The sequence below is a fragment of the Paenibacillus sp. EKM211P genome (genome assembly GCF_011066175.1).
Classification (GTDB): Bacteria; Bacillota; Bacilli; order Paenibacillales; family Paenibacillaceae; genus Paenibacillus; species Paenibacillus polymyxa.
Window position 1 is genome coordinate 1 of record NZ_JAAMNS010000021.1, and the last position, 57,671, is coordinate 57,671.

Below are 57,671 nucleotides of genomic sequence, written 5' to 3' on the forward strand. Positions count from 1 at the left end.
GCATGTACCAAAATTTCAGCATTGGATTTTATAAATAAAATCCGTACTCACTCGTTGTTCAGTTTTCAAAGATCAAATTCTTTTTCGCTGGGTTTTTCAGCAGCTATAAGATCATATCATGTTCATTTCAAAAATGCAAGGTTTATTTTTTCTTTTTTTTCGAAGATCATTTCACCCTGCTTATTCTCTTTTGAAACGGCTGTTTTGTTGTCAGCTCAAATAATATACCACTTCGCTTTATTGATTACAACATGTAAAAAATACCAATTAAAAAACCGCTAACTGATTTTTGAAAGTCGGCTCTACTACTGTATCCATCAAACTTTTGAATTTGTTTTTCTTCATTATAATTATCGTGAGTATTTGACTGGATCTATTGCATCTGAAAAATGCTTTTCATGCATAACGATTAGGTATATTGCAGGCTCCTAGACTGGGCCATCAATAATGCAGGCGGTGCTTTAGAGCAAGCACCATTAGCTAAAGTCAGATAATGACCTTGTTTTTGAGTACCATAAAAATTAATGCATTTAGGTGTATATTGGAGCATGAAAATTGAGATCCAACAAATGCTTGCAGAGAATCAATTGTCAACGTTTCTTCAATAGTTGGTCTGAAAGCATTTCTGGCATACGGTGCTTACGTGGCATCAAAACATGCAATTCAAAGTCTTACCAATGCAACTGCGCTTGATTATGCAAGTCAAGGCATTCGTATCAATACTGTAGCTCCACGACAACCCAATAGGGCAGTTGAATATCAAGGAGTGCTAGCAGTTATGCTGTATTTGTACCAATTGAAGCCAGCTGGCGATTTCAAAAGTTGCAAAAGGTATTGCTTGGCTTCTCTCTGACGAAGCTTCCTATATAATATAATTGGATCTAAGTTAACGATTGATGGTGGCTTGATGCTTTTTAAAATTACTTCCCCCAATAAATAGCATCCTTTACATTCACATATACGCTTTCCCATCACCGTCCGCATCCCCCTATATCCCCCGTACCTCTGGATCAGTACCAGGTTCGTCTTTTCTTCATCAGAAAAACGACCTTCTTCTATAGGCTGTCAATCCGGTCATCCTCACTACATGCAGAAACGGGGATATGGGGCCATTAACAGAATCAAATCCGCGTCAGAAAATTCTTTTTAGAATGCACGCGGCAAAAGAGACTGTCCTCTGGACAGCCTCTTTTCTGTAATAGGTCTAACTCATTTAATTCGCTAGTCTGTAGGTTACTGATGGATGCCTGCTTTTATTGCTGGGTCAAGATGATAGGACCGTCTGCTGTAATTGCCAGCGTATGCTCGTATTGTGCCGACAAACCACCGTCCAACGTACGTGCGGTCCAACCGTCCGCATCAATCTTACTGCGATATGTGCCTGTGTTGAGCATCGGCTCAATTGTAATAACCATGCCCTCTTTCAAGCGTGGTCCACGGTGCGGAGGTCCGTAATGCGGAACCTGCGGTTGCTCATGCATTTCTTCCCCGATGCCATGCCCAATAAATTCGCGTACGACCGAGAAGCCTTCCGCTTCCGCGTAAGTTTGGATCGCATGGGAAATATCCCCGATCCGATTACCAACAACAGCTTGCTCAATCCCTTTATACAGAGACTCTTTGGTAACGTCCAACAGCTTTTGGGCCTGCTCAGACACATTCCCCACCGCATATGACCAAGCGGAATCTGCCAGCCAGCCATTCAGGTTCACAACCATGTCGATCGTCACGATGTCGCCGTCCTTCAATGGTGTTTTGTTCGGAAAACCGTGGCAAATCACATCATTAGGGGAGCCACAAGTTGCAAACTGGTAGCCGTTATAACCCTTTTGCTCCGGCGTTGCGCCATGCTTCTTCATAAATGATTCTGCAAAAGCGTCAATTTCCAGTGTCGTAATACCTGGTTTAATCATTTTAGCAATTTCCCGGTGGCAAGCAGCCAAAATTTCGCCGGCTTTTTTCATATTTTCAATTTGTTCTTTGGTTTTAATGATAATCATTAAATGTTCTCCTTCTTATCCATGTTCGTTCCACTTTTCACTGCTTCTTTTTTCTGCTTCTATTGTAACGCTAAAAGCAGTGAAATGGAACCGATGTCAATTGATACCGTTTACAAGGGCTTAAACGGGGTTTATAATACTCCATAATTTGTATACAAGTATGCAAAATTATTTGCAAGATAGGAGTATTCTATGAAATATCCAACAACCTGGTTACAGGGCGCATCGCTTGGAGAGAGGATTGCTTGCGAACTCCGACTTCAGATTATACGTGGTATGCAGACACCCGGCACTGTTCTATCTGAAAATCAGATTGCTACCGATTTTGGTACCAGCCGTTCTCCTGTGCGTGAAGCCATGAAAGTGCTCTCAAGCGAAGGACTTATCCGCTTGGAGCGCATGGGGGCGGTTGTGATCGGCATGACACCCGATGATATGGAGGAGCTATTCGACGTACGAATGCTGATTGAGCATTTTGTTGTTCAAAGGTATGTACATAGGGATAATACCATATTGGTAAACACTTTAAATCAGATGATCGACAAAATGGAAGTCGCTCTCAAGCACAGAGATATCGCTGAATTTTCTCTTCAGGATTTTAATTTTCATGAAGCTCTGGTTCTGGAAGCAGGCCATACCCGTATTCTCCATACCTGGAATGGCATGAGACAGTTGATCCTGACGGTTATGCTGGCTGCGACAGAACAACGTTTTGCGTCTAACATCGAAGAATCTCAAGTCACGATTCACAAGCACCGCACCTTTGCAAATGCTTTAAAACAAGGAAATGATCAAGAATTATCCCGACTCATTGAGGAACATTACCGAGACACTCGCAACGCGGTTAACGATAGCGTTTTGTCCTCCTATAGAAAGACATTATCCTAGCCGGAACATACCCGACAAAGAGCCAATTGTATCGCGTCTTTATGCCCACTCCAACTGACGCGGTTCTCTTTTCAGACTAGATTGTCGACAAGTATACAATTAACTATACATATTAGCACCTTTACTCTTTGAATGTTATGGAACCATCCTCTCCCTAGTCGCATTCGGTTTGATTATACTGCTGGATGTGTTAATTTAACGATAATAGCTAATAAGGTAAGTGAAGGGGAGAATGAATATGACCGAAACCCGATATATGATCGGCGTCGATATTGGCACGACCAGTACCAAGGCAGTGCTTTTTGAAGAAAACGGCAATATTGCCGCGCAGCATCATGTGGGCTATCCACTCCATACACCTGAGCCAGATGCGGCAGAACAGGATCCTGAAGATATTCTCAAAGCTGTCGTAGAGACGGTGCAAGAGGTCATGACACAAAGCGGAGTACCCGCCGAACATGTGCTGTTCGTCTCCTTTAGTTCGGCTATGCACAGCGTACTGGCGGTGGACAAGAACGGTAAACCACTGACCGCCTCCATCACGTGGGCAGATAATCGTAGTGCCAAATGGGCTGAAGCGCTCAAACATAAATACAATGGACACGATATTTACTTACGCACGGGAACGCCCATTCACCCCATGTCACCGCTGACAAAACTGATGTGGATTACACGAGATTTATCGGATGTAGCGGCCCAGACGTACAAGTTCATTTCTATAAAGGAATATGTCTTTGCCCGGTTATTCCACCAATATGTCGTGGATCACTCGATCGCCTCTGCTACCGGACTCATGAATTTGAAGCAGTTGGATTGGGACGAGGAAGCGCTCACTATTGCAGGTGTGACGAAGGAGCAGCTGTCCGAGCTGGTACCGACAACTCATGTGCTAAAAGGACTGGACGCAGCCTATGCACATGACATGGGCCTGCTGGAGACGACCCCTTTTGTGATCGGGGCCAGTGACGGTGTCTTGTCCAACCTCGGTGTGAATGCAATCAAACCTGGAGTTGTCGCTGTTACCATCGGCACCAGCGGAGCCATCCGTACTGTAGTTGATAAGCCTCTCACCGATGCCAAGGGGCGCTTTTTCTGTTATGCCTTGACCGAAAAGCTGTGGGTCATCGGCGGCCCGGTGAACAACGGCGGTATCGTGTTCCGCTGGATACGGGATGAATTTGCAGCCTCTGAGGTGGAAACTGCCAAACGCTTAGGAATTGATCCGTATCATGTGCTGACCCAAATCGCAGAACAGGTGCGTCCAGGCTCGGACGGTCTGCTTTTCCTTCCGTATCTATCTGGCGAACGCGCTCCTCTGTGGGACCCAAATGCGCGTGGCTCCTTCTTCGGCCTGTCCCTGCGGCACAAAAAAGAGCATATGATTCGCGCCGCACTGGAAGGTGTACTGTTCAATCTGTATACAGTCATGCTCGCTATGGAGGAAGTCATTGACAGACCGTCTGTCATTCACGCCACGGGTGGATTTGCACGCTCGGAGCTGTGGAGACAACTCATGGCAGATATTTTTGATCAGGAAGTCATTATTCCCGAAAGTCTGGAAAGCTCATGTCTAGGTGCAGCTATTCTAGGCTTGTACGCGTTAGGACGAATTGATTCGCTAGACGCAGTATCCGGTATGATCGGCACCACTCATCAGCATAAACCTGCGGCAGAGCACGTAGATATCTATCGCGATTTACTGCCGATCTATATTCGCATTTCACGTAAATTTGAAGAAGAGTTCAAGGATATTGCAGAATTTCAGGTCAAGTCCCTACAATCTTAAATTAGCGGAACCTGTTCTAACGTTGTTGCGTATTATCGTTTTATAAGGCCTGTCTATGTCAGTTGGATAGGATAAGAAGGAGGATTAGACGATGCTCAAAAAATTACTGCACCGCCTGCTACATTCCACCTCTCATTCCCATAAGCGGCGATACAGCAGCTCAGATCGTTATTACGACCGTAGACGCCATTCTTCATCAGACGGATACAAGAACAGCCATAACGGTCACCGATATTACAAGGATAAACGCCGTCACTACTCCAGTTCCTAGCCACACAACAAAAAGCAGTGGCGGAGTACAACGTAACACAAGAAGCAAGCCACAGGCTCCTTAAGCTTATAAAGCGAAGCCCCTTCTCATCAAGGGCCTTCGCTTTATTGTTGTGCGCCCTTCGTTACGCAGAGCAACATCAGTACATTTTACAGGAAATCGGCTATAACCGAAATTACAGAAATAGGGTTTTAGAGATAATCACCAACAAAATAAACAGTACCAGAATCGCTCCTACAGAGGTCCAGGCTCCTACGCCGCAACCCATACCGCCTACTCCACACATATGACTCATTTACAACACTCCCTTCGCTCATTTCAGGATCATTGTATGTAGACCTAGTCAAATGCGTAAGGGGCATTCCCCCATTTTTGCGGCGAATGCCTGTTTATTTTTAGGGATTAAAGTTATGGATTAACCTCTAACTGCAACAATGCTTCCTCCAACTCCTGCATAAACTGTCGACTATGTTCATAACGTGGACGAATTTGAAAAAGCCGCTCCAGTATATGACGCACAGGTTGACTCAGCATTAATTCTTCCTGCCAGCTTCCAGGGGGTTGATCCGGCTGAGGCTCATAATTGCTATACAGCATAAAAAGCATGAAATGCCCGACATCATACAAATCGCTGTAGAAGGCGACATCTTGTCGCTCAGGTGCGCGCTTTTCCAGCATGGCTTCGGTGAATACATCCTCCTGTCGTTCTCCCACGGCCAAAGCAAGCCCAAAGTCGATTAGGTACGGCTTCCCTTCGCGGTGAATTACGTTAGGAATACGGATATCGCGATGGATGTATCCCCGTTCATGCACATGCAGAACTCGCTCCATTAACTCTAAAATGTAGACGATACATTCCTGTTCCGTAAAGGAACGCTCCTGTTCAAAGATAAGCTCTTCCAAGGTCATACCGGAGACGTATTCCATGACCATATACATTCCGTCCGAATGTTGGTCAATTTCAAGCAACTTTGGAATAAAAGGGTGCTCCATCTTTCGCATTATGTGAGCCTCGCACTGCAATAGCTGAACTGCCTGCGCTCGTTTGCTCGGTCTGGGCAGTTTTACCGCCACCTCCTGTCCGCTGTGCCGATCCAGACAGAGGTAGGTTAGACCATAGCTACCCATGCCTAAAAGCGAACGAACACAATAACGTCCGCTCAGCAAATCACCAGGCTGTTTGGGATAATCTATCCATGATTCATAAATGTTCCGCAACCAAGCAAACATACTTAGATCCCTTCCTATACATGCCGCAGCCACATTTCCTATGCGACTTGTCCTCGTATTTTTGTATTCCGTTATTATATCATCCACGCCAAAAGACCATCAGAGCCGGGTAGGTCTGATGGTCTTATTAGACAAGATAATGATCGTTATGCCTCTCTGCGGCTACGTGGTGTCAGACCGAGCCAGGACAACAGCGAACTGCGCGTTTTGCGTTGCCGGCCCTGATAGGTACGTAGATTAGTGATTAACTGCCGATCCCGTTCTTCCTCGACCCTTTCTTTCATCCAACGTTTATGGTCCTCTAGTTGGTTAGATAAGCTAACATTCTTCTCCACCAAACGGCTGTGCTCTGCTTCCAGTTCCTCCAAACGGCTCCGCATTTCCAACAAAGCGGTTTGCACCATATCCTGCATCTGCGCCAGTTCTTGTGGCTCTACGGACTCCTGCGTTTGTACGGATACAAGTGCTTGCTCCAATCTATACTCCATGGTTGGGGTCAAAGTCTGGAACTGTTCCTGCGACTGCATGGGTTCCTCTGATAGCTCCTGAACATTCATTTCATCCTCTATCTCTGTCAGCTCAACCATAGCAGCAGCTTGCTCCTGCATGACCGTCTCTTCTCTACCCTCAGCCGCCGCCATTATTTCTTGCCAGGTTGCGGTCAGTGACTCAGCATCCGAGATGGGTGGCAAGCGGAATTCTTCATCCTCCAATTGGAAGGGAGCGGTTATTCTCTCAAGTACCACCTGAACGGATTGCTCCATTGTCATATGCTGCTCACGCAACGCCCTCCGCATCACCTTCAAGCACTCAACATCCTCTGCACTGAACATTCTTGACTGATTAGTGGAACGTTGAAACACATATCCCTGTTCCTCCAGCGCCGCTGCATATTTACGAAGGGTACTCGCCCCGATTCCCAGTTGCTTTGCTGCTTCCGTCGTCGACTTGCTTTCTTCCATTTAATCATTACCTCCCCGGATGGTATGGAAAGAAAAAGCTTGTATATGTAGGATTCGCGGAAACCATTGGAAATCCTTTGGCAAAATAGTTCTAATATTGCAGACTGCTAAGAACCTTTGTCATAAACGAATAATTTAAAAACATACAAGAAGCGACATCGCTAAGAATGCTCCTGCACTGTATACTCTTGAGACTCGTTAAGAAACGTCACATAAATGTCATGCTCCCAATATTATTATGGCAACTTTTCTTCCATTAATATGGCTCGTGTTATGATTTATACGGAAACCACTTATAAATAAATAGATACCTTACATCCTGTCTTCCAATAAAAGAATATGGATAATATACACTTATTCTTTGATTAATCCTAAATTTCTCCCCCCCTATTCACCGTTCTTTTTTAATTTATCGGAATGAGGACAAAAAAATGGATATTTTCAAAAGATCAGCAATATGTTATGTTATGTAACGTAAAATGGATTTCAGGCATAATTTGTAGCATATTAACGTTCGTTGGAACGAGGAGGAAACATAAATGAAGGGGAAGGCAAGGAAAGTAGCGATTGTCGGCGCGGGAATGGTCGGTTCGAGCTGTGCCTACTCAATGGTCAATCAGTCCATTTGTGACGAAATCATGATGATTGACCGCACGTATGACCGGGCTTTGGCCCATGCACTGGATCTGTCCCATTGTATGGATTTTACGTCTACACGCACCAAGGTCCGTGCAGGCACATATGCAGACTGCACGGATATGGATGTTGTGATTATAACGGCTGGGTCCAATCCTAAACCGGGTCAAGACCGCCTATCTGTATTGGACGATGCCGTGCATATCACCAGAGAGATTGTAACAGCTATTATGGAGGGCGGTTTCGACGGTATTTTCGTTATTGCCGCTAATCCTGTCGACATTGTTACTTATCTGGTGCAGAGTATATCCGGTCTGCCGCGCAACAAGGTGATCGGCACGGGTACCTCTATCGACTCATCCCGGCTCAAGACGTTGCTTTCTGAGGTGTTTTCCATAGATCCACGCAGTGTACAGGGGTATGCCTTGGGCGAGCATGGCGAATCCCAATTCGTGGCCTGGTCGCACGTTACGATTGGCGGCAAGCCGCTCTTGCACATTTTGCGTCAGCATAAGGAACGATTCAGACACGTTGATCTGGATGACATCGCCCGTAAAACAAGGGATGCCGGTTGGGAGATTTTCACCCGCAAAGGTGCCACTTATTTTGGTATTGCCAATGCGCTGGCGTACATTACCCGTTCCATTTTGAATGACGATGGTAAAATTATAGCGATCTCTGCCGTATTGGACGGCGAGTACGGACACACTGATGTCTGCACGGGCGTTCCAGCAATCATCGGCAGTAGAGGAATTCAGGAGGTCATCGAGCTTGAGCTGAGTCCAGAAGAACAAGCCAAGTTTGACGCCTCTTGCCGCCTGATCAGCGATAATATTCGTGCTATTTCAGGCTTAGTGTAAGCCCATAGAGTAAGTGTCTTATTCAGAACACGAACCTGCAGCACAGCAAAAAAGCTCCTTACCCTCTTTTTAGGATAAGGAGCTTTTGCAGTTTCCACATTTCGTCTTATATCTCTTTATAACGAAATATCATCAGGCCAGCAAACGCAAACACGACAAAGCTACCCAGTACCACCATCAAAAGTGTATCCGTTGGCACCATGAACGCCCCGAAATTGTCTCCCCCACTCGGCATCATCGCCAATAGAGGCTGTGTCCATGGATAGTATGGACCATAGGTCTGAGAGTTGGCGACCAGCATATTGGGCACGGTGAAGACGAAATTCAAAGCAAGCGGTGCAGCAAAGCTAGACCACAAAAAGGACACCATCAGTTGCAGGGCGGCCAACGGCAGACAAGCAACCCAGCCCGCAAGCAGGCTTTGGGCAATCACGGCCCAAGGGATCGGTCCATTCATCCCCTGCACAGCTCCAACACCCAGCAGCGCTCCTCCGAACAGCAGCTGAGTCAGTCCGACCATAGCCATAATGATGGTCAGCTTGGCTGCGTACAGACCCGTGCGGGACAACGGTAGTGACATCAGCTGCTTCCAGCCGCCGCCCCCATGCTCGAAACGGCAGACTAGAGACCCAAACACGGCGGTCAGCATCGGCAGGAACAGCATTGCATGTATTGTAAGCATGGCAGCCAACAGCAACAGCCAGTTTCCTCCCGGATTGGCCAGTAAACCAACTAGGACGGCAATCGCCGGGCTGACAAGCGCAAGCAGCCAGACGGGCGATTTCGCCATTTTCAGGCGTTCGACAGAAAGTAACCGTACGTATCCTCCGAACATTACGCCACATCCTTTCGGCTAAAATGAGCTGCGGTCAGCAGGCTGAGAATTATACCTGTTGCGCATCCGATAGACGCGAATATCCACGCTTGTGGCGCAACCCATGCGAATTGCGGCCAAGCCAGCGGAAACCATTCGGACAGTTGGGAAGCGAATAAGCTGCCAATGCCTAACGTAATACCCAGTGTTACAGGCAGCGCTTGATTATGGAACGTGACCGTTAGCCACAACAACAATACGAGTATAGGCAGCGTGCCGCCTAAGGGCCAAAACCCGAGCCGCAGTAGGTCCCCTATCGGTGCTGGCTCTCCCCCAAAGCCAAGAAGCATCCCCAAGGTCCAAGTCCCTACCGTCAAGAGTAGGCAGGACACGCACAGCATTCCCATGGCCAGTGTTAGCTTTGCCATATAAACACTAAATTTGGAAATAGGCAAAGCCAACAGCTGCTTCCAGGAGTTAGAGGTATGCTCCACATTCGCCAACATGGAAGCGACCATCGTGGCTCCTAACACAAGTGCAAGGGGAACAAACAGTGCGATGTTATCCATCAAGCTTTCCCATAAGCGGCCCTTATATCGCGGAATCAGATAGTCATAGCGGAGCCCAAAGTTCAGTCCCTGCATCGCCACCAGCCCAAGAGGACCGAGGAAGACCAGGAACCAGATTCCCTTTCTGCGTGCTTTGAGCAGATCCGCTGTCAACGCTCGCAGCATCATAGGGAGCCCCCTCCTTTGCCCACCACCTGCATGAACATATCCTCCAACGATTTGCGGCGTTCCTCCACACGATATACGGCATGTGTGTTTTCAACTAATCTTCTAACTAGCAGCGCAACAGCCGCATCATTCATGTTGTCAAAATCCAGCGCTGACCCGTCCTTCACTGAATGGTAGCCCTGTTCACGTGCAATCAATTGGGCTGCTTCCGGCTCCGATACTACGATCCGAATCCCCCCTGCGGACTCCTGACGGAGATTGTGAATTGTATTTTGGAAAATCAGTTGTCCTTCACGGATAATACCGACGGTATTAGCCATATGCTCTACCTCGCTCAGCAAATGGCTGGATACCAGTACAGTGATCCCCCGCTGCTTGGGCATCGCCTGGATCAATTCGCGCATTTCCTGAATGCCCTCGGGGTCCAAGCCATTCGTTGGCTCGTCCAGAATAAGCACTTCGGGATTGCCGAGCAGGGCTGCTGCGATACCAAGTCTCTGCTTCATGCCCAGCGAGTAACCTTTAACCGGACGTTTAGCGTGCTTGGTCAGCCGAACGACCTCCAATACTTCAGTAATGTTCTCTTTCGGCACATTCAAAATACGACGAATAGCCTCCAGATTTTCGACGGCGTTCAAATGACCATAATACGAAGGATACTCTACCAATGAACCGACTTTACGCAAAATATCGAGTCTATGTCTGCGAATATCTTTGCCGAATATACGGATCGTTCCTCGAGTTGGGCGAATAAGCCCAAGTAGCATGCGGATCGTTGTTGTTTTCCCTGCTCCATTGGGTCCGAGAAATCCATAAATATCTCCCCGCGCTATTTTCAGGTCCAGCTGATTAACCGCGGCGCGGCCTTTGTATATTTTGCTGAGACTGTTCGTTTCAATAATTGTTTCGTTCAAGTTCCTCACCTCGACACCTATCGTAACGTGCCAAGTTTAAAGCCAAGGGAACTCTGAGTTTAAGTTTTGTTTAAAAAACGGATTTGTGTCCCGGCTGATGAACTAGAAATCTCTCTCTCCAAATTCATTTCGCGCGCCAAGAGCTCTGTAATCGCCAAGCCAATTCCAGCTCCTTTTTCACTGGATTGCTGCTCCATTCCCGGGCCTTTATCTGCAATGACCAATGCCTCTCTCCCGTTATCCCTCTGTACTTGAATACCGATATATCGACCGGAGGCGGCATGCCGAACTACATTTTGAAAAAGATTGTCCAGCAGACGGCGGAAGCCTTGCTCATCGACATTCCATACCAAACTATGCTCAGGCAGGTCGATATCCACTTCAAAGCCTTCCTTTTCCCACACTGGGTACCAGCTGGCTGCACACTCGCGCACCAGCCGCAAGATATCACGCGGCTCGTTATTCATGGTGTATTTGCCACTGGATAGCAGATTATAGGTTAGCAAGTTGTCGATCAGACTCCCAAGGTCCTTTAACTTATTTTCCATCAGTGTAATCGACTGCTTCCCTTTGCTGCTGAGATTTTCCGCATCCAGGGTATACAGATGGCTGCGCACAACCGTAAGCGGTGTTCGAATATCGTGTGACAGATCGGCGACTAGTCTCTTCCGCAGTTCCTCCTCCTGACGCTCACGTCCTCGACTCTCTGCCAACTGCTCAACCATCCGATTAAACGACTCTTCCAGTTTGCCGATTTCATCCGGGCGTCCGGTAGCAACGAGAATGGGTAATCCATCCTCGCCTCGCTGCGACATGGCGGCCTGAAGCTGCAACAGCCTCCGCCGAATGCCTCCAAAAAACAGAAGCGATACGAATATAAAAGCCCCCAGAACCAATAGAATAAAAAGGAGATAATACATCAACATGCCATTGTCACTAGTCGGATGTTCAAAGAACGAACGGGGCACTTTTAATACCATATAGCCCTGATTCACATCATCCTTGCCCCCGCCAATAAAGGCCACGACCGTAAACGGCCCCTCAGAGCTGGCTTGCTTCATAAAAGCTATAGCTTGCGCCGCACTCCATTGTTTTGGAATGGTAGGTTGTGTCGGTAGCTCCAGTCTGGTTAACCCTGCGGTATCGACCCAAAATATTTGTGAATCTGGGAACATATCCTGCTGTATTTTACGCAGATGGGCTGAAATTTGCTCTGGATTAGCTCCCTTCAAGTCTATAGCTTCTCGATGCCAGCTATGTTCAGTATGGGTCGTAGAGGGATAGTAAGGATTTTTAGGCTTGATATCCGTCTGCAAATTCAACAGTATGCTATATATCAAGGTTGTAACAGGCAATACAATGGGCAACAACATCATAGCCAACACAATAATGACCAAATAGCGGAACAACAGTGAATTACGAAACCGCCCTCTTTGGGCTGGACGGGAGCTGCGACGCCACCATGCCCACCTCTTACGCATACCGCTCATTATGCTTTCACCCGATAACCTACACCACGGATCGTCTCAATGATGCGGGGTGCCGCAGGATCAATCTCCAGCTTTTCCCGTAAGTGCCGAATGTGGACCATTAAGGTTTTGTCTCCGTCGATATACAGATCTCCCCAGACTGCCTCATACATTTGTTCCTTCGTCATAATCTGGCCCAAATGCCGCAGCAAATAAGCAAAGATATGATACTGCTTTCCTGTCAGCGTAATTTCCTCCCCGGTATCACGATTCACAATACGATTATCTGGAGGAAACACAGACAGATGCCCCAGTTGTAGAGATTCTTCGGACACGCTTCCTGATCGCCGCAGCAAAATCTCCATACGTGCTATGAGTTCGTCGGGGTGAAAGGGTTTTGTCACATAATCATCAGCAAAATCCAATCCTTGCAGCTTATCGTCAATGGATGTACGGGCAGACAACATGAGAATGGGAAGCTCCGGGTACTCTTTCTTGAGCCGCTTCCCAATGGTGAACCCATCCAGACCAGGTAACATCACGTCCAGAATCACGAGCTGGCACGTACGAGCTGCTTCCACAGCACCATCCCCACTGCGAAGCCAGGCTACAGCGTAATTCCGCTCTTCCAAATACTGATGCGTCCAAGCACCAATATCTTGATCATCTTCGATGTATAGCACATTTGTTTTCATCATAGACACCTACTTATCGTTTTTCTTTTATATAATGGGCATTATAGCAGTTATGGTACATAACCCACTTAAAAAGGTTAATAACTACCTTATACGACATACGCTTCACAATTTCAAATTTGAATGCAGGTGAACAAGGAGGCCTATCTGATGCTGCTGGAAGCGATATACCACCACCCGAAACGTAATTGGGCTTTTGGTTATGATGATGAAACGATAATTTTACGGCTCCGTACAAAGAAAAATGACCTGACTGCTGTTCACGTTCTTACCGTAGATAAGTACGACTGGGATCGTACTCGGCAGCTTATTCCGATGTCTAAATTTGCCACCGATGGCAGGTTCGATTACTACGAATGTACTGTAAAGCCTACTCACCGTCGGCTGAAATATGGATTTTTGCTGGAAGACGGCGAGGAACGAATTTGGATGAACGAGAACGATTTCACCACCGAGGAACCTCAAAATGCAGACAGTCTGTTTCAATACCCGTTTCTAAATCCGATTGATATATTGAAGCCACCTGCATGGGTGAAGGATGCTGTTTTTTATCAGATTTTCCCGGAACGCTTTGCCAACGGCGACCCCTCCATTAGCCCGGAAGGTGCTGAGGACTGGGGTGGCACACCGCAAAAGGACAATTTTTTCGGTGGTGATTTACAAGGAATTCTGGATCATTTGGATCACCTGAGCGAGTTGGGGATTAACGCCATATATATGACCCCTGTCTTCAAGGCGACGACCAATCATAAATATGATACCGAGGATTATATGGAGGTGGACCCGCACTTCGGGGATAAAAAGACATTAAAAAGGCTGGTGGAGGCGTGCCACGACCGGGGAATCAGGGTCCTGCTCGATGCGGTGTTCAACCACTCGGGGCGTACTTTTAAGCCATTCGTTGACGTACTGGAGAAAGGTGAAGCCTCTCCTTATAAGGACTGGTTCCATGTCCATAGCTTTCCACTGGAAGTGAACGATGGCACACCGACCTACGATACATTCGGGCTAGAACCGATGATGCCCAAGCTGAACACAGAGCATCCTGAGGTAAAAGAGTACCTACTGAATGTGGCAAAACATTGGATTGAAGAGATCGGTATCGACGGCTGGAGGCTGGACGTGGCAGACGAGGTGGATCACGCCTTTTGGCGTGAATTCCGTACGACGGTCAAGCAGGCTAATCCAGATGCATATATTTTGGGTGAAATGTGGAATGAATCGTCTGAATGGCTTCAGGGGGACCAATTCGACGCGACGATGAATTATCCGTTCACCTATGCGGTGAATGATTTTTTCGTCAAAAAAGTGACCGATGCCCAGAGCTTTGCCTTTGCCATTGGGCGACAGCTTGCCCGCTATCCACAACAGGCATCCGAGGTTGCCTTCAATCTGCTGGATAGTCATGATACACCGCGCCTGTTGACACTGTGCGGGGGCGACAAGCGACTGATGCGGCTGGCTGCTTTGTTCCAGTTCACGTACATGGGTGCGCCCTGCATTTTTTACGGCGATGAGGTCGGTCTGGATGGAGATGCTGATCCAGGCTGCCGCCAGTGCATGGAGTGGGACACCGATAAGCAGGACCACGAGCTGTTCGACTTTTATCGTGAGCTGATCGCTCTTCGCAAGGCACACCCTGTCCTTCGTGATCAAGGAAGCATCACTTTCCTGGAGGCACAGCCGGAAGGCGCTTCACTCGCCTACGAGCGCCGCAGCGACGAAGAAGTGCTGCTTGTGCTATTCAACCGTTCCGATGAGCATCACACTTTTGAACTGTCTATTCCAGAGCAGGAATGGGAGGTAGCCTTTGGCGAAAGCCAGTGGTCCGTAGGACCGGAGGGGCTGCATGTCGAGCTTCCGCCTTACGGATATGCTGTGCTGAAGGCAACGCCTATGAAAAGAAGAGGGAGCACCCCGCAATAAAAGCACAAGCCTAAGTTGGCTAATGCTAATGGATATACTCAAAATCACATGTTAAAAAGCAGAAACCACCAGGAACTATGCAGGCTTGTTCCCGGTGGTTTATTGCACTATCTATGAATACCTTATATTATGAGTAGGCAACACTCTAACACGTTATAAACCGTTAGTAGAGCTAAAACAATCAAACACCTACGAGAACTATTGAGTAAAATTGTATCCTTTTAATCTTCATCAGATAATTTATTTTACTGCAGCATCCTCAGTAAGACTACTTAATTCAACAGCTTTATTATATTTTTCTATTAAAATTTCCAGCTCAGAAGATTCTGTTTCTTGTCCTGCCAACCTATTATAAAATGTATTAGCCTCCTTAATAAGATGTCGATTCTTATCTAAAAGATTGTTTAATTGAGTAATATAATCTTTATTATGCTCGTTGAATTCAGCCTCTATAATATCCTCTAAAGAACCTATTATGTCTCCAGATACTTTTTTCACCAAATATCTATTCCATAAAAATACAGCCTTATTAGGTTCCTCAGCCAAAGCCATTGTGAAACCATCAATTGCTTTTGTTAAATCCCCTAAATGGTAGTAACATATTGCTCTCCTATTATAATGCATAGCAGATGATTGAACAGGATGAGTCTTTGCTAGTTCAATACCCTCAGTTAAATAATCTATTGCCTTATTTAAAAGGGAATGATGCTTTTGTTCGTCTTTCTTAAACTCATGGCTAAGTTCCAAATAAGCATTTCCTATATTTATTAAGTACACGTGTTTCCTTTTTAAGTCATCTGTCTTAGTAATTGCAAATCCGTACATTTTAATGGCCGACTCGTAATCCTTTGTATGCCAATAACAATTACCTAGTACATTAAAATATTCAGGTTGAAAATAGCTTCTCTCAGCTCTTTCCATACCATATTCAAAAAAAGAAATTGCTTTGGCATATTTTTTTTTAAGTTGGTACGCCTCTCCAACTTTGAATAACCAATCACAATCTATAATTTTCGATTGTAAAAGAACTTCCTCCTTTTCTTTTAACTTTTCAGTATCGAGATTTTCTTCATTAATACTATCAATAATTTCCTCAGTCAATACCAATAACTTACCCTCATCTTCGGATTCAGGAATTAAGTCAACCATGCCATCTTCTGAAATAATAGCAATTACACATTTACCGTTCTCGTTCTGTTTATTGATATCCTTAAGTTTGTGCCAGTAACGATGGGCAGAATTATAACGAGCCCCACGACTAGCATCTCCTATACTTTCCTTAGCAATACCATCCAGAATGACACCAATTGCATGACAGTTTCCATCAATATCAAAATAAATTGCACCGTCAATAGCTGTTAGGAATTTTATGTATTCCGGATTTATGTTACCTGGTTCAATAAGTGTTGACTGTTTACTTAATCTCTCCACCTCGAATTTTGCAACATCCGATTCTGTGATAACTACCATAGTTCCATGTTTCTGTTCCCGTGACTTACGAACAATTTGATCCAACTTCTCAAGCTTCTGATTGAAGATGTCATCACAATCAGACTGTCCTTCCCAAAAAACACTTTTCAAAAGATTTATAAATTTTTCTGGTGTGTAACCTTCTTCTCCAAGTCTTGGGTTTTTAAAAGAAACTGATATCAGCCGCGTTTCCAGCAATTTAAGATCTGAGCGATAGAACTTCCTATCATTACTTACTAAAAGCTCACCATAATTTGACCGTTCTGCATCTGTTCTAACCAGAAAAAGATTGTACTTAGAAATCCCGTTAAAGTCCAGTTTTAGTATTAAAGCATCCTTTTGTAAGTTCCAATTCACCTCTCCTAGTCCATGTATCTCATTATCATCAGCTATAAGGTAAAGATCTTTATCTACATTTGTTAATTCAAGTAGCTTCCTTATACGTTTAGAATCGTCCAGTCGAATATGGTCTTCTTTAGTGAATTTCACTGTAAACCGAATGAGAAGCGGATTCCTAATACACTCCTTATTCATAAACAAAATGGAGCCAAAAGGACTTGCACCTTCATATGTTTTAGTAGATATTTCATCTATTTTTTCAAGCAGGTTATCTACATAATACTTACTTCGAAGTTCATTGTCATATCTAGTTCCAATTTCAAGGCTCGTATTATCTTTAAGATATCCCTGCATTTTTCCAAAGAACAATCTTGTTAACCTTCGGGTAAAATGAAGACTGTCCTCGTTATACTTTGTGTCGATTTGATTATTATTATTTATTTTTATAGCATTATATTGGTTGTCTAAAGCAAAATAATCACTAAAAAAATAATCCATTATCATTCTTAGAAAAGATATTTCGGGTTCATGATAAAAAAGCTTCCTATTCTCGTGTTCTACATTTCGTACTTCTACTATGTATACGACGTTATACAGAGCTTGGCTATTATAAAAAGTTAAGTGGTTAGAATAAATAATTTTGGTATCACGTATGCTATCCTCAACTCTTAAATCCTGTTCAATTGGCACCTCATTCTCAGTAGTATTTTTTAACTTCTCGTCATTACTGATATATACCTGATACGGTTGTTGCTCTTCCTTATCAAAATAACTCTTAATACCTCCGTAACTATTGACAACTGCTGAAAAGTCAGCTTTTAACTCCCCGTATAAGTTTGATACATCTTGCAGAGAGTCTTGAGAAACAGATTTCCCATGTTCGCCGCTACTCGCTATAGTTTTTTTTATTCGAACCGTTTGAGCAAGAGAGTCTTTTTCATTGTAAACAAGGGCATAGAGCTTGATATGGATTCTTTTATTCAACTCTTTTAAAATGCCTTCTAAACTACTATATACAATCTCATTCAATAAATTGATGTTTTCAACTTTGGATTCCAAAAAATCACCTCTCTCAAATATGGTTCTTAAGTCCTGTTTTTCTACATAGTACCACAATTATTTACAATCATCACTATAATGTTTTTTGAACGATTGAATAGTTGGATTAATATGAGCGGTTTCAATTTTTTTACCGTTGCGTAAATGATCAGTACTGTATGCCTTTAGACATTACAATTAATAGAACAACTTGTGTGTAGAAACGAAATGAAGTAAACGCACACATTCATGGAAACTAGGTTATACTTATTTTTGTAGTTATTGAAATTTATAAACTAAATTCAAACAACGCGTACCAATTAAGTATCAGTACGCGCTGGCTGATCAGCTTTTTTATCTCTTGGCTTGACATGTTAGGAAACCACAGCCCGTCTTTTACTAAAAAATGTGCTTCTATCCAAGCTGATTATTTATTTTTGACATCTGTTCTTACTACCCCAACATCCGAAGCATTGATCGAAATGGGGTTACCGCCTTGTCCTGTGTGAGCTGATGAAGATTGTCTAACATCCACCCTAATTCTTTTGCCCTTAAAGCCAGTTCGTCTCCTTTTTCCCAATGCCATGGCCTCCTTAAGTCTTCGTGGCTTTATAAACCTCTCAATATGACCTAACTGTGAAGAGATATGCTATATGCATATGCCGCTGAAGAAAACAGGTCCCGGCGAATATTCGATCATAGCGAAAAGAGGCGATTAAAATGATTTTTTCCACACAAAAAAACCGCTTCAAATGAATTACCTTTTGAAGCGGTTTTTGAGCGGCTACCTGAGCCAGTACAGCAGTCTAGGCAGGTAGCGTCTGTGTTTTCAATTGCACGTACAACTGGTGTGTCACCTGCTGCGGCTCAATACCCAACTCATCTTCCAGTAAGCTGACGAAACTTTCATAATGCTTTTGAGCAGCTATATACTCTCCCAGCTGGGCATAAGCAGTCAGCAGCAAACCGCAGATATCATCTGAATAAGGTTCACGCTGCTGTAGGTTGAGCAAGCGTTGGACGGACTGCCGGGCACGACCTGAACGGAGCTCTTCTCTAGCCAGTTCTGAAGCACATGCCAGATACATATTGCGCAGCTTTTCTCTTTTTGCATACGCCCATGGGTAATCGTGTTCCTCCAGATAATTGCCACGGTACAGAGCCAACAGGCTCTCGATACGCGGCGTACCGCCGTTGCCAGATGCCGCCCATTCGGAAATTCCCCGCTCGAATAGCTCCACATCTGTAACCCAGCCATTACGGTTCAAACGATAGCGATCCAGATTGTACTCCAGCTTCGTATCTTGCATCCGTTCTTTCAGCGCCTTGCGAATTTGGTAAATGGACGTATGTAGATGAACAACAGCCTTGTCCAAATGATATTCGGGCCACAGCGCATCCAGCAATTGCTCCTTGCTAACCCATTCCCCTTCATGGTGTAGTAAAAAGGAGAACAGCTCCTGCGACTTTAATGTACGCCATTTGAATGGCTTTGCTCCCACGGCTCCTTGTCCATCCTCCAAAATTTCAAGCCTTTGAAAACAACGCACTTTGGGTAATTGCTCTGCTGCGACGACCGAGCTGGAAGGACGGGAATCTGCCAGCGTGGCTACAATCCGATCCAACGTTTTATTAAGCCGCCGGGCATGAACAGGTTTTAACAAATAATCCAGTGCTTGCAGTTCGAATGCTTCAATAGCATATTCCGAGTACGCAGTCACAAAGACGATATGAATATGCGAGTCCAGCTGTTGAATCCACTCGGCGGCCTCCAGTCCGTTCATCTCCGGCATTCCGATATCTATAAAAACAATATCCACACGTTCTGCCGCCAGATGATCCAACCCAGCTTGTGCAGACGTATATTTGCCCATGACCGTTAATCGTCCGTCCGCCTCCAGCAACCGTTCCAAGTAGGTTAGTGCCGACCTCTCATCATCAATCAATATCGCCTTCATCTGTGTCCGCGCTCCCTTCCTGCTGCAACCATCCATTACAATGCTCCATGACCAAGCTGTCTGCTTTACCATCCGATTTTTAATTTCTTATATTTTATATATCGTATAAACTCGGGCGCGACATTAGCTTTTTTCGGCAGATGCACTGTATTTTTTATTCATTCACTAGGGCGAGATAAGGTCATTTCCGGCACACGGAAGCTTACCGTCGTCCCTTGCATAGGATTGCTTTCAATCTGCAATCCTTCTCCATACATATGAATCAGACGGCGATGGATATTACGCAGCCCCACACTGGAGGATACATGCTCCTCCGACAGTAAGTGTCGCAGTCGCTCTGGCGGAATCCCTACGCCGTCATCGGTCACGCTGACCACAAAATCGGCTCCAGCCTCTTGTACAATCACCCGCACCGTTCCACCTGTGGCCCGCTGCATCACACCATGCCGTATCGCATTCTCCACGATGGGCTGAATGCTTAATGGCGGGATCAGCGAGCGGATGTTCCTCCCTACCTCTACAGTCACCTGCAAACGTTCTTCAAAACGGGCTTTCTCCAATGCCACATACGATTCTACCAATTCCAGTTCCTTGCATAGCGGCACTGTATTCTCCCTGTTCTGAAAATCAAAGCTTCCCCGCAAATACTGGCTCAGCTCCATGAGCAGCTCTGCTGCTTTGTCCGGGTCTACTGCTACGGTCGAAACAATGACATTTAATGCATTGTACAGAAAGTGCGGCTTGATTTGTGCCTGTAAAAAGGCCATTTCCGAACGCACCGCTTCCTCTGCCGAATGGCGCATGTTCAGCAGGGTGCGCACACGCGCCTTTAATTCCTCAGCATCAACAGGCTTACGTAGAAAGTCATTGGCTCCAGCCATGAAGCCTGCACGGATATCGCCGGGCAGGTCGCGTGCCGTCAGCAGCAACACGGGTAGTTCGGAGAGAGAATACCGTTCGCGAATCCGTCGGCACAGCTCAATACCGGACATTTCTGGCATCATCCAGTCCGTAATAACTAGGTCAAATCGGGCACGGCCATTCAGCAGCTGAAGCGCCTCCTCAGCATGGTCCACAGCCACCACACTACAACCTGTGGTGTATAACAGCTCCTCCAACACCCGAAGGTTAACCTCATCATCATCTACAGCCAGCACTCTGTAAGGAACATTCCTCACTTGCTCCAATCCATCTTCTTCAAGCGAATTCACATCCTGACTCGAGGTCACACCAGGCTGCAATATAACCTCAGACAAAACATTTTTTTGAGCTTCATGTGCCGACGTACCAGTCTCCGCTAAGGGCAGTGTAAAATAAAAGGTCGAACCTTTACCCAATCTGGACTCTACTCGGATATGGCCTCCATGCAGCTCCACCAGACGACGGGTTATGCCTAACCCAAGCCCAGTTCCACTATATCCTTCGTCCTCAGCATTCGCCCCTCGGTTAAAAGGTTCAAAGATGTGCAAAAGATGGTCTGGGGCAATACCTGGTCCGGTATCCTTCACACTAATTTCCATTTCGCGGTTCCTGGTCTTGGCAGAGATTACGATTTCGCCTTCCTCCGTAAACTTCATCGCATTCCCCAATAAATTGTATAAGATCTGATTCAGGCGATGTTCATCTGCATCCACCTTAGGCAACGAATTAGGCCATTCTTTGACGAATTGGAGCTTTTTCTTACCTACTGTATGACCCAATACCTCCAGTACAGAACTCACAGCAGCCTGTACGTTTACAGGTCGGCGGTTTAAGGCTAATCTTCCATTTTTCAGATTAGAAAAGTCCAAAATATCGTTAATCAAATAGGAAAGCCTGCGCCCTACCTTCGCAATCAAGGCCAAATTGTGCTTTTGCGGCTCATTAAATTGTGTCCCATAGCGGTCTAGCATGGATTGAGCGATATTAATAATTCCATGTAGAGGAGTACGCAGCTCATGTGACGTGTTCGCCAGAAATTCGTCCTTTAACCCATCCAGGGTTAGCAAACGTCGTGATAGGTTCTCAACCTCCATGAACGAATGTACAAAACGTTTGGCCAGCAGCAGCGTTTGAGCCAATACGAATATGAGCATTTCATAGGCTGTTACCCCACGTACATCTCCCCATCCCAGAACATACACAAAACTGGTCACAACAATCATAAGAATGCTCATAATACTAATGACTAGTAGTGCAGCGTCGTCCGTCCGTTGAACAAGTCCACGAATTAGGATCAGTAATACATATCCCACACTGACTACACCAAAAAGAAGGATAAACGTTTCAAAGGATGAGAGTACCAGTGTAGGCAACAATAGCCCCATACCCAGCATCAGTGCGGTTGTAATACTATAGAGACGCAGCACGATCCGATTCATAACAATCTGTGTCGTAAGATGAACATACCGAATCAGAAAATAGTAGAACAGCGTCGAAGAGAACGATTGAATTTTCAATATCCATTCATAAGGCAAATCCGGCATTCCCCAGACTAGCAGCTTCTCTCCATGTGTCAGAATGTAAAATAGTGCCGCGACGCAAAAGCATGCTAAGTAAAGCAAGGCCTTCTCTTTTTTACGTAAAAGGTACAGCATGATAAAAAATACAGTAGGGATAAAAAATCCTGCGACTAGTACGGTGTCCTCCGCCATCGCTACTTCCCGGCTATGCGTAATACTGGCATAATCCCCAAACAGCAGCGGATAAATGATCCCCCCAGAGGAATAGCTATAATTAGCCACATGCACGGTAATATCAGCCGCATGTCCATCTACTGCAGCAAATCCAACAAAGGGGGCGTTGCCCTGCTTGCCCTTGTCGGCCGAAACGGAGGGAACACCACTCGCACCCACCTCTGCTCCGTTAATCCATACTCGGCTGGAGTTGCGAATATTTTGCATATGGATGCCGTACAGATTTTCCACTTTTTCAGGCAACAGTACACGAACATGATAGGTTCCATATCCAGTCGCCTGTCCCCCAGGCATCCACTGATTCCATCTACCAGGCACATTCACAATTTTGGCAGAAGATCCAGTGCCTAATCCCAATTTGGAGGAGTTTTGACGATTTCCCCAATCCTGATATCCCGTTTCCTGAAAAGATGAAGGCTGCAAAAGCTGATTAGGATAAAACTCCCACTCTCCTCCCAACTGTACAGCACCTTCCTTGTCGGGGTCCCAATTACGCAAATCAATAACACCGTTGTGAGCTTTCCAATGACTGTTTCCGGATAATACACCCGACACTAACGGATATACCGGCAACGCAACCGCAAGCAGAAGTATAATAAAAAATAAAACACCCTGTTTTTTCATAAATCCCCCGCTCTTTTCAATAACGTCTATCTTTTTGTATCGGTTATTCTATCCAGCTACATTAGAAGCGTTGTCCACACAAAAAGGGACGCCCGCTGCAGATAAAATCTGTGCGGAATCGTCCCCTTCTATACATCCTTGCACTTCCTATATTCCCCTTATTAAGGAATTATAACGTCATCAATACTACCGCCAGGAATCGAGCCTGAATCATCTCCGCTTCCTGTTCCGCTGCTATCGCTTGGCGATGTTGCTCCACCATTGCTGTCGCTGCTTCCTGTTCCGCTGCTATCGCTTGGCGGTGTTGCTCCACCACTGCTGTGGCCGCTTCCTGTTCCGTCGCTATCGCTTGGCGGTGTTGCTCCACCACTGCTGTCGTCGCTTCCTGTTCCGTCGCTATCGCTTGGCGGTGTTGTTCCACCACTGCTGTCGCCAGTTCCTGTTCCGCTGCTATCGCTTGGCGGTGTTGCTCCACCACTGCTGTCGCTACTTCCTGTTCCGCTGCTATCGCTTGGCGGTGTTGCTCCACCACTGCTGTCGCCGCTGCCTGTTCCGCTGCTTTGTTGCTGGCTGTCTATAAAATCTTTATACTCCTGAATCGCATCTTCCAGATTCATATAATTTTTCTTAACTTCCGGCATAGGATAATACGGGTCCAGACGATTGAATGCATCCACTACTCTGTGAAAGTAGACCGTCGTAGGATCTGTACCATTTACTGTAAGCAGATTGTTCGCAATGTTCTTAAGCTCTTGGATATCAAGATCAGTTACGATCCATTTGGATTGATAGTTCGAAAGCGCTGTAATCAAATCTGTGTTAGCTTGGTCTACCTGAAGCTGTGTAATATCCGGAGTATTAAGCACAAGGTTTGCCTGATTAATTTGCCCTTGAAGCTCTTCGTTATCTTGTTCGGTATAATGACGGCCGAACGTCTGAACTTCATTATTAGCAATACTTATGTTGAAATTTAACAACATGGTATCCACTGCTATTGGTGCAGCATACTGGCTCTGTACTTGTTGCAACTCCTCGTATACAGGAACAACGTCTTGTAATTCAAAGCTGGACAAACCTAAGAAGATAGAGGCATGCTCTGAAGCAGAAGACAAAGCTTGCTGGGCTTCAGCACTTAATGCGCCTGAATTTTGCATCAAAATTCCATTGATCGCTGTCTGCATTTCTATGACTTTATCTCTCAATTGTAGTCTTTTCTCGTTATATTTTTCAATATAGGTCCCTTTAGCCTGACTTAATTGATTATAAGAGATCACCAATTGTTCCTCAGGAGTAAACGGCATAATGAGTGCAAAGTGGGCTTGTACTGTTTGTTGTTCTAAAAACATCATTTCCGTATTCAAGTAATTACGAGCCACAGGGTCAGACAGCAGTTTGAGTTGAACATCTTGAACCAGCTGCTGCAGTTTTTCCCGAGTTGTAGCAGGCACTGGCGCAGTGAATTCCGTAAGCCTTTGACTCAGCTCCATGTTCAAGTTCAATACATCCAGCTGCGTCATAGCGGTGTGCATCTTCTCTGTATATTCCTGAATGAGGTTGTCTAGTTCAGTATTTTGAGAACCACTCTGATCGTAGATAACCTGCGCTTCTTGTAAAGTATTTTTAAGCACTGAGAAGTCCGCTGCTTGCAGTGCCAGGAATGATTCTGTGGCACCTTCTATTTTTTGTGTCCATTCCTCCAACTGCTCAGTTGTAGATAATGGATTCAGATATACTTTTGATCCTTCCCTCACTATGGACTTGTAACGCGCTTTGTCCGTTTTCAAATTCTCCACACGATCCGTTACATCGAGAAAATGCAGATAGGCATCTCTGAGTTTTACTGATGCTTTGTATACCTTGATTACTCGACCCAAGCTTTCTACTTCCCGATCCACAATATTCTGAGGCGCATTCCCTTCCAACACATTGTTGCCAAATCGAATCGCTTGACTTAGTGAGTCATCCCAGAGAGGCGGAAATTCGTCACCAATCATTCGGTTTTGTTCAAGGGTAGTCGAAGCTAACTGAATCAGTCTAGTTAATTCCTGTGTTCCAATCACCGGTTCTGTGGCTGAGGCTGTGTACACAGAAACGTCCTGTTTCAATGTGCTGAGCGCTTGGTCTACTTCTACTTGTGTAGCTGCTGTATTGTTTAGTACCAGCATAGCTTGATGGATGGCTATGGACAGGTTTTCCTTCGCTCCGGCTGGGTAAAGTGCTTGATCCGTTCCACCCTCGCCTGCACGCTCCAGCAGTTCTTTGGCTGCATGGACTTCTGTCTCCAGCCGACTGCGGTCTACGCTGATAATGTCACTGTTGTGTTTTTTCTTATCTTTGCTGTCTGTATCCGTGACAACCGCTCCAGTAGAGGACGATTTCGTCGTACCATTCACGAGACTAACAGCTTCTTTCATCGCATTATAGTTGATAATAACATCCTGTGGCTGTTTTTGTTCCGGCAGGTTAAGCTGGCTGATTGCTGCTCCCTTAGCCAACGTAATAAAAGGAACGCCCACATATTGAGATGCATCCAGCAAACCAATACTACCGTTAACCAACAGCTTGCCAAGTCCCTGTTGCAATGAAACACGACTAATCGCGGCATTACCTTCGGTCACGATCGATGCATCATTTTTCAGCGTCAAGTTGTCAATCTTTGTCGTCCCGGTTGCTGTCAATTGTGCATCTTGAGAGCCAAGCTCAACACCAGACCATGTCGTATTTTCCAAAATGGCTGATACCGGCTGGGTACCTGAGCCTTTGATTTCTAATACGCCTGTGGAGGACATGTTTTTCAAGGTTACCGAACCATTGACGATTAGGCGTCCATCAAAAGACACACCCTTACCGTCAAATACGCCACCGTCTGCGTTAATTTCCAGCTGTTTTACACCTGTGAGTGTACGCAAATTACGGTTAAGATCGATTTTTGCCCCTTTTAATACCGCTTTGTTATTTTCACCGAACAAGCCTTGCAAAGATCCTTCCAGCTGGTAGGGGATATTTCCGATTCGAACCGTATTGCCCTCTGATTTCACTTCTCCTACTGGATGATCCAACAGGCTAACGAATACTTCTGCACTGCTCTCCCGGTTCAATGGATTTTTCAAATCCGTTGCAGAAGCATTCTCTGATAACAAACCATAATTGCGAGCTACCTGAACTGCATTTTGCTGTGCATCCGTAGTACCTGCATCCTGCAAGTCCATTGCGCGTACTAGTGATACGATCAGTTCTTCCTTGGTAATGGCATCTCCCGGACGGAACAGTTCTCCGTTGCCTGTCATATACCCGGCTGCACGTACAGCCTCAATATAGGGAGCACCCCATGCATCCGAGGACACATCCATAAAAGATGTTTGCGGCTGATTGTTAACTTCCAACTGGAACAGACTGCACAAAATTTTAGCCGCTTCGGCGCGGGTCAAATTCTTTTGTGCCATAAAATCGCCCTGATTACCACCTGTCATCAAACCCAAAGTGCGAGCTTGTGCTACAAATCCAGTCTCACTTTGCGTATCTGCTGTCGCTGCATAAGCAGTCTGGGCGCCGCCCATCCAAGGCAGAGATACAATGGAGCCTGAAGCAATCCCCAGCACCATTGCAGATGCAATCCATTTATTTCGATTTACAAGTTTCAATATTTTCACTCCTAGACGCTATTTATTGGCATATATCCTGTTATATCAAAGGCTTTAGTCATGTTTAGTTCTACGATTTATGCAACCAAGGAACTATGCTAAAAGAATTATACGAAACCCCACTGAACCGATTCTGAACAATTAGACCTATACAACGTGTTTCGTAGAATATCGCTTGACTTGGAGCTAACTACACATGGCCTAATATGCATGTATTCATTTAATTTGTTGCTGCAAATGGTTATTTAGACAGAACTAGCGAGGATGGGTGAGACGGTGGAAAATGACTATGACCGTTCTAATATAAGAAATGACAAGAACGCCCTATCCATTGATATAGGGCGTTCTTGATCAGAAATGAAGAGGTGAAATCAAAATATTTGCAATTTGCTCATAATGAGCGAGGATGCTCTTGGATAATGGAATGATGCTAAAACCTAACATGCCAACTACATATGTTGAATATCCGTTTTGTTCATTAACCCCTGCGTGCTTTGCGAGAGAGCAGGTTGCCCAAGGATTGAACCCCTTGTACAAACACGACTAGAATGACGACGGTTATGAGCATAACCAGCGTATCAAAACGTTGATAGCCATACGCTATCGCCAGATCGCCAATGCCGCCGCCGCCGACCGCACCAGCCATAGCCGTTGCACCAATCAGTCCAATGGCAGCTGTCGTTAACGACAAAATCAGAGAACTGAATGCCTCGGGCAGTAAGAAGTATCGAATGACCTGAAACGGAGTTGCTCCCATCGCATCTGCTGCCTCCAATATCCCCGGATTGACCTCCAACAGCGAATTTTCGACCAGCCTACCGATATAGGGTGCTATATAAATAATTAAGGGGACAATCGCCGCACTGGTCCCAATGGATGTATGCACAATCAGACGGGTTAACGGAATGATCGCGATCAGCAAAATAATAAACGGTAAGGAACGAACAATGTTAATGATCGGATTCAAAATACTGTATAGCCATTTGTTCTCCAAAATTCCGCCTGGACGGGTGACGACGAGGAAAATACCGATAGGGATACCAATTAGAGCGCCAATAAATAATGATATGCTGACCATGAGCACGGATTCATACAAAGCTTCCCACAGTTGATCCCAAGTTATCGTGGTACCTGTAATCATCATAGACTCTCCACCTCCTGAATATGAACTCCTTTGCTCTTGATAAAATCAACAGCCTGCTGAACGGCATGCTGCTCACCGCGCAATTGAAGTGTCATATAGCCAATCGTCGTTTCTTGAATCTCCGTCATGTTGGCAAACAAAATGTTCACATGGATATCGTGCTTCCTAATCAATTCATGAACCACTGGGTCGGAAGCTGCCTGTCCGATAAATTCCAGCTTGTAGATGCGTTGCGACTCTTGCTGCTCGAACGTTTGCAGCACACTATCCGGCACTTGATCGTGAATAACTGTGCGTACAAAGCTTTGCGTCGTTGGATGCTTCGGCTGTCCGAATACCTCCAGCACGTTGCCCTGCTCAATGATTTCTCCCTTTTCCATGACGGCCACCTTATTGCAAATCCGCTGAATCACCGACATTTCATGGGTAATGATCAAGATGGTGATCTTGTATTCCTTGTTGATTTTGCGAAGCAAATCAAGAATAGACTGCGTGGTCTGCGGATCAAGTGCCGAGGTTGCCTCATCACAGAGCAAAATGGACGGGTTGCTCGCAAGCGCCCGCGCAATCCCGACACGCTGCTTTTGCCCGCCGGAAAGCTCGCTGGGATAGCTATTTGCCTTATCCGATAATCCTGTGAATGCCAGCAACTCTGTTACACGCCTCTCAATTTCCCGCTTGTTGCGCTTGAGCAACACCAATGGAATGGCAATGTTTTCGAATACTGTTTTCGATTCCAGCAGATTAAAATGCTGAAAAATCATTCCGATCTTTTTCCTTACTTTTCGCAGCCCGGAGGTCGAATAGGCATTTAAGCTCTCCCCTTCGACAAGAACCTCACCAGTCGTTACTTTCTCCAGACGATTGACCAAACGGATAAGCGTACTTTTCCCTGCACCACTAAATCCGATAAAACCAAAGATATCTCCTTTATCTACTGTGATATTTATATTTTTTAACGCTTGAATGCTTAAGCCTTTTCTTACATAGGTTTTGGATACATTCCTAAGTTCAATCATAGCTCCTAACTCCTTCCGCTCCATCAAGTATGTAAGATCTCTCTGAGTTGATTTCTTTCCTATGGCATGAATACTCGAATTAAATCCGAGTATTTTAGTAAGTTTTATAGAGTATACTACTTCGATTTTATATTGATGTCAATATGTGTTTTAAGTTTGGTGCAAGCATTTCTTTCTTTGCATAAATGAACATGATATTGCAGATGGTATGGAATATGCCGAAGTATACACATCTTACCCGAACCGGGGCGGAAACGGAGGAACATAGATGAAGCGAATATTGACCTTGTGGCTATGCATTGCAATGATGGGAATGTCCACAGTTATGGGAGAATCGGCATCAGCTACCCAAGCTGTGGACGGACAACCGTATCATTTTGGGTTTAAAAAAAGCAAAGGAGGCGAGCTGCCCTCCATCGCACAAGAAGGCTTTATGCACCTGATTGAAAGACAAGGCGGCATCTTTTTGGGGGATACGACTAAGAAAGAATTATTTCTTACTTTCGACAACGGTTACGAAAATGGATATACTCCCAAGGTACTGGATGTATTGAAAGCAAAAAAGGTTCCGGCCGCCTTCTTTGTTACTGGGCATTTTGTAAAAGACCAACCAGATTTGATGCGCCGCATGGCGAGTGAAGGCCATATCATCGGAAACCATTCATGGAGCCATCCTGATATGAGCACCATCTCTTCGGCAGAGATTCGATCTGAGCTGGATCGGGTACGAACTGCATCTGCAGAGCTGACCGGGCAAAAGGAAATGAAATATGTCCGACCACCGCGCGGCATTTTTAATGAAAAAGCATTGGCATCCTGTCGAGAAGCCGGATATACAAGTGTGTTCTGGTCGGTAGCCTACAAGGATTGGGACACGAATATTCAGCGAGGGACAGACTATGCCTATCGCCAAGTCATGCAGCAGCTCCACCCTGGAGCGGTCATTTTGCTCCATTCCGTATCCAAGGATAATGCCGAGGCACTTGGCTCGATCATTGACGAGGCTCGTAAGCAAGGATATGAGTTCAAAAGCCTGGATGACCTTAAAGTTAAGCATTATCACTAAAAATAGCTCTAACTTAATGACTTAATACCGTCATCAGCCCGATCCACATCTGCTCTAGCAGACAGTGTGAATCGGGCTTTTAAGTTTACGAATAAGGAAGGTCATGGATATAATGACGTAAGAAACGATTTGGAGAGCACTTTTTTGGAGGTACATCTATTATGCACTTTGTATTTGATTTGGATGGGACGATCTGCTTCAAGGGGCAGTGTGTGTCGGATAAGATTGCAGGCTGTTTGGAACAGTTAACTCAAGCGGGACATGAAGTCATTTTTGCCTCGGCACGACCAATCCGCGACATGCTGCCTGTACTTCCTGAACGCTTTCACAACTATACCCTGATTGGCGGTAACGGCTCAATGATCTCCCAAAATGGCAGTGTAAAATACGTAGAGTCCTTTCTTCCGGAAGTACAGAATGCTCTGCTCCCACTGCTGGAGGAACACCAAGCTACCTACTTGATTGACAGTGAGTGGGATTATGCGTATACAGGCCCAGCTGATCATCCCATACTCAGCAATGTGGATGTTAGCAAGTTGGCGCAAAAGCTGCCTTTGGCGGCCCTGAAATCTATTGTAAAAATACTCATTTTAACTGCTGACGATATGGAAGGCTTGGCTGCTAAGCTTCTACCGCTGGGTGTGGTCATTCATCAACACCGCAATGAACAGGTACTGGACATTAGCCCACAGAATATCCATAAATGGAACGCGCTTCAGAAGCTAGGTGTGCAGCCTCGTCAATTTATCGCCTTTGGTAATGATGCGAATGATATTCCAATGTTCAAAGAGGCACACCATGCCGTCATGATTCATCATCATGCTGAACTGGCTGCCTACGCGACTGAATCTATCCCTAATGAGGGGGAAAATCAAGAAGAACGGATTATCGCCAAAATACGTGAATTGGCTGAAACAGTAACTGTGTAGTCCAACGCTAAGGAAGGGGAGGCTCCTCTATGAGCCTCCCCTTCTTTTATCATCTTAAGGATAACGAACATTTATTTTAAGGTTAACTTATACACTCTAGCTTCGTAAGGGCGCAGCTTCAAAGCGTGCAAATTTTCTCCTTTTACCGGTTCATAGTTGGAGAGAAGCAGCCCCGCCTTGGCGATAGGAAACTCCTCACCGTCGGGCCAGTGGAACACTGGATCACGGTCAAAAAAATTCAGAATGACTAGCAAACGCTCTTGTCCCAGCATGCGCGCAAATACATACAGTTCTGTATCAAGTGGCAACAACAGCTTGTATTCGCCATAGACTATGACCTCATGTTGTTTGCGCAGAGCAATCAACTTGCGATAATAGTGATAAATCGAGTTCGGATTATTTCTTTCCGCCTCTGCATTAATGTGCGTGTAGTTATCATTAATTTTCATCCACGGCTCTCCATCGGTAAATCCGGCTGCAGGTCCGGCATTCCACTGCATGGGAGTGCGTGCATTATCCCGACTTTTTCGCCAGATCGCGGCCATAATCTGCTCCTCCGGCTCACCGAGCTTCCGTTGCTGCTCATAGTAGTTTAACGTTTCCACATCCCGATAATCATCAATCGAAGGGAAGGCAATATTCGTCATCCCAATCTCTTCACCCTGATAAATATAAGGCGTACCCTCAAGCATATGTGTGAAGGTTGCCAGCATTTTGGCGGATTCCACACGGTATTGCCCATCATTCCCAAATCGAGAAAGAGCCCGCGGTTGGTCGTGATTATTAAGATAATTGGCATTCCATCCTTCCTGATGAAGCACCGTCTGCCAACTACTCATTATTTTTTTCAGTTCCACCAGCGTCCACGACTTGTACTTCCATTTTTCCGTTCCTAACCCTTGGGCATCAATAAACATGTGCTCAAACTGGAACACCATATTCAGCTCATGCCGCTGATCTCCCACATAATCCAGTGCCTGCTCTGGCCCTAAACCGGACGTTTCACCAACCGTCATTAAGGGATAACGCTCCAGTACCTTTTCGTTCAGCATCCGTAGAAGTACATGTACCTGTTCAAGGTTGGAAAAGAGCTGATAGGCACGCACCAAGGTTTGTTTGTCAGGATTATGCGCATCCGGCAGTCCTTCGGCTTTGACAATATGGGCAATAGCGTCAAAGCGGAAGCCATCGACTCCCTTTTTTAACCACCATTCCACCATACGATAGAGTTCACCCACCATCTCTTCATTTTCCCAGTTCAGATCCGGCTGATGCTCGGAATATAGATGCATGTAATATTCGTCTGTAAGCTTGTCATATTTCCATACAGAACCGGAGAAATACGATTCCCAGTTGTTCGGATATCCGCCATTTTTGCCTGTTCGCCATATGTAGTAGTCCCGCTTCGGATTATCCTTGGACGAGCGTGACTCCGTGAACCACGGGTGCTCATCCGACGTATGGTTTAATACCAAATCCATCATAATTTTAATACCTCGTTCATGCGCCTGATGAAGGAGTTCATCAAAATCCTCCATCGTTCCAAACTCATCCATAATGGCATAATAATCGCTAATATCATATCCGTTATCGTGATTGGGCGACTTATATATCGGGCAAATCCAGATCACATCAATACCCAGCTCAGACAGATAATCCAGCCGAGACAAAATGCCTCGCAAATCCCCTTTTCCGTCTCCGTCAGAATCTTGAAAACTGATCGGGTATATCTGATAAACAACAGCTTCCTTCCACCATATTTTTTTAGGCATGTTTCCCTCCTGTATCTTCTCTGTACATCCAATAGCTTATGCTCTTAACATACACGCAATACCTGTATGCGAATCGTCGGGGCAGGGAAATGAGGGACTTGTAAGCTTGCTTAGGCACACAAGCAGAGCTGCTATAGCCTACGATATATTTTTTAATTTATTTTTTGAAAAACAGGTTGTATACATGGACTTGGCGTTACCTATATTTATGAACTACCCATATACTTGAACCAAAAGCGGTGCCATTCTTGAATTTAGGGAGGAATTGATATGAACCTTCGACCCAAGGAGCCAAAGGATTTGATTGTGGAGTCAGCTGTGATCCCGCCCAACATCCATGTGGATGTGGAGTCAGCCACGGAGGGGGGAACACGCCGCCTGATGCTTAGTGATAACCCGGAGACGCTTACCCACGTGACGGTACCTACCGAGCAAGCCACTTTGTGGCATGATGTGGTTCGCACCACCACCCGGACAGTCAAGCACCGGATTTTCGGCTGGCATTATAACAAAATCGACAGCCCTGTTAAACTGGGCATCACCATAGAGAATAAAAGCACGGCCCGCCTGGAAGTACGCCATATTGAACGTGCCCTGGAGATTGTACCTGAGGATGGCAACTGGATTATTGATGTTGGGCAGTCTATTGCCAAAAGCTGTTTGGCGGGTACGATGAAACGTCTGAAGCCAGTAGACCGTCACAAATTTGGCAGAGGCACCGCCTTGCTGGAGGAATTTGAGCTACCCGAAGGATCACTGGCCGGATTCGTCTATGACCTCACGGTAGAATATGCCGAAGGCCACGGTACGCTGGACTATGTGATTCGCACCGTAGTCAGCAAAGATACGCAGACTGATCTGCGCGAGATTCATGAGGATGCGCTCCCCCCTGTACCCCCGCCACAGGCGCATCCACGGGGCGTATGGTCCTTTTCTGAAACAAATGCGCGTATGCCGGAGTATGTAGTAGGGCAAAGCGCCAACTACCGAGCATGTGCCACTAAGAAGCTGAACGGCGAAACTCCTGCAGATCTTCTGTTTACAGGGGAACGCAGCGAGCTGGGGCCTGCGCTTGATAATCGCGGACAATTCGGAACAATATATAACGCAACCATTCCTATCGTTAATCACAGTAGTGAGGTACGTACCGTACGAATCTACGCTAATCCACGTGGAGGTGCATTCGCCGGGTCTGTACGCGTAGATGGTCATGTATACGGTATCCCCTTGCTACAAGATAATACCAAGGTATGCCGACTGACTGACATCCGCGTCCCGTCTGGCCAGTCGAGCTATTCTCTTAGCTTCATGGTTGCAGGTAGCGCGACTACTCCGCTGGGTTTATACGTGATCACACTATAATCGTAATAACATTAGATGGACACATGGGTCGCCTCAATAGTGCAAAGAATATAATTAAGATGTAGTTGTTCTAAAAAAATCAAATAACCCGGTGACCATAGATCATCGGGTTATTTGTGTCGATTTCTTTATAGAATACGCTATTTCAGATTACACTACTCTACTAAGTATAAAATTGGATGGTGGAGTAGGCTCCGGCTTACCAAACAAATAACCCTGAGCTAGCGACACACCTGCATCACGACAAAATTCAAAATCCTCCATTTGCTCTACACCTTCAGCCAACACCTGACCACCAAAACGAAAAGCGGATTCCACTATCCCAGTAATTTGGCGTTTTTGATCACTGTTACTGTGACAGCCATCAATTATACTGCGGTCAATTTTAACATAATCGGGCTGGAGGCAATTCATAAGCTCTGTCGTAGAATAACCTGCCCCTACATCGTCCAGTGCCACCGAAACTCCCCGTGTACGATATTGTTCAAAGATTTGATGCAAAAAATTCAGGTCGTCTATTTCTTCCGTCTCTACGACCTCAAACACAAAATCCTCCGTATTCATGGATAGCCGATCAATTGTCTCAAAGGTATGATTCAAGCAATAAGCCGGATTATAAATAGTTGAAGGGAGAAAATTAATAAATCGTTTAATTCCCGTCGGAAGGCATGTCGCACTTTTTTCAATGGCGGAAATACGAGCCGAGCGATCCAAATGAGCATGCAAGCCAGCTTCACGAGCAACTTCAAACAATCGGAAAGGCTGAAAAGACTTATCGGGCTGTGATGGACGCAGCAAAAACTCAAAGCCTATGATATTCAGCTTGTAGTCAACAATAGGTTGCATATGGCTGGTAAAGTTTTGATTCTTAATAATACTCACCAGATCCGGATGTTGCAGTCGAGCTTGCAATTGACTAAATAAAAGCCAGTCCTCAAATCCCTCAACATGTTGCAAACCAGTCACCACAACTTGCATTTGGTCCAAGCACTCCTGCGGCAGACGAGCCAGTCCGTTAACCAACTGTTCCAACTGTGAACGGCTGTCGTAGCGAAACACGATGTTATCCTCACACCAATGTTCTGGTTTCATTTGTTCCGATAGCATACCCAAGCCCTCTAATGCTGGAGTAAGCGACACCCTAGAATGCCTAATTTTCAGCAATCCTTGATCCTTAATAGGTAATATGATGCTGCAATTGCTGCAAGTCATAATGGTCCTCCTCGGAACAATTTCCCGGTTTTTTCACCATTATATCACAAACAATTAGAACAAAAGTACTATATAATTACGTGTTTTGACAAAAAATAAGCTTATTCCGAACAACAACTTAGGACTTAAGTACATATTCGACAAAAACAAAGCCTTTTTTACACTCATAATAAACACGGTACTATTGTATTGGGCATCAAAAAAAGCAGCAAATCTCTTGTTTAAAGAGACTTACTGCTTCATTCTGTTATGGAGTGGAGACTAAAATCCCAAGTTACTTGGACGCCTTTGGCTTCGTTGTTATAGCCGGTTTTGCAGCCGCAGGTTTAGTCGTTTTGACAGCTGGCTTCGCGGTTGCTTTCGCAGGTGCCGCAGCTTCCTTCACAGAGGTCGTTGCTGCACTAGGCTTAGCGCCAGCTTTCAAGCTGTATTTGGCAAACCCGTCTGCCGCGTTGCTCAAGTATGAAATTTGTTGATTTCCGGCCAGCACGTCTTTGGCATCAGGAGAGGACTCAAAAGTAACCTTGGCCTGACCAAAAGGAGCAATAGACCAGTTGCCGTCCGCTGACGGGTTAATCGTTCCGTTCGTACGGATATAATCAACAACGACTTGGCGACTTTCATCCGGTGCTGCCATCACAATTCGTTTGCCATCTGGGTTAGCCAGTTTGGAGGAGGAAGCACGATAGTTATTGGTCGCAACAATAAATTTCTGTGCAGGATCAATAGCCTTCCCATTGTATTGCAGATCCTTGATACGATGGGCTGAAGAATCAATAATAGTTCCCTTGGCATCATATCGTGCAGGCTGAGTTACATCAATCTGGTAATTCACACCGTCAATCACATCAAAATTGTAGGTTGGGAAATCTTTGTTGATCAGCGATTGTTCCTCAGTTTTGCTAGGATCAATGCGGTTGAACTGACCCGCAGACCACTCCAGCCACTCCTGAATTTCAGCACCAGTAACTTCTACAGCATGAACCGTGTTCGGGTACACATACAGATCGGACACGTTTTTAATCGCTATTGTACCTTCAGGAATGTTGGTATAATACTCGGCACCGTTGCGACCACCGGCTTTGAATGGAGCGCCTGCCGATAATACGGGGAGATTTTCGTATTCGGTTCCTTTAAGATGGTTTTGAACATACCATTTCTGTGCATTTGTCACAATTTGAATGGACGGGTCATCCTGCACTAATGCAAAATAGCTGGTAATCGGTGCAGTCGTTGTTCCGACAGGTTGACGGATATAATCCAGCGTTCCTTGATGCTCTCCTTTGATCGCATCAATCAGTTTAAATTCAGGAGTAAACTGCACTGCCTGATTGGTAGTACTCACAACTGGACGCACTTTTGACTGAGAGTTGATTACGTGCCACTCGCGATTTCTCTTCTCCAAGCTCAGATCAATAATGCCCAGATCCTTACCCCACGAAGAAGCTTCCACAGCCGGTACGCCATTAATTGTTCCTTTATCCAAATCTACACCGCTCATATCTTTAAAATCAGAGCCTGGGAAAGATTTGTGAGCATGCCCAAACAAAATCGCGTTAATCCCGTCTACCTGGCTCAAATATTTAACGGCATTCTCCATCATTGGCGTTTGCGGCACATCCTCATAGCCTGTGTGTGCAAGCACGACAATAATGTCAGCACCTTCTGTTTTCATTTGTGGAATAAACTTTTTGGCTGTTTCCACAATATCCTTCGTAACGACCTTATCCTTCAAATTAGCTTCATCCCACTGCATAATTTGGGGGGTTACCAGACCGATGACACCCACCCTAAGCGTATGCTCTTCGCCCTTCTCATCCGTTACTTTTTTATCAAGAATCTGATAAGGAGTAAAATAATTTTTAGTAGCTTGACCCTCATTATCAACATAAACGTTCGCATTTACGTAAGGAAAATCAGCTCCCTTGAGCGATTTGTCCAGGAAGTCAAGACCATAGTTGAATTCGTGGTTGCCGACAGTAGCCGCATCATAATCCATCAAGTTCATCATCTTATAGACCGGATGGACACCGCCTTCTTTCTCAAAGGTTTTGTTGCGGGCCATATAATCGCCTAATGGATTGCCCTGCAGCAAATCACCGTTATCGAACAGCATGCTGTTTCTTGTTTCACTACGTGCTTGTTGGATCAAGCTTGCTGTGCTAACCAAGCCATATTCATTAGTTTCTTTGTCCGAATAATAATCATAATTCATCAGCGCCCCATGAATATCTGTTGTTTCCATGATCCGCAAATTCACCGTAGCGCTATCGCGAGAATCGATAGCTGCCCAGGATGGAGCCGCTGAAAACACCAGCAGGCTACAAGCTACAACTGCTGCTGTAAACCCTTTAAACCAATTTTTACGAAATAACAAAATATACCCCTCCTCATTAAGGTGTATGCCTCATATACATACTTTTGCACATATATGTAAGCTTTGAACCCACCATTCCTATTTTAATCCAACGCCAGACAAAAGAGTAGTCATTTGCTTAAAATATTTATGAAAAAATAATTATTTTGCGTATAAAAAAAGCCAATAAATCTCCTGAAAAAGTTGGAAATTTACTGGCTTGTCCGTTTATATTGTTTCTATTTTGTCCACACCTGGCGCTCCGTTTGTTGACCCACGTACTCAATACGAGTCGGATTGACGTCTAAGATGACATAATCGGGATCATCTGGTCCGGAAAACCATTTTTTCAGAGAATCATTCCACACTTGTTTGCGTAACCCCTCATCAGCTGTAATCTGGACGGTAGCCTCCACTTCCAAGACTTCCTTCGTGCCACCCACTTCATAGCCCAGCAGCAGATAAGCATTCGGATTGTCCTTTAGCTCATCCACTTTATGTGTTTTGCGATCCGTCGCCAGATGAATGTTCATTCCATCGTTAAAAAGGGCCATATAGCGTACTTTCGGTTTTCCGCCCTCAACCGTACCTAACGAGCAAAATTTGTTGTTATCCAAAGCCTTCACAATGGCTTGTTCCAGCTGACTGCGATCCAGTGTCTCCGTTTTACCCACAGTACAACAACTCCTTTTTACGAATTAGAATTCTATAGGGCTATGCCACTTGGCACCAGCTCTCCTAAACATACAGTGTAGCTGTTCTAAAAATAACATGACCGAAACAGATCTGAATGATTCATGTCCATTTTCAGATCAAAGCTCACAGTAAAAGTGTACCCTGTCGTTCGACAAATGAACCGTGAGCGCTCCCTCAAGGCTGGACAGACCTGCTTTCAAGGCATATAATCGTCGTAGTAAACCCGAATAAACGAACCCATTAAACCATACAATGCCAGGGGTGCTGGAATCGGCCGGCTGAGAGTGTGTCCCAAGACACTGACCCTTACAACCTGATCTGGGTAATGCCAGCGTAGGAATGCTTAAGCAAGATGTGCCTTTTATTAAAACAGGACATCCCTTACTTTGGTATATACAAGCGCAAGCGTCCCGGAATCTCGGGACGCTTTTTTTGTTGAAGATAAAGTTGTTGGAAAGATTGCTTCCGGCAGATGTGATTTTTGTGAAAATGGGGAATATAAACTGTCTGATTGGACGGATAACGGGTAATTAAAAAGGAGAGAACACAACGATGAAGCGCATGAAAATGTTAAGCCTGGGTCTAATCAGTCTGTGGCTCATGGCTATGACTCTGACCGCTTGCGGCGGCAATCCCCCTACATCTCAAAAGGAGGTTCCTGCTGCCGACACTTCAACGTCTACCTCGGCAAAGGGGCTCAAAGATGTTAAAGTCGTGCTCGACTGGACACCCAATACGAATCACACGGGACTCTATGTCGCCAAGGACAAAGGATTTTACGAAAAGGCAGGCTTGAATGTCCAAATTGTTCAACCAGGTTCAGGCGGAGCCGACCAAATGGTTGCTTCGAATGCTGCACCTTTTGGTATCAGCTATCAAGAAGGCGTCACTCAGGCTCGCATCCAAGGCGTACCGCTCGTATCCATCGCTGCGGTGATTCAGCATAACACCTCTGGCTTCGCAGCTCCGGTAGACCGCGGAATTAAAAGCCCGAAAGATTTCGAGGGTAAAAGCTACGGTGGCTGGGGTTCTCCTGTAGAAGAAGCGGTCATGAAATCCATCATGGATTCAGACCAAGGTGATGTGAGCAAAGTGAAAATCGTCAATATGGGCAATGCAGACTATTTTACAGCCGTGAAGCGGGATATTGACTTTGCCTGGATTTTCTACGCATGGACCGGGATTGAGGCCGAGCTTCGAGACGAGCCCTTGGATATGCTGTATGTAAAAGATTATTCCAAAAGTCTCGATTACTATACACCTGTAATTGTGAGTAATGAACAGACGATAAAAAATGATCCTGACCTAGTCAAAGCGTTCATGGATGCTACCGCACAAGGCTATGAATACACTATCGCCCATCCAGAAGAAGCGGCGAATATCTTAACTAAAGCTGTGCCAGAGCTGGACAAAAAACTGGTACTTGCTAGCCAAAAATGGCTAAGCCCGCGTTATCAGGACGATGCCACGCAATGGGGCTTACAAAAAGCAGAGGTATGGCAAAACTACTCGGATTGGATGTATGAACGCAAGCTGCTCAGCAAACCTTTGGAAGTCGATAAGGCCTTCACAAACGACTTCTTGCCCAAGCGTTGATCATTTTGTTAAATCGCTAAATAAGACTGGAGTAGAGAAGTGAACGAAGCGTAAATACGGGCTTTGTGTGTAAAAATGCCACACAACCTATCAAAAAACTAAAGTGCTTTTAAGGCGGTTGGCAGCGTAGCGGTTAACTTGAATCTGGAGAAGCGAAACGTTCGCCTGAAAGCTTTCTTTAGGAAAGCTAGCTTCGGAAGCATACACTTAGGGAATTCTTACCTTTAAAATTTAATTCAAAGAATCCCATGGCAACAGCGATCGTAAGATCAAATGAAACGCGAAGCGGTCTCCCCGCCTTAAACCAATTTATTTTCCTAATAACTTAAACAATAAAGGACAGGTGAAATTCACATGGCTAATACACTGCTCAGCATTCAAGTCATCCCTAAAACACCTAATAACGAAGACTCTTACCCCTATGTAGACAAGGCGATTGAGGTCATCCAGCGTTCCGGTGTCAAACATCAGGTGAATCCATTGGATACGACCATGGAGGGCGAGCTCGACGAGTTGCTGAAAGTGGTTAAAGAAATGCACGAGGCTTTGACGGAAGCTGGAAGTCCCAGCGTCATTTCACAGATCAAAATTGCACATAACCCACAGGGTATCAGTATGAACAAGCTGACCGAGAAGTATCGCCCATGAATCCGAATGGCAAGAACGCATCCTGGTGGAAAAGCGTATGGCCGCCCCTTGTGGCGGTCCTCTTCTTTTTAGCGGCTTGGCAGGGAGCGGTTTCCTATTTACATATTGAATCCTGGCTGCTGCCAGCTCCATCCCTAATCGTACAAGAGGGTATGGCGCAGTCGGCGTTGCTTGGCACCCATACATGGGCTACGGTTCGCCTGACGCTTGCGGGATTTGCTATAGGGACAGCAACGGGACTGCTGATCGCCATCGTTCTTCATACGATTCCTTTTCTCAAATCTGCTCTATACCCGCTCTTGATCCTTAGCCAAAACATTCCGATTATCGCCCTCGGTCCGTTGCTCATGGTATGGTTCGGTTTTGGCGTGCTGCCCAAGCTTATGGTCATTACATTAGTATGCTTTTTTCCCGTGGCTGTAGCAGCCATGGACGGGCTGACACGGACAGACCGTATGATGATGAACTACATGCGGATGTCGGGTGCAAGCCGCAGGGCTATTTTTCTAAAACTAGAGCTGCCACACTCCCTGCCACAAGTCTTCTCTGGCATTAAAATCGCTGCTACCTACAGTGTGATGGGCGCGATTATTGCCGAATGGATTGGGGCCAGTGAAGGAATTGGATATTATATGTTGCTGCAAAAGTCTGCCTATCGTACGGATCTCATTTTTGCCGCTATCGGTATTATTGTTGCACTCAGCTTGCTGATGTTTGTCGTTATTTTACTACTGGAGAAATGGTTGGTTCGCTGGAAACCTGATCAAGAATAACATCCACATATTGCATTAAAGCATCAATGAAAGGACGTGGCATATATGAGTCTGCATCCGACTGACTTGACATCACCACCCGTCGCTGATGAACAGCAACAAGCCGGAGAACTGCAGGTAATGACGCCTGCCCCTCCTGCTTTGGAATTGGACGGGATCAGCCTCGCCTTCCGGGAAAAGCGAAGCTCACTGCCTGTACTACAGGATGTATCCCTTACCGTTAAACCGGGCGAATTTGTCTCCCTCATTGGTCCATCAGGCAGTGGCAAAAGTACGCTGTTTCACATCATCGGCGGGCTGCTCAAGCCGCAGCAGGGACGTATTCGTATGCATGGACAGGACGTGACTGGTGAACGCGGTCATATTAGCTATATGCCGCAGCAGCCCGCCCTTTTCCCGTGGCGCACCACGCTGGACAACATACTGCTCGGGCAGGAAAATGCACCGCGAAAGGATGCAGTAGCAGAGTCCCGATACGTCAGCGAACGTGAACGGCGCAAAGAAGCCTTGCAATGGCTTGAGCAGGTTGGGCTGGGCAAGTTCGCGAAGGCGTATCCGCATACGCTGTCTGGTGGCATGCAGCAACGGGCGGCCTTTCTTCGCGCCCTGCTTAGCCCGCAGGAGCTAATGCTGCTGGATGAGCCGTTCAGCGCACTCGATGCGTTGACACGCGCAGATATGCAGCAATGGTTATTGCGGATGTGGGAGAAGAACCGCCGCTCTGTGCTGTTCATTACCCACAGCATTGAAGAAGCGCTGTTGCTCTCCGACCGCATTTATGTGCTGTCGGCGCGACCTGCTTCAGTGATGCATGTCGTAGACGTTCCTTTTCCTCGCCCGCGTAGGGAAGAAATCACCCTCGATCCACGCTTTATGGAATGGAAGCAGACAATGACTGGCTGGATGCGTGAGGAAAAGCACAAACTGGACGGCGATATGGACACCGCTGAAAGTGTCCGTAAAAACACCTCTGACGGCGGGGTAAACCATTATGAATGATTGGAATGTGCACTCTGCATTGAGATTGAACGCGACAGCAACTGTTCCCTTAATCGACGCACACATTCATGTAGACAGCTACCCGCCTGAGCAACAAGAGCTATTGCTCGCTTCGCTTGCCGACAACCATGTAGAAGCCATTATAGCCGTGTCCATGCATCTCGCCTCCAATCAAGCCAACCTGCGCCTGGCTGAGCGTTGGCCCGGGCTAGTACGTCCAGCCTTCGGCTTTCATCCAGAACAGGCTCTGCCACCACAAGCCGAGCTTGACTTGTTGTTTGATTGGATGGACGAACATGTACAACAAATGATTGCGGTAGGTGAAGTCGGCCTGCCCTATTACAATCGGCTGGAAGCCTCACGCAGCGGAGATGCTTTTGACCTCGCTCCCTATATAGCACTACTGGAGCGATTTATCCAGTTTGCAAGCAAGCATAGCAAGCCCATCGTGCTGCACGCCGTTTATGAAGATGCAGACATGGCCTGCGACCTATTGGAACGTCACGGCGTTACGCAAGCGCATTTTCACTGGTTCAAGGGCTCTGCCGCCACGACCAAACGTATGGCCCGTAATGGCTATTATGTGTCCTTCACACCGGATCTCCTGTACGAAGAAGAAATCCGCAGTTTGGCAAGACAGTATCCGTCTAATCAGGTCATGGCAGAGACAGACGGCCCATGGCCATTCGAGGGCCCTTTTACCGGACAGCAGACACATCCACGGATGACTGCCGAGGTCATTCGCGAGTATAGCAAGCTGACCGGTCAAGATGAAGCTACTGTCCGTCAATTGTTTTATGATAATACGAGCCGCTTCTACTCCCTGTCCAATTCATAAAGGCATATCAGCTAGTTACTAAAAGGCTCACAACCATAACTTGTAGTCAAAGCAAAGAACCTCCTTATATACGCGAAACTTTATCATGCGTAATTAAGGAGGTTCTTGTAATTTTACATACACGTGTTGCTCAAATGCAGCTCATCCATTGCAACGTTTTTTGACGTTGCTCCACTTTATTGCTTCAAGAAACCCTTCTGTTCCAAAAATGGCTTCAACTGCAAACGCGCTGGCTCGGTCAATCTCGTCGCCATTTGCTCAGACCAAGGTGTAGAGCGTTGACCGCCCGTACGTTCCTTCAGATATTCAGCTGATGTATGGTCGTATACCTCTACAGCTTTCATCGTCTGATTTTTATCGTAACCATTCATATGCAAAACACCGGACAGTGGAAGTCGTGGACGCAAGCCCGTTTCCTGATCCGGTACACCAATGCACATACCGAACACTGGATATACCAGCTCTGGTAACCCTAACAACTCGGATACCTCTGCTATTTTAGTACGAATGCCCCCGATGTAAACGATGCCCAAGCCGAGTGATTCAGCGGCCACCGCTGCATTTTGTGCAGCTAACGCGGCATCAATGGTTGCAACCGTATAATTTTCGACGGACCCTTCGTAGGAAGGCTGGCCTGGCTGATGATGAATCGTCACCTGCTTCAAACGATACAGGTCTGCGCACCACACCAGAAATGTAGGGCATTGCTCAACATAAGCCTGCCCTCCTGCCAACTCGGCCAGTTTTGTTTTTAAGGAAGGCTCGGTAACGGCAATAACGGTATATGCCTGCACATTGCTGGACGAGGATGCCATTTGGCCAGCTGCCACAATAGCTGCGAGCTGCTCGTCGGCAATGGGGTCTGACTTGAATTTTCGAACAGACCGATGGTTCATCAACAAGGAAATCGTATCATTCATGACGGCTTCACTCCTAATCCATAATATAAGCTCTTTATCTGCTTCAAGCTGTGAGTACACGAAAAGGTTCTTGCATACTTGCATGGCACTCCTACAAATATTATGAAACTTTCGCCAATGATAAGCAACCTGACGCGATGAAAGATGGCACCATGGATTACACAAATGAAAAACTTAGCAAAAAAGCAAGTACGCACAAAGCTAAAATTGTGCGTACTTGCTCTAATTACAAAATGATCTCGCTACAAATATCCAGCAGTATGCGTCTGCCTAATACATCAAAACATTTACAGCTTCACGCGCTGGAGACGCAGCGCATTCAGCACGACCGAAACAGAGCTGAATGCCATGGCCGCTCCCGCCAACCATGGAGCAAGAAAGCCCAAAGCAGCAATCGGAATGCCGATCACGTTATAACCGAGCGCCCAGAACAGATTTTGCCGTATGTTTGTCATGGTCCGCCGACTCATTTCGATCGCGTCCGGAATGCTATTTAGGTTACCACGCATGAGCGTAATATCGGCAGCCTCCATGGCCACATCTGTACCCGTGCCCATTGCCATCCCTATATGAGCTGTAGCCAGCGCCGGCGCATCGTTAATACCGTCCCCGACCATGGCTACGATCTTGCCCTGTTCCTGAAGTCTCTTTACCTCTTCGGCCTTTCCTTCAGGCAACACTTCCGCCAGAACCCGTTCAATTCCCGCCTGGGCGGCAACGGCCCGCGCCGTCCTTTCATTGTCACCCGTAATCATGATGACTTCAATGTTCATCGCCCGCAGACGGGCAACAGCTTCTCGTGACGTTTCTTTAATTGTATCCGCGACGGCCACTAATCCGGCATAGGAACCATCCACAGCGACAAGCATCGCCGTTTTCCCTGCGCCTTCCAGTTCATTCATTTGCTGCTCGGTTGAGTCATCAATCGCGATGCCTTCCCTGCTCATTAACCGGCGTGTGCCCACCAATACCTGCTTGCCTTCCACAGAGGCCTTCACACCATAACCCGGAATATTTTCAAAATCCGTCGGGCTCACTAGCTCAATGCCTCGATCAGCAATCCCTTTTACAATAGCTTCTGCCAGCGGATGCTCCGAGCTTTTTTCTGCCGCACCGAGCAATCGCAGCAAATCCGTTTCAGCCAGGCTGCTTGCGCCAACCATAACATCCGTTAGCTCTGGCTTGCCGTTCGTGACCGTACCTGTCTTATCCAAAATCACTGCGTTGACGGAACGGGTCATTTCCAAATGCTCGCCGCCCTTGAACAAAATACCGTACTCAGCGGCACGTCCCGATCCTGCCATAATGGACGTTGGGGTAGCCAATCCGAGCGCACAAGGACAAGCAATGACGAGAACTGCAATCATTTTCTCCAATGATCCTGCAAAATCAGACGGTGTCACAAGGAAAAACCAGACGAGAAACGTCATCACGGCAATAGCAACTACGATGGGAACAAAGATACCCGAGATTTGATCCGCAATCCGCTGAATCGGGGCCTTGGAGTTTTGCGCATCTTCCACGACCTTAATAATACGGGCCAACGCCGTATCACCACCCACACGCTCAGCCTGGATACGAAGTACTCCGTTTTTATTGAGCGTGGCTCCTGTGACTGGGGAACCCTCTCCTTTTTCAACCGGAAGACTCTCGCCACTTAACATGGATTCATCCACTGCTGAACGCCCATCCACGACTACACCATCGACGGGAATTTTCTCCCCTGGACGCACAATAAAGATATCCTTCACACGCACTTGTTCAATCGGTATATCTAGCTCTTGTCCATCACGTACCACACGTGCCGTTGTCGCCTGTAGGTTCATCAAGCTCTTGATCGCCTCAGACGAACGTCCTTTGGCTACCGCTTCGAACCATTTACCGACCAGAATAAGCGTAATGAGTACCGCGCTTGTCTCGTAATACAGCTCTGGCATGGTCATGACAGGCATTCCCGCCATTCCCTCCATGACATCAGACGGACGCAGGGTAAGGTACAAGCTGTAAAAATAAGCCGCAGACGTACCCAGTGCAACTAACACATCCATATTCGAACTGCCGTTGCGAAGCGCTTTATACGCGCCCACATAAAACTGCCATCCAATGATGAACTGAATGGGTGTTGTCAGTACAAGTTGAAACCATGGATTCAAGAACAGTTCCGGTACATAAATCCATGAGGTAAAGGAAAAATGAGCCACCATCGCCCACAATAACGGAAGCGACAGCACTGCCGATATTATCCACTTCCATTTTTTACGTTGGATATCCTTACTGCGAACATCCGCAATATTGTCCTCAGCACTCTGTGGGATCGCTCCGTAGCCCAGCTGTTCAATCTTGCTTACCAGATCACTAACCGTAGTACTCCCAGCAGAATATTCCACATGAGCTGTTTCCATCGCCAAATTAACCGTAGCACCTGTTACGCCTGGTATTCGGTTTAATCCTTTTTCGATTCGAGCTGCACAGGCTGCGCAAGTCATGCCCGTCACATTCAAATTGGCTTCTTCACTCACAGTTCCAAAACCAAGAGAAGCAATTTTATCGCGGAATTCAGGGATTTCCACCTGCTTGGGGTCATAGGATATAGACGCCTGCTCCAATGCCAAATTCACATTAGCCTGCGCCACTCCGTCTATTCGGTTTAAACCTTTTTCAATACGGCTTGCGCAGGCTGCGCAGGACATCCCCGTAATATGAAGCGTTGTATGCTTATCACCGTCGGTCGCGCGGTTTTCCATGGTAGCCCTCCTTCTACATACCCCAGTGGGGTATATTGTGTCCAAAAAGAAAAAGCTCCTAACATGGAAGCTTCTTCTTCGAACAAATCTGTTCACGAATCATACAGCACCTTAATCTTAAACAACATCATAGCCTTGGTCTTCAATGGCTGTTTTCAGAGCTTCAACACTCAGCTTGGATTCGTCATATTCTACACTTACCTGTTTCGTTTCGAGGCTGACCTTGCCGGTAGCGCCTACTTTCTCCAAAGCTCCTTCTACGGCTTTCACGCAATGATTGCAGCTCATGCCTTCTACGTTCAATGTAACTTGTGCCATTTTCGTTTCCTCCTCAAGGGTACGTCCATACCCATAATGTGTATATCTGCTACTTTTAACGGATTAGCTTCTTAACCGTAATTAGTAGCTCATCAATCACTTCCTGTTCTCCTGCCTGCATGCGCTCAATGACACAGCTTTTCATATGCCCTTCCAGCAGTAGCTTGCCGACACCATTCAGTGCCGACTGAACAGCCGCAATCTGGTTCAGCACATCGTCACAGTAAGTGTCCTTCTCAATCAAGCCCTTAATCCCGCGTACCTGCCCTTCAATACGGTTTAACCGGGATACAAGGCTGTTCTTGAATTCCGCCGAATGATGACTTTTTCTAACTGTCTTCTCCCCATCTGTTCCACAATGAGTCCCGTGGACTTCAGTGTGGGAAACAGGTTGCTCCTCAGCCATACATCAGCCTCCTGTGTGGTGTAATGCACTCATGCATTTAATATAACCCCATCATAATATACCCCCACGGGGTATGTCAACATTCCTAAAAAATGTCACCATTTTGCCTTGTTTCACACTTTTGAGCGTGCTTCCTTGGCAAGTACAACAAAGCTTAACAGCGCACCAAGCTCAGCTATAGCAATAACAACCGCCATCGGTACGGGGGTTGTTCCACTACCCAAGCCTACCAACGGTGAAGCGATGGAGCCCAGCAATAGAGGCAGCAAGCCAAGCATGGCGGACGCACTGCCTGCGGAACGCTGCTGACTCTGCATGGCCAGTGAAGTCGTCGTTGTACTCACAATACCTACGCAGGATACGACAAAAAACATCGGAATTAATACAGCTAACAATTGGCCTCCGGTAAAAGCTACGATAAGCAAGCTGATCCCGGCTACAGCCGAAATCACCAGACCTGACAAGAGCAACTGTCGTTCGCTAAATCGACCCACGAGTCTACCCGTCAACTGGGAAAACAGTACAATCCCCAAACCATTCACCGCAAAAATGATGCTATAGGTCTGGGGAGAAACCCCGAAAATATCCTGAAGCACGAAAGGCGAGCCAGCGATGTACGCAAACATAGCCCCTGTAATCAGTGCCTGCGAGAGGGCATAACCCATAAAGCGCCGATCTGCAAATAGATGACTGAGTGTTCCCAGCGTCTGCTTCAAGCCACCGGATGAACGACGGTTCGTTGGCAACGTTTCTGGAAGACCCAATACAACGGCAATTAGCATGGCCACACCAACTACACACAGCACCATGAAAACACCGCGCCAGGAAACAAAATTCAAAATGACACCGCCCAGCACAGGTGCAGCAATGGGAGCCACACCATTCACCAGCATGAGCAGTGAGAAAAAGCGTGTCAATTCTTTGCCCGAGTACAGATCACGGGCCACTGCTCTGGAAATCACGATCCCCGCCGATCCCGTAAGCCCTTGAATAAAGCGAAGCGCAATGAGCACAGCGATATTTGGAGCAAACACACATAACAGCGATGCCGCGGCGTACAGAATAAGCGAAATCACCAGCGGTCCTCTGCGACCCCTCACATCGCTAAGCGGACCAGCAACGATCTGACCAACGGCCAGTCCCAACAGACAGGCTGTCAAACTAAGCTGCGCTAGCGAAGTAGTCGTATGCAAATTGTCGGCTAATGTAGGCAGTGACGGCAAATACATATCTATGGACAATGGTCCGAAGGCACTTAATGCACCCAGAACAAAGGCAATCCATAATATTCGTGATTTGGTCATATCTGCGGCAACCATTACCGTATTGGATAACCGATTCATGATAATAATCATCCTTTTCACTAAAATATAAATAATGACTTCAATATATTATGATATCATTCATTTCATCTGGCTTCGAATAATTACACGCTAATCCGCGATTTTTTTTCAAAATTGCTATAAATCAGGCAGGAATTTACCAATTTCAGGTCGAATTACACGGTAACCAAAACAAAAAAATTGTAGAATCTGGAGAATGATAATGGTCTATGATGGAGTGCTGCTGGGTCTCATTGTAGGCCTGTTCAGAGGAGGCTGGCGGCAAGGTCTGATCCGTTTCAGTCATATTCGCCTTATAGCCGGTTGGATGTTCCCCCTGCTGCTGGTGGTTCAATTCATTATTTTTTATGCTCAGGAAAAGTGGGCTTGGCTGGCAGCCATTAATGGGTATCTATTTATGGCAGTCTACGTGGTCGGATTGATATTTCTCTGGTTGAACAGACATCATAAGGGATTCAAGCTTATTTTAATCGGCGTGTTGATGAATTTTATCGTTATGGCAGTGAATGGCGGCAGGATGCCGGTCTCGCTGAGCGCTTCTGAAGTACTGGGTCCCTATTATACAGATATGCTTAAATCCGGCAGTGTCATCTCGAAACATTACATGATGGATGCGAGCACACGTTTATCATTGCTTGGTGACATCATTCCTCTTTCCAAGCCCTATCCCCGCACGCAGGTGATTAGTATTGGAGATGTCGTCATGAACTTCGGGATGTTCCTGTTTATCCAAAATGTGATGGTCGTAAAAAGAAATAAGGATAATCAGCAAGAAACCAACCCCCACCATGCCTAGTTCAGAGCTTATTCCAAGGAAGGGAGGGAACCGTATGAAAAACTTGAAATACTCCCGTGTGATTATCAATGCTATTATCGTTGCTTCTGTCGTAATCGCTTTGACTTCCGGTTACAAAATTGGAGGCTAGTCACCGATAAAGAAAAAAAGGAAGCACAGGCTCAACAAAACAGGCTGGATTCCGGCCTGTTTTTTCATGTGAAATTTTCGATTACAAAATTGTAAATTATCCCATTCACCCCTGGTAGCTTTGACATCAAGATACGACAAGGCAGGAGAAAAAATGATGAGTATATTAAAAAAGCTGCAAGAACGGGTTACCACGACGGGAATATACGTATTTTTCATGTGTATGGTAGGCCTGATCGTTCTCTTGTATACGAACCATTGGTCCTTTTTGCACTATTCGACGACAGAGTGGGTCACGATCTATTCCCTGTTGGGAGCAGTTCTGATTCTGGAGCATTTTACATTCCAGTTGCCACCAGCCAGTAACAAGCAGTCCATGGATTCCTCCGTGTACCTCGCTTGTATTTTTGTGCATGGCACTGAAATTGCCATTTTGATTTTGCTGTTCAATGTGATCATTGCTGCGTTTCGGCATACAGAACTGTCCTGGTGGAAACATGCCGTCAATTTTTCCATTTACGCACTTTCCATTTTCCTGTCGTCAACCGTGTTCGAACTAAGCGGCGGAACGCAGGGAGCCTTGAACGAGGACCATTTTGCTTCCTACCTGCTCGCATTGATCTGCTACTTTACGGTAAACACAATCACCTTGGGCATCTACTTCTATATCGCATATAAAGGGTCGTTCAATGAGCTCAAACAGGCTTTTTTGGCAGAATCCCTGCTTGTATACTTATGTACACTCATCCTGTCTTTGGTCTTGACCACGCTGATTTATTACAACGGCATTTTAGGACTTTTGCTGTTCTTGGGGCTAAGCATGCTCTTATCCCACGCGTTCAAGCAAATGTTCACGATGTATCGTGAGATTGAAGAAAAAGCCAACACGGATCGCAGAACAGGGCTGTACAATCACAGCTACTTTGAAAATACACTTGAAGCTGAACTAAATACATCCAGATCGCAGAATACTCCCCTAAGTTTGGCGCTGATTGATATTGATGATTTCAAAAAATACAATGATCATTTCGGTCATCTCAAGGGCGATCAGCTACTGGGGTTTCTCGGTGAGTTTCTCAAAAAAGAAACGTTCGGTACTCATATTACCGTATCCCGCTATGGTGGAGAAGAATTCACTTTGCTTATGCCCGATCATACTGCTGAACAAGCTTATGAAAAGGTCAATGCTATCCGAAAAAGACTGAATGATTCCCGTTACGAGGGAGTTGAAATCTTCCCACACGGGTGTCTGTCCTTCTCCGCAGGCATTGCACAAAGCCGCATTGACATCTACGACAAATCACAGCTGGTCGATCTAGCGGATAAAGCACTGTACTATGCCAAGAAACAGGGCAAAAATATCGTTCATACACACGGCAGTCTAAATGAAGTGGAACGTGAGGTCGATCTCGGACAGGATATTCGTGATCTGGAGCAGCAGCTTAATCTATTCTTGTACAAGGATATTAACACCTTCAAGCATTCCAAACGGGTATTCAGATATGCAGCAGACATGAGCGATGTGCTTCAGCTCGGCCCGAAGGATAAGCGACGTTTTTTACTGGGGGCCCTCATTCACGACATTGGCAAACTGGAAATTCCCTGGAATATTCTTAATAAAAAAGAGAAGCTGTCTAGCGAGGAATGGCGGATGGTACAAGCTCATGTCGTGTGGGGCAAACGTATTGTCGAAGCCAATGAACGATTCATAGATTTAGTTCCTTTTGTGGAGCTGCATCATGAACGTTATGACGGGGGAGGCTATCCGTTTGGCTTTAAGGGCGAGCAAATCCCAAGGCTGTGTCGGATGCTGACGATCATCGACTCTTTTGACGCGATGACAACAGAACGTCCCTATCAACCGACCAAAACATTCGAGGAGGCCATCGAAGAATTGCGTACTTGTTCGGGGAGCCAATTCGATCCCGATCTAACGGCTATTTTTATCCAATATATTCAACATAAGCAACCTGCTTTCACGCAGTCTATAGAAGCAGGCATCTAATGTCTCATACACTATTCCACTTTATCCCTACTATGAAAGAAATCCAGGCGATTTCTTTCATAGTAGGGACTTTTCATAAGAGTGGCATTTTGCATCATGCTTATTATTTCAAATTTCATATAAATGTCATAATTCACTCCATCTATTCACGCTATATGCACTATGATTAAGATAGGAATTGGTTTGTCCGTATAAAATGCTACAAATGAGGATATCCTCGCTTCAAGTAATCGAGAGAAGGTGACTTCACAGGCATGTTGTACCTGTCCAGACCAGCCCGTGCGGCTTGTCTTTTATTGCTGTGTCTCCCTCTTCTGCTCCTGTTTCCTCACTCATCGTGGGCTCATGCATTTGTCGTTGAATCCAGCCCGACCGAAAATCAGGTTTTGGACAAGTCCCCTTCTCAGGTGACTATCACTTTCAACGAAGATTTGCAGTCTGCCTTCATGTCCATCAAAGTGACTGATGAAACAGGCAAGCGGGTCGACACAGGAAAAGCACAGCTCAATCCAGAGCACCAATCCACCATGGAAATCCAATTGATTCCAGGGGTGAAGAATGGAATTTACACCATCACTTGGAGAGCTTTGTCCGCAGATGGACACCCAGTCAATGGAGTGATTCCATTTCAAGTAGGTAGCGGTTCCAATGCGTATACCGATCAAGCTACCCCTTCTGAAAGCTCTGGGACATCACGAATCGACTTAATTGCTGTCCGTTGGCTCCTTTACATAGGGTTATCGCTGCTGTTTGGAGCGATTTGTTTCCGACTGTTCCTCTTACCGAGCATAAACCGAGCCAAGAACCGCAGTGAACAGCAGATGCTTAGTCAGCGACCCTCTGACACATTACCCCGTTGGACTAAGCTGCTCTGGAGCGGCTACGGCATAACGTCTGCTGCCATTTTAATTAGCCTACCGCTTCAGGCGTCTTGGGATGCCGGAGTTTCCATCGGGGAGGGCTTCTCACTCCCTATCCTGGGAGAAGCGCTCCAATTTACTGGAGCAGGGCAAATCTGGTTTATCCAAATGATTCTCGTGCTACTACTGAGCGTAACGCTAATTTATGCAATCGATCAAAGCATTTCCAATCGTCAGCGCCGAGTGTGGGGCTACAGCTCTGTTCTACTCACGCTGAGCCTCATGCTGTCCAAGGCCTTTGTCGGGCATCCGGCAGCAGCCACCCACCCGGCTCCAGCCATTGTGGCAGATTTCGTCCATCTTGCAGCGTCAGCTTTTTGGATCGGATCACTTGCCGTCATGGTGGTGTGTCTGCCTGTTGCCGGATTGGAGCTCCCTGTATCCGTGCAGGCAACTCTGCGACAAACGGCCCTGCGCCGCTTCGCTGGCTGGGGCATGGCTATGGTGGCGGCGCTACTCGCCACTGGTATCTATGGAGCGGTGCTGTACATTCCGGCTCCCTCCATGCTGCTGAACACATCCTATGGACTCGTTCTGCTTGGTAAAGCAGCGCTACTGCTAGTGATGCTGGTCTTCGCAGCCAGCCAGTTTCGCAGCGCTCGGCAAGCGGCGGCGAGCAAGCGAGCCGTCGGAGGATTGCGTACCGAGCTGTCCGTCGGTCTGCTCGTGATGCTACTGGCAGCGGTGCTCACTCACCTGTCACCTGGCCAGGCACCTGCTGTACCGTTTGAGGAGACTCGCACTACTGGCGAATACAGCGTTACACTGGCAGTCAGCCCTAATGCTGTGGGCAGCAATGAATTTAAGGTATCCGTTCAGGATAGCAAGGGGGCTGCCGTTTCAGGAATCCAGCAGGTCACATTAACGCTTATGCCAGCTAATCCTGACCAAGATCAACAGGAATTTGTTCTGCCCGTGAAGCAGCAACAGCCTTTCCGCAGTCAGGAATTGATAACCTCCGAAGGAACATGGGCGGTAAAAGTACATGCTCTGACAGCATCACTCGATGCGGTTGATGTTGAATTCACTCTGCAAGTAGACGGTAAAAAATAATTATCTTATTCTTAAAAGGAGCGAAATAAATATGAATACAACGATTCAAACAGCAAAATCCAGGTTTTCCAGGTTAGCAACTTCCATGGGTTTAATTGCGGCTGGTGCCTTGCTTTTTGCAGGTATGGCCAGTGCGCATGTGACGGTCAAGCCTTCCGTTTCACAACCTAATGCGTGGGAAACGTACACGTTGAAAGTGCCTGTGGAAAAAAACATTCCAACCACTAAAGTGGCCTTGAAAATTCCCAAAGAGGTCGTTTTCAAACAATACGAGCCAGTACCGGAATGGAAGGTAGCCACCGAAAAAGACAGCTCTGGCAAAATAACTACCGTCACCTGGACGTCCGAAAAAGACGGAATCCAAGCGGGTCAGTACCAACGGTTCAGCTTTGTAGCACAAAATGCAGATCAGAATACTGCAGCAGCCTGGGACGCCTTCCAATATTACAGTGACGGAAGTATTGTGGAATGGACAGGCGATGAAGGAAGTAACAATCCTCATTCCATTACTACAATCACGGCGGATGCCACACCGGAAACTCCTGCTCCTGCCGCAGACAGCGGACATGATTCGGCAGGCACCGCAGAGGGTCATGCAAACACAGATACGGCTAAAGATAGCAGCAGCACCGCACCTACCTCGGACAATGCTGCTGAGGCTGCCCCTGCTGCTTCTGCTCCAGCCAGCTCTGCTACACAAACCACAGCACTTGTCCTCTCGATCATTGCAGTCGTTCTTGGTGCCGTAGCTGTCGGCATTGCACTCAAACGCCGCAAATAATCTGGGTTACAATAAAATATAAAACTGTTTTAAAAAGAAAAGGCTGACACCGTTTTAAAAGGTGTCAGCTTTTTTTATATGAAAAATAACGATGTTTTTCTTATACTATTCAGCTTAAACAAATACTCAGATTTATCTCATCCTATCATTTCACATTCACCTATCTATCATTTTTTTGGTAAAATGGTAGAAACCTCACGATTCTAACATGATAGCATTGCAATCTATTGAGCATAGGAGATCATAGGATGAAAATCGTAAATAAGGCTTTGTTATCTAGCGTTATCCTTCTGAGTACCGCAGCGGGAATCTATAGCCCTATGGCACAAGCGGATGCGGGTAAGATCAGCATCATGCTGGACGGATATCCATTGCCGTTCCCTGTACAGCCTGCCATGATGAACGGCACGACGATGGTTCCCTTTCGCGCAATTTCTGAGGCTCTGGGCATTACAGTGAAATGGGATCAAGCCAGCCAAAGCATCACCGCTACCAAAGCACAAGGCAATGCAACCAAGCAGGTGGTTCTCAAAATGGGGAGCCGCAATGCCACAGTAGACGGACAAACCGTTCAACTAACAGCCGCACCGCAAACCGTGCGCGGCAGCACGATGATTCCGCTGGGCTTTTTCGGGCAACAGTTTGGAGCCACAGTCAACTGGAATCAGGGAACACGGACAGTCTCTATTACATCGCCACGTGAAGCTATGTATACTGTAGGCTTCTATGCGCTGTCTTCCTTTGACCAAAAATCCAAAATACCGAATTTTAATGCCGTTGCCTTCGGCTGGAGCCGAATTGATACAAACGGACAGTTCACGACGACCGGCAAAGAATATAAATGGCCTCAAGCCGCTGGAGCTGTAACGCCTGAGTCTATTCTACAAGAAGCAGATAGCCAGGGGACTTCCCCTTACCTGATGGTTTATTCTGTAGACGGTAATCATGAGCTAACCAAGGTTTTGGAAAATACGCAGCTTCAAGAACAAACCATTTCCCAAATCGTCAGCACTGCCACCGATAAGCAGTTCAAGGGCATTACGTTAGATCTTGAAGGATTAGGCTGGAGCGGCGATAAGGCCAAAGCTCGTTCTGATTACAACGCTTTTATTAAAAAGTTATCGGCCAAAGCGCATCAAGCGGGACTCAAGCTCACCGTCGTTCTGCATCCGCTGAATAGCTCTTACACTGGTTATGATTACAAGACGCTGGGTAATCTGGCGGACGATCTGATCATCATGGCCTATGATTACGGACAAAAATCTACGCCTGAGCCACTAGATAAAGTGGACGAAGCCATAAAACTGGCGTTGAAGGAAACCTCGCGGGATAAGCTCATTTTGGGAATTTCAATGGGTAGCGAAAAAGGCAGCACCGTTAACGCCAAGATCGGTTTAGCCAAACGTTATGACCTCAAAGGAATCGCGATCTGGCGTCTGGGCATCATCGGAGAAACAGCCTGGGCACAGATGAACGAAGCCATCGAGTTTAAATAAGATTATATTTTATAAAGATATCCCGTTCTTATTCCGCCCGCTAATGATTCTCATGCGTCTGCTATGAAATCATCGGTGGGCTTTTTTCATGTCTATTTTAGCAAAATGCTTGCCTGACTTGGAAGTTGTCGCCACAGGCTCGCAACCCTGTTCTCCGTAGAAGACACCCCAGTCTCTCATAAAATCCAGCAACGGTCTTAGCGTATCTCCCAACGGGGTAAGCGAGTACTCCACACGCGGTGGGTTCTCGTTATAAATTTCACGGTGCACAATGCCATCACGCTCCAATTCGCGCAACTGCAAGGTTAGCATCCGCTGTGTAATATTAGGGAGGGTCCGTCGAATTTCATTATAGCGCCGTGGTCCTGTGGTCAAATGATACAAGATGCCCCCCTTCCATTTGCCGCCTATAATCCCAACAGTTGTCGCGACAGGACACCCAAAATTAACGCTAACTGTATGTTCCATCTCCTGTGCCATGTATTCCCCTTCTTTCTACAGGTTGTAGACTAATAGCCCCAGACCTACAAGGTACAAATATGTGCGTACTTGTTCCCGCAAAAAACTTTCTATATGATGACTATATATTCGATATCAACTCTCATTATAGTAGCAGAAAACCAATGGAGCACCAACTAAACCCAAATCTAAAGGAGTACATTTCATGTCCAATACATCAGATAAAAAACAGGAAATTCTGGATGCCTTTCTATTCAGACATGCCACGAAAGAATTCGACCCTAATCGCATCATACCGGAGGAGGATTTTCAATTCATTCTCGAAACTGGACGACTTTCCCCAAGCTCCGTAGGATTTGAACCTTGGCAGTTTGTAGTCGTACAAAATCAGGCATTGAGAGAAAAACTGGCTGCGGTTTCCAGTGGTGGTCAAAAGCAGATCCCAGCGGCCAGCCATGTCGTTTTGATTTTGGCACGTAAGGATGTCCGTTATGATTCACCTTACGTGGAGTACATGTATAAAGAGGTGAAGGGTATGTCTGACGAAGACTTTGCCTCCCTACCAGGCCGCTATAAGATTTTCCAAGGTGAAAACCAACGCCTGCTGGAAAACGAACGCACGTTATTCGACTGGGCCTCCAAGCAAACTTATATTGCCTTAGGTAATATGATGACAGCGGCAGCTCAGATCGGCATTGATTCCTGCCCGATTGAAGGCTTTAACTATGATCAGGTGCATGCCATTTTGGAGGAAGAAGGCCTGCTGGAGGACGGGCTGCTGGATATTTCAGTCATCGCTGCCTTCGGTTATCGTGCTCATGAACCCAAGCGGGAAAAATCCAGACAACCACTGGAGAAAGTTACACGTTGGGTCCTGTAACCTGCGACTCATACCCTTCCAAACCTTGGACATTAAAGCATCTAAAAAGCGGGCTTACGGCGCTTCATCTGAATGATG

General features: G+C 46.2%; 45 protein-coding genes and 1 riboswitch. Of the genes, 20 read left to right on the top strand and 25 right to left on the bottom strand.

What is annotated here, in order from left to right; translation table 11 throughout:
- Positions 1-586 precede the first annotated feature (586 nt).
- The gene (locus tag G9G57_RS26475) at positions 587-853 is read left to right on the top strand and encodes an SDR family NAD(P)-dependent oxidoreductase (protein WP_080724253.1); all 267 of its coding nucleotides are present in this window, start codon (positions 587-589) and stop codon (positions 851-853) included.
- Between the two features lie 400 nt (positions 854-1,253).
- Here the strand turns inward: G9G57_RS26475 and map are convergent, their stop codons facing one another.
- Positions 1,254-2,000: a type I methionyl aminopeptidase gene (map, locus tag G9G57_RS22790; RefSeq protein WP_013369117.1), complete on the bottom strand. Its 747-nt coding sequence runs from the start codon at positions 1,998-2,000 to the stop codon at positions 1,254-1,256.
- A gap of 192 nt (positions 2,001-2,192) precedes the next feature.
- Between map and G9G57_RS22795 the strand changes: the two genes are divergently transcribed.
- From G9G57_RS22795 to G9G57_RS22805, 3 genes are all read left to right on the top strand, one after another.
- Positions 2,193-2,888: a GntR family transcriptional regulator gene (locus tag G9G57_RS22795; RefSeq protein WP_017427213.1), complete on the top strand. Its 696-nt coding sequence runs from the start codon at positions 2,193-2,195 to the stop codon at positions 2,886-2,888.
- 238 nt (positions 2,889-3,126) lie between these two features.
- A complete protein-coding gene (gene gntK, locus G9G57_RS22800) occupies positions 3,127-4,674 on the top strand; it encodes a gluconokinase (protein WP_017427212.1) in 1,548 nt (515 codons plus the stop codon).
- Positions 4,675-4,765: 91 nt separating this feature from the next.
- On the top strand, positions 4,766-4,945 hold the full coding sequence (locus G9G57_RS22805; RefSeq protein WP_080561121.1) for a hypothetical protein: 180 nt from the start codon (positions 4,766-4,768) through the stop codon (positions 4,943-4,945).
- Positions 4,946-5,120: 175 nt separating this feature from the next.
- Here the strand turns inward: G9G57_RS22805 and G9G57_RS26090 are convergent, their stop codons facing one another.
- The 3 genes from G9G57_RS26090 to G9G57_RS22815 form a co-directional block, all read right to left on the bottom strand.
- Positions 5,121-5,240, bottom strand: a complete 120-nt coding sequence (locus tag G9G57_RS26090) for a hypothetical protein (RefSeq protein WP_013369112.1) — start codon at positions 5,238-5,240, stop codon at positions 5,121-5,123.
- A 113-nt stretch (positions 5,241-5,353) separates the two neighbouring features.
- A complete protein-coding gene (locus G9G57_RS22810) occupies positions 5,354-6,175 on the bottom strand; it encodes a serine/threonine protein kinase (protein ID WP_164965581.1) in 822 nt (273 codons plus the stop codon).
- A 146-nt stretch (positions 6,176-6,321) separates the two neighbouring features.
- Positions 6,322-7,137, bottom strand: a complete 816-nt coding sequence (locus G9G57_RS22815; protein WP_016818813.1) for a MerR family transcriptional regulator — start codon at positions 7,135-7,137, stop codon at positions 6,322-6,324.
- A 539-nt stretch (positions 7,138-7,676) separates the two neighbouring features.
- Between G9G57_RS22815 and G9G57_RS22820 the strand changes: the two genes are divergently transcribed.
- Positions 7,677-8,633 (top strand): L-lactate dehydrogenase, encoded by a 957-nt coding sequence (locus tag G9G57_RS22820; RefSeq protein ID WP_016818814.1) that lies wholly within the window; start codon positions 7,677-7,679, stop codon positions 8,631-8,633.
- Between the two features lie 106 nt (positions 8,634-8,739).
- Here the strand turns inward: G9G57_RS22820 and G9G57_RS22825 are convergent, their stop codons facing one another.
- Genes G9G57_RS22825 through G9G57_RS22845 form a run of 5 tightly spaced genes read right to left on the bottom strand, consistent with a single transcriptional unit; the run spans position 8,740 to position 13,262 of the window.
- Positions 8,740-9,468, bottom strand: coding sequence for an ABC transporter permease (locus G9G57_RS22825; RefSeq protein WP_164965582.1), 729 nt, complete (start codon positions 9,466-9,468; stop codon positions 8,740-8,742).
- Complete coding sequence (locus G9G57_RS22830) at positions 9,468-10,184, bottom strand: ABC transporter permease (RefSeq protein ID WP_164965583.1); 717 nt, start codon at positions 10,182-10,184, stop codon at positions 9,468-9,470. Before G9G57_RS22830 ends, G9G57_RS22825 begins: the two co-directional genes overlap by 1 nt.
- Positions 10,181-11,098, bottom strand: coding sequence for an ABC transporter ATP-binding protein (locus tag G9G57_RS22835; RefSeq protein ID WP_164965584.1), 918 nt, complete (start codon positions 11,096-11,098; stop codon positions 10,181-10,183). The genes G9G57_RS22830 and G9G57_RS22835 overlap by 4 nt, the downstream gene beginning before the upstream one ends.
- Before the next feature lie 59 nt (positions 11,099-11,157).
- Positions 11,158-12,588: a sensor histidine kinase gene (locus G9G57_RS22840; protein WP_164965585.1), complete on the bottom strand. Its 1,431-nt coding sequence runs from the start codon at positions 12,586-12,588 to the stop codon at positions 11,158-11,160.
- Positions 12,588-13,262 carry a response regulator transcription factor gene (locus G9G57_RS22845; protein WP_164965602.1) on the bottom strand — a complete coding sequence of 225 codons (675 nt, stop codon included), beginning with the start codon at positions 13,260-13,262 and terminating at the stop codon, positions 12,588-12,590. Before G9G57_RS22845 ends, G9G57_RS22840 begins: the two co-directional genes overlap by 1 nt.
- 150 nt (positions 13,263-13,412) lie before the next feature.
- Here G9G57_RS22845 and G9G57_RS22850 point away from each other — a divergent pair, with 150 nt between their 5' ends.
- A complete protein-coding gene (locus G9G57_RS22850) occupies positions 13,413-15,188 on the top strand; it encodes an alpha-glycosidase (protein ID WP_164965586.1) in 1,776 nt (591 codons plus the stop codon).
- A gap of 240 nt (positions 15,189-15,428) precedes the next feature.
- Here the strand turns inward: G9G57_RS22850 and G9G57_RS22855 are convergent, their stop codons facing one another.
- From G9G57_RS22855 to G9G57_RS22880, 6 genes are all read right to left on the bottom strand, one after another.
- On the bottom strand, positions 15,429-18,056 hold the full coding sequence (locus tag G9G57_RS22855) for a tetratricopeptide repeat protein (RefSeq protein ID WP_164965587.1): 2,628 nt from the start codon (positions 18,054-18,056) through the stop codon (positions 15,429-15,431).
- 785 nt (positions 18,057-18,841) lie between these two features.
- On the bottom strand, positions 18,842-19,993 hold the full coding sequence (locus G9G57_RS22860; protein WP_025363840.1) for a response regulator: 1,152 nt from the start codon (positions 19,991-19,993) through the stop codon (positions 18,842-18,844).
- A gap of 158 nt (positions 19,994-20,151) precedes the next feature.
- Positions 20,152-23,292 carry an ATP-binding protein gene (locus tag G9G57_RS22865; RefSeq protein ID WP_044787772.1) on the bottom strand — a complete coding sequence of 1,047 codons (3,141 nt, stop codon included), beginning with the start codon at positions 23,290-23,292 and terminating at the stop codon, positions 20,152-20,154.
- 161 nt (positions 23,293-23,453) lie between these two features.
- Positions 23,454-26,933, bottom strand: coding sequence for an S-layer homology domain-containing protein (locus G9G57_RS22870; RefSeq protein WP_185156696.1), 3,480 nt, complete (start codon positions 26,931-26,933; stop codon positions 23,454-23,456).
- 478 nt (positions 26,934-27,411) lie between these two features.
- Positions 27,412-28,077, bottom strand: coding sequence for a methionine ABC transporter permease (locus G9G57_RS22875; RefSeq protein WP_117290455.1), 666 nt, complete (start codon positions 28,075-28,077; stop codon positions 27,412-27,414).
- Entirely contained in the window at positions 28,074-29,096 is a 1,023-nt protein-coding gene (locus G9G57_RS22880; protein WP_016818826.1) for a methionine ABC transporter ATP-binding protein, read from the bottom strand. Before G9G57_RS22880 ends, G9G57_RS22875 begins: the two co-directional genes overlap by 4 nt.
- 268 nt (positions 29,097-29,364) lie before the next feature.
- Between G9G57_RS22880 and pdaA the strand changes: the two genes are divergently transcribed.
- Positions 29,365-30,162, top strand: a complete 798-nt coding sequence (gene pdaA, locus G9G57_RS22885) for a delta-lactam-biosynthetic de-N-acetylase (protein ID WP_016818827.1) — start codon at positions 29,365-29,367, stop codon at positions 30,160-30,162.
- A gap of 161 nt (positions 30,163-30,323) precedes the next feature.
- The gene (locus G9G57_RS22890) at positions 30,324-31,091 is read left to right on the top strand and encodes an HAD-IIB family hydrolase (RefSeq protein ID WP_113050912.1); all 768 of its coding nucleotides are present in this window, start codon (positions 30,324-30,326) and stop codon (positions 31,089-31,091) included.
- Positions 31,092-31,162: 71 nt separating this feature from the next.
- On the opposite strand, the gene G9G57_RS22895 is transcribed toward G9G57_RS22890, so the two are convergent.
- On the bottom strand, positions 31,163-32,863 hold the full coding sequence (locus G9G57_RS22895) for a glycoside hydrolase family 13 protein (protein WP_164965588.1): 1,701 nt from the start codon (positions 32,861-32,863) through the stop codon (positions 31,163-31,165).
- A gap of 270 nt (positions 32,864-33,133) precedes the next feature.
- On the opposite strand from G9G57_RS22895, the gene G9G57_RS22900 reads away from it, so the two are divergent.
- Positions 33,134-34,225 (top strand): hypothetical protein, encoded by a 1,092-nt coding sequence (locus tag G9G57_RS22900; RefSeq protein WP_164965589.1) that lies wholly within the window; start codon positions 33,134-33,136, stop codon positions 34,223-34,225.
- Between the two features lie 150 nt (positions 34,226-34,375).
- Here G9G57_RS22900 and G9G57_RS22905 read toward each other — a convergent pair whose 3' ends face one another.
- The 3 genes from G9G57_RS22905 to G9G57_RS22915 all read right to left on the bottom strand — a co-directional run bounded on the left by G9G57_RS22905 (position 34,376) and on the right by G9G57_RS22915 (position 38,467).
- Entirely contained in the window at positions 34,376-35,437 is a 1,062-nt protein-coding gene (locus G9G57_RS22905; protein ID WP_102997680.1) for an EAL domain-containing protein, read from the bottom strand.
- 274 nt (positions 35,438-35,711) lie between these two features.
- Positions 35,712-37,814, bottom strand: a complete 2,103-nt coding sequence (locus G9G57_RS22910) for a bifunctional 2',3'-cyclic-nucleotide 2'-phosphodiesterase/3'-nucleotidase (protein WP_164965590.1) — start codon at positions 37,812-37,814, stop codon at positions 35,712-35,714.
- Positions 37,815-38,032: 218 nt separating this feature from the next.
- Entirely contained in the window at positions 38,033-38,467 is a 435-nt protein-coding gene (locus G9G57_RS22915; protein ID WP_016818833.1) for a pyridoxamine 5'-phosphate oxidase family protein, read from the bottom strand.
- A gap of 269 nt (positions 38,468-38,736) precedes the next feature.
- Positions 38,737-38,846, top strand: a riboswitch (TPP riboswitch).
- A 195-nt stretch (positions 38,847-39,041) separates the two neighbouring features.
- Between G9G57_RS22915 and G9G57_RS22920 the strand changes: the two genes are divergently transcribed.
- From G9G57_RS22920 to G9G57_RS22940, 5 genes are all read left to right on the top strand, one after another.
- Complete coding sequence (locus G9G57_RS22920) at positions 39,042-40,085, top strand: ABC transporter substrate-binding protein (protein ID WP_164965591.1); 1,044 nt, start codon at positions 39,042-39,044, stop codon at positions 40,083-40,085.
- A gap of 354 nt (positions 40,086-40,439) precedes the next feature.
- Entirely contained in the window at positions 40,440-40,733 is a 294-nt protein-coding gene (locus G9G57_RS22925; protein WP_016818835.1) for an MTH1187 family thiamine-binding protein, read from the top strand.
- Entirely contained in the window at positions 40,730-41,506 is a 777-nt protein-coding gene (locus G9G57_RS22930) for an ABC transporter permease (RefSeq protein ID WP_153794637.1), read from the top strand. Before G9G57_RS22925 ends, G9G57_RS22930 begins: the two co-directional genes overlap by 4 nt.
- 45 nt (positions 41,507-41,551) lie before the next feature.
- On the top strand, positions 41,552-42,505 hold the full coding sequence (locus tag G9G57_RS22935; protein WP_153794636.1) for an ABC transporter ATP-binding protein: 954 nt from the start codon (positions 41,552-41,554) through the stop codon (positions 42,503-42,505).
- Entirely contained in the window at positions 42,498-43,343 is an 846-nt protein-coding gene (locus G9G57_RS22940; protein WP_153794635.1) for a TatD family hydrolase, read from the top strand. Before G9G57_RS22935 ends, G9G57_RS22940 begins: the two co-directional genes overlap by 8 nt.
- Before the next feature lie 176 nt (positions 43,344-43,519).
- Here the strand turns inward: G9G57_RS22940 and nfsA are convergent, their stop codons facing one another.
- The 5 genes from nfsA to G9G57_RS22965 all read right to left on the bottom strand — a co-directional run bounded on the left by nfsA (position 43,520) and on the right by G9G57_RS22965 (position 49,074).
- Complete coding sequence (gene nfsA / locus G9G57_RS22945; protein ID WP_016818839.1) at positions 43,520-44,263, bottom strand: oxygen-insensitive NADPH nitroreductase; 744 nt, start codon at positions 44,261-44,263, stop codon at positions 43,520-43,522.
- Between the two features lie 287 nt (positions 44,264-44,550).
- Positions 44,551-47,007, bottom strand: a complete 2,457-nt coding sequence (locus G9G57_RS22950; RefSeq protein WP_019685928.1) for a heavy metal translocating P-type ATPase — start codon at positions 47,005-47,007, stop codon at positions 44,551-44,553.
- Between the two features lie 117 nt (positions 47,008-47,124).
- Complete coding sequence (locus G9G57_RS22955) at positions 47,125-47,325, bottom strand: copper ion binding protein (protein WP_017427195.1); 201 nt, start codon at positions 47,323-47,325, stop codon at positions 47,125-47,127.
- Positions 47,326-47,380: 55 nt separating this feature from the next.
- The gene (locus G9G57_RS22960) at positions 47,381-47,731 is read right to left on the bottom strand and encodes a metal-sensitive transcriptional regulator (RefSeq protein WP_017427194.1); all 351 of its coding nucleotides are present in this window, start codon (positions 47,729-47,731) and stop codon (positions 47,381-47,383) included.
- Between the two features lie 113 nt (positions 47,732-47,844).
- Entirely contained in the window at positions 47,845-49,074 is a 1,230-nt protein-coding gene (locus G9G57_RS22965) for a multidrug effflux MFS transporter (protein WP_164965592.1), read from the bottom strand.
- Between the two features lie 202 nt (positions 49,075-49,276).
- On the opposite strand from G9G57_RS22965, the gene G9G57_RS22970 reads away from it, so the two are divergent.
- The 5 genes from G9G57_RS22970 to G9G57_RS22990 all read left to right on the top strand — a co-directional run bounded on the left by G9G57_RS22970 (position 49,277) and on the right by G9G57_RS22990 (position 56,254).
- On the top strand, positions 49,277-49,870 hold the full coding sequence (locus tag G9G57_RS22970) for a DUF5317 domain-containing protein (protein WP_117290467.1): 594 nt from the start codon (positions 49,277-49,279) through the stop codon (positions 49,868-49,870).
- Positions 49,871-50,153: 283 nt separating this feature from the next.
- Complete coding sequence (locus G9G57_RS22975; RefSeq protein ID WP_102997669.1) at positions 50,154-52,004, top strand: bifunctional diguanylate cyclase/phosphohydrolase; 1,851 nt, start codon at positions 50,154-50,156, stop codon at positions 52,002-52,004.
- A gap of 254 nt (positions 52,005-52,258) precedes the next feature.
- Positions 52,259-53,977 (top strand): copper resistance CopC/CopD family protein, encoded by a 1,719-nt coding sequence (locus tag G9G57_RS22980; protein ID WP_164965593.1) that lies wholly within the window; start codon positions 52,259-52,261, stop codon positions 53,975-53,977.
- Positions 53,978-54,008: 31 nt separating this feature from the next.
- Positions 54,009-54,758: a YcnI family copper-binding membrane protein gene (locus G9G57_RS22985; RefSeq protein ID WP_017427188.1), complete on the top strand. Its 750-nt coding sequence runs from the start codon at positions 54,009-54,011 to the stop codon at positions 54,756-54,758.
- A gap of 248 nt (positions 54,759-55,006) precedes the next feature.
- Entirely contained in the window at positions 55,007-56,254 is a 1,248-nt protein-coding gene (locus G9G57_RS22990; protein WP_017427187.1) for a stalk domain-containing protein, read from the top strand.
- Between the two features lie 69 nt (positions 56,255-56,323).
- On the opposite strand, the gene G9G57_RS22995 is transcribed toward G9G57_RS22990, so the two are convergent.
- Complete coding sequence (locus G9G57_RS22995; protein ID WP_017427186.1) at positions 56,324-56,734, bottom strand: winged helix-turn-helix transcriptional regulator; 411 nt, start codon at positions 56,732-56,734, stop codon at positions 56,324-56,326.
- Positions 56,735-56,918: 184 nt separating this feature from the next.
- Here G9G57_RS22995 and G9G57_RS23000 point away from each other — a divergent pair, with 184 nt between their 5' ends.
- The gene (locus G9G57_RS23000; RefSeq protein WP_017427185.1) at positions 56,919-57,593 is read left to right on the top strand and encodes an NAD(P)H-dependent oxidoreductase; all 675 of its coding nucleotides are present in this window, start codon (positions 56,919-56,921) and stop codon (positions 57,591-57,593) included.
- Positions 57,594-57,671 lie beyond the last annotated feature (78 nt).

Bases quoted from the DNA above. Each gene is read 5' to 3' on its own strand.
- map (WP_013369117.1), bottom strand. From the start codon at position 2,000: ATGATTATCATTAAAACCAAAGAACAAATTGAAAATATGAAAAAAGCC.
- G9G57_RS22795 (WP_017427213.1), top strand. From the start codon at position 2,193: ATGAAATATCCAACAACCTGGTTACAGGGCGCATCGCTTGGAGAGAGG.
- gntK (WP_017427212.1), top strand. From the start codon at position 3,127: ATGACCGAAACCCGATATATGATCGGCGTCGATATTGGCACGACCAGT.
- G9G57_RS22805 (WP_080561121.1), top strand. From the start codon at position 4,766: ATGCTCAAAAAATTACTGCACCGCCTGCTACATTCCACCTCTCATTCC.
- G9G57_RS26090 (WP_013369112.1), bottom strand. From the start codon at position 5,240: ATGAGTCATATGTGTGGAGTAGGCGGTATGGGTTGCGGCGTAGGAGCC.
- G9G57_RS22810 (WP_164965581.1), bottom strand. From the start codon at position 6,175: ATGTTTGCTTGGTTGCGGAACATTTATGAATCATGGATAGATTATCCC.
- G9G57_RS22815 (WP_016818813.1), bottom strand. From the start codon at position 7,137: ATGGAAGAAAGCAAGTCGACGACGGAAGCAGCAAAGCAACTGGGAATC.
- G9G57_RS22820 (WP_016818814.1), top strand. From the start codon at position 7,677: ATGAAGGGGAAGGCAAGGAAAGTAGCGATTGTCGGCGCGGGAATGGTC.
- G9G57_RS22825 (WP_164965582.1), bottom strand. From the start codon at position 9,468: ATGTTCGGAGGATACGTACGGTTACTTTCTGTCGAACGCCTGAAAATG.
- G9G57_RS22830 (WP_164965583.1), bottom strand. From the start codon at position 10,184: ATGATGCTGCGAGCGTTGACAGCGGATCTGCTCAAAGCACGCAGAAAG.
- G9G57_RS22840 (WP_164965585.1), bottom strand. From the start codon at position 12,588: ATGAGCGGTATGCGTAAGAGGTGGGCATGGTGGCGTCGCAGCTCCCGT.
- G9G57_RS22845 (WP_164965602.1), bottom strand. From the start codon at position 13,262: ATGAAAACAAATGTGCTATACATCGAAGATGATCAAGATATTGGTGCT.
- G9G57_RS22850 (WP_164965586.1), top strand. From the start codon at position 13,413: ATGCTGCTGGAAGCGATATACCACCACCCGAAACGTAATTGGGCTTTT.
- G9G57_RS22860 (WP_025363840.1), bottom strand. From the start codon at position 19,993: ATGAAGGCGATATTGATTGATGATGAGAGGTCGGCACTAACCTACTTG.
- G9G57_RS22865 (WP_044787772.1), bottom strand. From the start codon at position 23,292: ATGAAAAAACAGGGTGTTTTATTTTTTATTATACTTCTGCTTGCGGTT.
- G9G57_RS22875 (WP_117290455.1), bottom strand. From the start codon at position 28,077: ATGATGATTACAGGTACCACGATAACTTGGGATCAACTGTGGGAAGCT.
- G9G57_RS22880 (WP_016818826.1), bottom strand. From the start codon at position 29,096: ATGATTGAACTTAGGAATGTATCCAAAACCTATGTAAGAAAAGGCTTA.
- pdaA (WP_016818827.1), top strand. From the start codon at position 29,365: ATGAAGCGAATATTGACCTTGTGGCTATGCATTGCAATGATGGGAATG.
- G9G57_RS22890 (WP_113050912.1), top strand. From the start codon at position 30,324: ATGCACTTTGTATTTGATTTGGATGGGACGATCTGCTTCAAGGGGCAG.
- G9G57_RS22895 (WP_164965588.1), bottom strand. From the start codon at position 32,863: ATGCCTAAAAAAATATGGTGGAAGGAAGCTGTTGTTTATCAGATATAC.
- G9G57_RS22900 (WP_164965589.1), top strand. From the start codon at position 33,134: ATGAACCTTCGACCCAAGGAGCCAAAGGATTTGATTGTGGAGTCAGCT.
- G9G57_RS22905 (WP_102997680.1), bottom strand. From the start codon at position 35,437: ATGACTTGCAGCAATTGCAGCATCATATTACCTATTAAGGATCAAGGA.
- G9G57_RS22920 (WP_164965591.1), top strand. From the start codon at position 39,042: ATGAAGCGCATGAAAATGTTAAGCCTGGGTCTAATCAGTCTGTGGCTC.
- G9G57_RS22925 (WP_016818835.1), top strand. From the start codon at position 40,440: ATGGCTAATACACTGCTCAGCATTCAAGTCATCCCTAAAACACCTAAT.
- G9G57_RS22930 (WP_153794637.1), top strand. From the start codon at position 40,730: ATGAATCCGAATGGCAAGAACGCATCCTGGTGGAAAAGCGTATGGCCG.
- G9G57_RS22935 (WP_153794636.1), top strand. From the start codon at position 41,552: ATGAGTCTGCATCCGACTGACTTGACATCACCACCCGTCGCTGATGAA.
- G9G57_RS22940 (WP_153794635.1), top strand. From the start codon at position 42,498: ATGAATGATTGGAATGTGCACTCTGCATTGAGATTGAACGCGACAGCA.
- nfsA (WP_016818839.1), bottom strand. From the start codon at position 44,263: ATGAATGATACGATTTCCTTGTTGATGAACCATCGGTCTGTTCGAAAA.
- G9G57_RS22950 (WP_019685928.1), bottom strand. From the start codon at position 47,007: ATGGAAAACCGCGCGACCGACGGTGATAAGCATACAACGCTTCATATT.
- G9G57_RS22955 (WP_017427195.1), bottom strand. From the start codon at position 47,325: ATGGCACAAGTTACATTGAACGTAGAAGGCATGAGCTGCAATCATTGC.
- G9G57_RS22960 (WP_017427194.1), bottom strand. From the start codon at position 47,731: ATGGCTGAGGAGCAACCTGTTTCCCACACTGAAGTCCACGGGACTCAT.
- G9G57_RS22965 (WP_164965592.1), bottom strand. From the start codon at position 49,074: ATGAATCGGTTATCCAATACGGTAATGGTTGCCGCAGATATGACCAAA.
- G9G57_RS22970 (WP_117290467.1), top strand. From the start codon at position 49,277: ATGGTCTATGATGGAGTGCTGCTGGGTCTCATTGTAGGCCTGTTCAGA.
- G9G57_RS22975 (WP_102997669.1), top strand. From the start codon at position 50,154: ATGATGAGTATATTAAAAAAGCTGCAAGAACGGGTTACCACGACGGGA.
- G9G57_RS22980 (WP_164965593.1), top strand. From the start codon at position 52,259: ATGTTGTACCTGTCCAGACCAGCCCGTGCGGCTTGTCTTTTATTGCTG.
- G9G57_RS22985 (WP_017427188.1), top strand. From the start codon at position 54,009: ATGAATACAACGATTCAAACAGCAAAATCCAGGTTTTCCAGGTTAGCA.
- G9G57_RS22990 (WP_017427187.1), top strand. From the start codon at position 55,007: ATGAAAATCGTAAATAAGGCTTTGTTATCTAGCGTTATCCTTCTGAGT.
- G9G57_RS22995 (WP_017427186.1), bottom strand. From the start codon at position 56,734: ATGGCACAGGAGATGGAACATACAGTTAGCGTTAATTTTGGGTGTCCT.
- G9G57_RS23000 (WP_017427185.1), top strand. From the start codon at position 56,919: ATGTCCAATACATCAGATAAAAAACAGGAAATTCTGGATGCCTTTCTA.